41 protein-coding genes and 1 riboswitch (1 of these 42 only partly in view) are annotated in these 41,125 nt (G+C 73.9%); of the genes, 6 read left to right on the plus strand and 35 right to left on the minus strand.

The features are described 5' to 3' along the window. Positions 1-661, plus strand: the 3' portion of a protein-coding gene (locus C229_RS0122230; RefSeq protein ID WP_026314056.1) for a D-alanyl-D-alanine carboxypeptidase family protein. It extends 254 nt beyond the left edge of the window; the window shows 661 of its 915 coding nt (coding positions 255-915); the start codon falls outside the window, past its left edge; it ends in the stop codon at positions 659-661. A gap of 4 nt (positions 662-665) precedes the next feature. Here the strand turns inward: C229_RS0122230 and C229_RS0122235 are convergent, their stop codons facing one another. Next, positions 666-1,268 carry a response regulator transcription factor gene (locus C229_RS0122235; protein ID WP_018657318.1) on the minus strand — a complete coding sequence of 201 codons (603 nt, stop codon included), beginning with the start codon at positions 1,266-1,268 and terminating at the stop codon, positions 666-668. After that, complete coding sequence (locus tag C229_RS0122240) at positions 1,265-2,392, minus strand: sensor histidine kinase (protein WP_018657319.1); 1,128 nt, start codon at positions 2,390-2,392, stop codon at positions 1,265-1,267. Before C229_RS0122240 ends, C229_RS0122235 begins: the two co-directional genes overlap by 4 nt. A 166-nt stretch (positions 2,393-2,558) precedes the next feature. Between C229_RS0122240 and C229_RS0122245 the strand changes: the two genes are divergently transcribed. After that, entirely contained in the window at positions 2,559-3,443 is an 885-nt protein-coding gene (locus tag C229_RS0122245) for an ABC transporter ATP-binding protein (protein WP_081639987.1), read from the plus strand. 35 nt (positions 3,444-3,478) lie between these two features. Beyond that, complete coding sequence (locus tag C229_RS0122250) at positions 3,479-4,198, plus strand: ABC transporter permease (RefSeq protein ID WP_018657321.1); 720 nt, start codon at positions 3,479-3,481, stop codon at positions 4,196-4,198. A gap of 118 nt (positions 4,199-4,316) precedes the next feature. Here the strand turns inward: C229_RS0122250 and C229_RS0122255 are convergent, their stop codons facing one another. The 14 genes from C229_RS0122255 to C229_RS0122325 form a co-directional block, all read right to left on the minus strand. Further along, positions 4,317-4,763: a PH domain-containing protein gene (locus tag C229_RS0122255; protein ID WP_033424644.1), complete on the minus strand. Its 447-nt coding sequence runs from the start codon at positions 4,761-4,763 to the stop codon at positions 4,317-4,319. Further along, on the minus strand, positions 4,756-5,631 hold the full coding sequence (gene hisG, locus C229_RS0122260) for an ATP phosphoribosyltransferase (RefSeq protein ID WP_018657323.1): 876 nt from the start codon (positions 5,629-5,631) through the stop codon (positions 4,756-4,758). The genes C229_RS0122255 and hisG overlap by 8 nt, the downstream gene beginning before the upstream one ends. A gap of 50 nt (positions 5,632-5,681) precedes the next feature. Continuing rightward, positions 5,682-6,194 (minus strand): 6,7-dimethyl-8-ribityllumazine synthase, encoded by a 513-nt coding sequence (gene ribH, locus C229_RS0122265; protein ID WP_018657324.1) that lies wholly within the window; start codon positions 6,192-6,194, stop codon positions 5,682-5,684. Next, positions 6,191-7,444, minus strand: a complete 1,254-nt coding sequence (locus C229_RS0122270) for a bifunctional 3,4-dihydroxy-2-butanone-4-phosphate synthase/GTP cyclohydrolase II (protein WP_018657325.1) — start codon at positions 7,442-7,444, stop codon at positions 6,191-6,193. Before C229_RS0122270 ends, ribH begins: the two co-directional genes overlap by 4 nt. Next, positions 7,441-8,097, minus strand: coding sequence for a nicotinamide mononucleotide transporter family protein (locus C229_RS0122275; RefSeq protein ID WP_018657326.1), 657 nt, complete (start codon positions 8,095-8,097; stop codon positions 7,441-7,443). Before C229_RS0122275 ends, C229_RS0122270 begins: the two co-directional genes overlap by 4 nt. Continuing rightward, a complete protein-coding gene (locus C229_RS0122280) occupies positions 8,094-8,687 on the minus strand; it encodes a riboflavin synthase (protein ID WP_018657327.1) in 594 nt (197 codons plus the stop codon). Before C229_RS0122280 ends, C229_RS0122275 begins: the two co-directional genes overlap by 4 nt. Positions 8,688-8,766: 79 nt before the next feature. Further along, positions 8,767-8,897: riboswitch (FMN riboswitch) on the minus strand. Between the two features lie 98 nt (positions 8,898-8,995). Next, the gene (locus C229_RS0122285; RefSeq protein ID WP_240487367.1) at positions 8,996-9,658 is read right to left on the minus strand and encodes an HAD-IA family hydrolase; all 663 of its coding nucleotides are present in this window, start codon (positions 9,656-9,658) and stop codon (positions 8,996-8,998) included. Further along, positions 9,655-10,335 (minus strand): ribulose-phosphate 3-epimerase, encoded by a 681-nt coding sequence (rpe, locus tag C229_RS0122290; protein ID WP_018657329.1) that lies wholly within the window; start codon positions 10,333-10,335, stop codon positions 9,655-9,657. The genes C229_RS0122285 and rpe overlap by 4 nt, the downstream gene beginning before the upstream one ends. A 13-nt stretch (positions 10,336-10,348) precedes the next feature. Beyond that, positions 10,349-11,290: a phosphatase PAP2 family protein gene (locus C229_RS31430; RefSeq protein ID WP_018657330.1), complete on the minus strand. Its 942-nt coding sequence runs from the start codon at positions 11,288-11,290 to the stop codon at positions 10,349-10,351. Positions 11,291-11,428: 138 nt separating this feature from the next. Further along, the gene (locus C229_RS0122300) at positions 11,429-12,850 is read right to left on the minus strand and encodes an RsmB/NOP family class I SAM-dependent RNA methyltransferase (RefSeq protein ID WP_018657331.1); all 1,422 of its coding nucleotides are present in this window, start codon (positions 12,848-12,850) and stop codon (positions 11,429-11,431) included. Continuing rightward, positions 12,850-13,776, minus strand: coding sequence for a methionyl-tRNA formyltransferase (fmt, locus tag C229_RS0122305; protein ID WP_018657332.1), 927 nt, complete (start codon positions 13,774-13,776; stop codon positions 12,850-12,852). The genes C229_RS0122300 and fmt overlap by 1 nt, the downstream gene beginning before the upstream one ends. Further along, positions 13,776-14,321: a peptide deformylase gene (gene def / locus C229_RS0122310; RefSeq protein WP_018657333.1), complete on the minus strand. Its 546-nt coding sequence runs from the start codon at positions 14,319-14,321 to the stop codon at positions 13,776-13,778. Before def ends, fmt begins: the two co-directional genes overlap by 1 nt. 45 nt (positions 14,322-14,366) lie before the next feature. Next, on the minus strand, positions 14,367-16,142 hold the full coding sequence (locus C229_RS0122315) for a hypothetical protein (RefSeq protein ID WP_155884976.1): 1,776 nt from the start codon (positions 16,140-16,142) through the stop codon (positions 14,367-14,369). 377 nt (positions 16,143-16,519) lie between these two features. Further along, positions 16,520-18,580: a primosomal protein N' gene (locus tag C229_RS0122325; RefSeq protein WP_018657335.1), complete on the minus strand. Its 2,061-nt coding sequence runs from the start codon at positions 18,578-18,580 to the stop codon at positions 16,520-16,522. A 77-nt stretch (positions 18,581-18,657) separates the two neighbouring features. On the opposite strand from C229_RS0122325, the gene C229_RS0122330 reads away from it, so the two are divergent. Beyond that, on the plus strand, positions 18,658-20,259 hold the full coding sequence (locus C229_RS0122330; protein ID WP_018657336.1) for a hypothetical protein: 1,602 nt from the start codon (positions 18,658-18,660) through the stop codon (positions 20,257-20,259). 308 nt (positions 20,260-20,567) lie between these two features. Here C229_RS0122330 and metK read toward each other — a convergent pair whose 3' ends face one another. The 13 genes from metK to pyrR form a co-directional block, all read right to left on the minus strand. Continuing rightward, positions 20,568-21,761 (minus strand): methionine adenosyltransferase, encoded by a 1,194-nt coding sequence (metK, locus tag C229_RS0122335; RefSeq protein WP_018657337.1) that lies wholly within the window; start codon positions 21,759-21,761, stop codon positions 20,568-20,570. A 158-nt stretch (positions 21,762-21,919) separates the two neighbouring features. Continuing rightward, positions 21,920-23,200: a bifunctional phosphopantothenoylcysteine decarboxylase/phosphopantothenate--cysteine ligase CoaBC gene (gene coaBC / locus C229_RS0122340; protein WP_018657338.1), complete on the minus strand. Its 1,281-nt coding sequence runs from the start codon at positions 23,198-23,200 to the stop codon at positions 21,920-21,922. A 50-nt stretch (positions 23,201-23,250) separates the two neighbouring features. After that, a complete protein-coding gene (gene rpoZ / locus C229_RS0122345; protein WP_018657339.1) occupies positions 23,251-23,505 on the minus strand; it encodes a DNA-directed RNA polymerase subunit omega in 255 nt (84 codons plus the stop codon). Positions 23,506-23,530: 25 nt separating this feature from the next. Continuing rightward, on the minus strand, positions 23,531-24,121 hold the full coding sequence (gmk, locus tag C229_RS0122350) for a guanylate kinase (protein ID WP_051109056.1): 591 nt from the start codon (positions 24,119-24,121) through the stop codon (positions 23,531-23,533). Positions 24,122-24,215: 94 nt separating this feature from the next. After that, positions 24,216-24,542: an integration host factor, actinobacterial type gene (gene mihF / locus C229_RS0122355; RefSeq protein ID WP_018657341.1), complete on the minus strand. Its 327-nt coding sequence runs from the start codon at positions 24,540-24,542 to the stop codon at positions 24,216-24,218. Between the two features lie 355 nt (positions 24,543-24,897). After that, positions 24,898-25,608, minus strand: coding sequence for an orotidine-5'-phosphate decarboxylase (pyrF, locus tag C229_RS0122360; RefSeq protein WP_018657342.1), 711 nt, complete (start codon positions 25,606-25,608; stop codon positions 24,898-24,900). Further along, positions 25,605-26,633: a dihydroorotate dehydrogenase gene (locus C229_RS0122365; protein WP_018657343.1), complete on the minus strand. Its 1,029-nt coding sequence runs from the start codon at positions 26,631-26,633 to the stop codon at positions 25,605-25,607. The genes pyrF and C229_RS0122365 overlap by 4 nt, the downstream gene beginning before the upstream one ends. Next, positions 26,630-27,517 carry an iron-sulfur cluster-binding protein gene (locus C229_RS0122370; protein ID WP_018657344.1) on the minus strand — a complete coding sequence of 296 codons (888 nt, stop codon included), beginning with the start codon at positions 27,515-27,517 and terminating at the stop codon, positions 26,630-26,632. Before C229_RS0122370 ends, C229_RS0122365 begins: the two co-directional genes overlap by 4 nt. A gap of 66 nt (positions 27,518-27,583) precedes the next feature. After that, positions 27,584-30,907 (minus strand): carbamoyl-phosphate synthase large subunit, encoded by a 3,324-nt coding sequence (gene carB / locus C229_RS0122375; protein WP_018657345.1) that lies wholly within the window; start codon positions 30,905-30,907, stop codon positions 27,584-27,586. Further along, positions 30,907-32,031: a glutamine-hydrolyzing carbamoyl-phosphate synthase small subunit gene (gene carA, locus C229_RS0122380; protein ID WP_018657346.1), complete on the minus strand. Its 1,125-nt coding sequence runs from the start codon at positions 32,029-32,031 to the stop codon at positions 30,907-30,909. Before carA ends, carB begins: the two co-directional genes overlap by 1 nt. Continuing rightward, positions 32,028-33,314 carry a dihydroorotase gene (locus C229_RS0122385; RefSeq protein WP_018657347.1) on the minus strand — a complete coding sequence of 429 codons (1,287 nt, stop codon included), beginning with the start codon at positions 33,312-33,314 and terminating at the stop codon, positions 32,028-32,030. The genes carA and C229_RS0122385 overlap by 4 nt, the downstream gene beginning before the upstream one ends. Further along, the gene (locus C229_RS0122390) at positions 33,311-34,252 is read right to left on the minus strand and encodes an aspartate carbamoyltransferase catalytic subunit (RefSeq protein WP_018657348.1); all 942 of its coding nucleotides are present in this window, start codon (positions 34,250-34,252) and stop codon (positions 33,311-33,313) included. The genes C229_RS0122385 and C229_RS0122390 overlap by 4 nt, the downstream gene beginning before the upstream one ends. Then, positions 34,249-34,815, minus strand: a complete 567-nt coding sequence (gene pyrR / locus C229_RS0122395; RefSeq protein WP_018657349.1) for a bifunctional pyr operon transcriptional regulator/uracil phosphoribosyltransferase PyrR — start codon at positions 34,813-34,815, stop codon at positions 34,249-34,251. The genes C229_RS0122390 and pyrR overlap by 4 nt, the downstream gene beginning before the upstream one ends. Positions 34,816-35,188: 373 nt before the next feature. Here pyrR and bldD point away from each other — a divergent pair, with 373 nt between their 5' ends. Further along, a complete protein-coding gene (bldD, locus tag C229_RS0122400) occupies positions 35,189-35,683 on the plus strand; it encodes a transcriptional regulator BldD (RefSeq protein WP_018657350.1) in 495 nt (164 codons plus the stop codon). Here the strand turns inward: bldD and C229_RS31440 are convergent. From C229_RS31440 to C229_RS0122425, 5 genes are all read right to left on the minus strand, one after another. Continuing rightward, positions 35,589-37,088, minus strand: coding sequence for an MFS transporter (locus C229_RS31440; RefSeq protein ID WP_018657351.1), 1,500 nt, complete (start codon positions 37,086-37,088; stop codon positions 35,589-35,591). The genes bldD and C229_RS31440 overlap by 95 nt on opposite strands. 96 nt (positions 37,089-37,184) lie before the next feature. Then, entirely contained in the window at positions 37,185-37,376 is a 192-nt protein-coding gene (locus C229_RS0122410; protein ID WP_018657352.1) for a DUF397 domain-containing protein, read from the minus strand. Positions 37,377-37,415: 39 nt separating this feature from the next. Further along, the gene (locus C229_RS0122415) at positions 37,416-37,610 is read right to left on the minus strand and encodes a DUF397 domain-containing protein (RefSeq protein WP_420804677.1); all 195 of its coding nucleotides are present in this window, start codon (positions 37,608-37,610) and stop codon (positions 37,416-37,418) included. Further along, entirely contained in the window at positions 37,591-38,415 is an 825-nt protein-coding gene (locus C229_RS33105; protein WP_018657354.1) for a helix-turn-helix domain-containing protein, read from the minus strand. The genes C229_RS0122415 and C229_RS33105 overlap by 20 nt, the downstream gene beginning before the upstream one ends. 159 nt (positions 38,416-38,574) lie before the next feature. Next, the gene (locus tag C229_RS0122425) at positions 38,575-39,417 is read right to left on the minus strand and encodes an alpha/beta fold hydrolase (RefSeq protein WP_018657355.1); all 843 of its coding nucleotides are present in this window, start codon (positions 39,415-39,417) and stop codon (positions 38,575-38,577) included. A 69-nt stretch (positions 39,418-39,486) separates the two neighbouring features. Here C229_RS0122425 and C229_RS0122430 point away from each other — a divergent pair, with 69 nt between their 5' ends. Next, a complete protein-coding gene (locus C229_RS0122430) occupies positions 39,487-40,080 on the plus strand; it encodes a TetR/AcrR family transcriptional regulator (protein WP_018657356.1) in 594 nt (197 codons plus the stop codon). Here C229_RS0122430 and C229_RS0122435 read toward each other — a convergent pair. Continuing rightward, a complete protein-coding gene (locus tag C229_RS0122435) occupies positions 40,077-40,808 on the minus strand; it encodes a VOC family protein (protein ID WP_018657357.1) in 732 nt (243 codons plus the stop codon). The genes C229_RS0122430 and C229_RS0122435 overlap by 4 nt on opposite strands. Positions 40,809-41,125: the final 317 nt, after the last annotated feature.

The raw sequence follows: 41,125 nt of genomic DNA on the forward strand, positions 1-41,125 counted from the left end.
CGTCACGGTGCAGAAGAAGCACACGGCGTACGCGCCGAAGTACGGGGGCAGCACCGCGCGGCTGCGCGCCGGGGACCGCCTCACCGTCCGCCAGCTGCTGTACGCGCTGCTGCTCCCGTCCGGCTGCGACGCCGCGTACGTCCTCGCCGACGTCTACGGCCCCGGGCAGGAGGCGTTCGTCGCGAAGATGAACCGGCGCGCCGAGGCGCTGAAGATGTCCAACACCACCTACGCCAACTTCGACGGCCTGCCCTGGCCGACCCAGACGAGCACCGCCTCCACCGCGCACGACCAGATCCGGCTGATCCGCCACCTGATGAAGCGCCCGAACTTCCGCAAGACGGTCCGGCGCACGTCGTACTCCCTCAGGGCGACCGCGCAGCGGCGCGCCTACACCTGGACCAACACCAACCGGCTGCTGCGCTCCTACCCCGGCACGATCGGCGTCAAGACGGGCTTCACCAACGCCGCGGGCTACTCCCTGGCCTTCTCCGCCACCCGGAAGGGCCGCACCTTCTACGGCGTCGTCCTCAACAGCTCCACCACCGCCGAGACCGCCCGCTTCACCGACGCCGCCACCCTGCTCGACCACGCCTACCGGACGCGGAACGCCCGCCGCATGGCCGTCCCGCCCGTCCCGCCGGGCGCGAACACCGACTGACCGTTCAGAGCCAGTCGTGCTCGCGGGCGTAGCGGGCGGCTTCGTGGCGGGTCCGCGTCTGGGTCTTCTGCATGGCGTTGGACAGGTAGTTGCGGACGGTGCCCTCGGCCAGGTGCAGGCGGGCGGCGATGTCGGCGGCGGAGTAGCCGTCGGCGGTGGCGCGCAGCACGTCCAGCTCGCGGTCGGTGAGCGGGCAGTCGTCGGCGAGGGCCAGCGCCGAGACGTCGGAGTCGATCCAGCGGCGGCCCTCGTGCAGCGTCTGGATGACCGTGGTGATGTGGGCGGGTTCGGCCGACTTGCTGACGAAGCCCTGCACGCCCAGCTTCAGCGCCTTGCGCAGCACGCCGGGGCGGGCGTGCCGGGTCAGCATGAGGACGACCTGTTCCGGGCGTTCCCGGCGGATCGCCGCCACGGCGCCGAGGCCGTCCACGCCGGGCATCTCCAGGTCGATGACGAGCACGTCGGGCCGGTGCCGCAGGGTCGCCTCGACGGCCGTCTCCCCGTCCTCCGCCTCGGCCAGCACGGTGATCTCGCCCTCCAGCGGGAGCAGCGACACCAGCGCCTTGCGCAGCAGGGCCTCGTCGTCGGCGAGCACCACGGTCGTCATCGGGTCTCCTTCCAGGTCCGGGGCGCGGCGCCCGGGAACGTCGCGGCGGTCAGGAACCGGCCGTCGCGCCGCTCCACCGTCAGCTCTCCCCCGCTGTCGGCCACCCGGTCCCGCAGGGTGGCCAGCCCGCGCAGCTCGGGCGGCGCCGCGTCGCGCACGCCGTCGTTCACGATGGTGATGCCCGCCGCCGAGAGCGTGATCCGCACCTCGCGGGTCTGCGCGTGCCGCAGGATGTTGGTCGTCGTCTCGCGCAGGACCTGGCCGAGCAGTTCGCCCGCGCGGTCGTCCACCTCGTCCTCCCGCTCGACGTGGACGCGGATGCCCGCCGCCTCGAACAGGTTCTTGGCGTTCTCCAGCTCGGCGGACAGGTTGAGCCGCCGCTGCGCGTAGGCGAGTTCCTTCGTCTGCGTGATCGTGTCGCCGACCAGGGTGTGGATCTCGTCCAGCTCCTCGGCCGCCCGGTCCGGGTCGGTGTGCACGAGCTTGCGCGCCAGCAGCGTCTTGAGCTTCACCACGTGCAGCGTGTGGCCCTGGATGTCGTGCAGGTCGCCGGCGAACCGGACGCGCTCGCGGGCGACGGCCAGGTCCGCGCCGCGCTCGCGGGACTCCTCCAGCGCGTCCACGAGGTCGTAGAAGAGCTGGTTGACGTACATCATCGCGGCGGAGAACGCGATGACGCCCACGGGGACGGCGACGTACTGGAGCAGCGCGCGGGGCACGTCGTCCTGCGGCGCCAGGAACCGCGCCGCGCCGACCGCGCCGACGAACGCCAGCAGCGCCAGCGTCGGCACCGCGCGCCGTCCCCGCACCTGCGGGAGGGCGAGCGAGCCGACGACGGAGATGCCGTAGAACGCCGTCGGGTTGGACGTCGCCCACGCGCCGATCATCCACACCGCGCCGCTGACGGCCAGGCACGGGACCACGACGCGGGACAGGCCGCCCGTCGACCACCGCACGGCCGCGACCAGCGCCGCCGCCACCCCGGCGATCAGCACCGCGGCCTCCTGCCACGTCCCGGCGTCGAACACCACCAGGAACGTCCCCACCGGCAGGAGGACGGCGAGCTGCGAGACGGCGTTCAGCCGCCGCAGGCGGCCCCGCGCGGCCTCGACGTCCACGGGCATCAACAGCGGCTCTCCGGTCTCCGGCGATGGTTGCGGTCTCCAGTATTCGCACCGTCCGGCCGGGTCACCAGTGACACCGCGTCATGACTTCCCCCGGGAGACGTCATGCCGAAAGCATGACGCGGCCGCACTGCCCGCCCGGCGCCGCGTCGGATGTGATCGGGGCATGTCCTCAACACCAGTGATCGACGTCGAACGCCTCAACGTGAAGTACGGCGACTTCCACGCCGTCCGGGACCTGTCCTTCCAGGTGCGGCGCGGCGAACTCTACGCGCTGCTCGGCACCAACGGGGCGGGCAAGACCTCCGCCCTGGAGACGGTCGAGGGCCACCGTCCGGCCACGTCCGGCACCGTCCGCGTCTTCGGGGAGAGTCCCCGCGACCGCCGCGCCGTCCGGCCCCGGATGGGCATCATGCTCCAGGAGAGCGGGTTCTCGCCCGACCTGACGGTGCGGGAGTCCGTCCGGCTCATCGGCGGGCTCACGCAGCGGGTGGACACGGTCGAGCGCGTGCTCGGCGTCGTCGGCCTGACCGGCAAGGCGGGCACGAAGGTGGCGCAGCTCTCCGGCGGCGAGAAGCGCCGGCTGGACTTCGCCACCGCCCTGTGGGGCGCGCCCGAGCTGGTCTTCCTGGACGAGCCGACGACCGGCCTGGACATCGGCTCCCGCGACGCCCTCTGGGACGCCGTGGACCGGCTGCGCGAGGACGGGTCGACCGTCGTCCTCACCACGCACTACCTGGAGGAGGCGCAGCAGCGCGCCGACCGCATCGGCCTCATGCACCAGGGCTCCCTGCGGCGCGAGGGCACGGTCGCGGAGCTGACGCGGACGCTCCCGTCCGTGATCCGCTTCGCGCTCCCGCCGGACGCTCCGGCGCCGCCGCTCGCGACGACCCGCGAGCCCGACGGGCGGCTGCTCGCCGAGACGTTCGACCTGCCGAACGACCTGTACACGCTGCTCGCCTGGACCCGTCACCACGGCCTGGAACCGCAGGGCCTGGAGGCCGGTCCGACCCGCCTCGACGACGTGTTCCGCTCGCTCAGCAGCTCCTGAACCCGCACGGCGACCGGCCCGAAAGGACGCCTCCCATGCTCTCCATCGCCCGCAGCGAACTCATCCAGATCTTCCGCAACCGCCTCGTCCTGGTCACCAGCATGATCATGCCGGTGGCGGTCAGCGCCTACTTCCTCTACCAGCACGAGACGTTCGAGTCCCTCGGCAGCCTCGGCTACATCGCCGCCATCATGATCTTCACGGTCGGCGCCTTCGGTCTCTACGCCACCACGGTCACGACGCTGGCCTCCCGGCGCCAGAACCTCTTCCTGAAACGGCTCCGCTCGACGGCGGTGAGCGACGCGGGCATCCTGTCGGGCCTGCTGCTCCCGGTGACGGTGATCGCGCTCGTCCAGGTGACGGTGCTGCTGGCCGTCCTGGCGGCGGTCGCGGGCGGCCCGGCGAACGTGCCGCTGCTGGCGGCGGCCGTCGTGGCCACGGTGGCGATGCTGCTCGGCCTCGGCCTGGCCACCGCCGGGCTCACCAACTCCCCCGAGCACGCGCAGGTCACCACGCTCCCCATCAGCCTCGGCGTCATCGCCGTCGCCTCCTGGGTCGGCATCTCCGGCACCGAGGACCTCGCCCTGCTCAAGCGCCTGCTCCCCGGCGGCGCCGCGACCGAACTGGCCCGCGACGCCTGGAACGGCGGCGCCGCCCTCGGCGACTCACTGCTCCTGCTCGCACCGACCCTCGCCTGGGTCGTCGTGGCCCTGTCCCTGGCCTCCCGCCTCTTCCGCTGGGAACCCCGCCGCTGACCGACCCAACGCAGACGCGTCCGGTCCCGGCATCAGCCGGAGCCGGGCGCGGCGCTGCGCGCGCGGACGAGCGCGTGCATCTCGGCGGCGTGGGGTGGCCACGTCCCGTCCGGGTGGTTCAGCCGGGGCCGGGTGCGGCGCTGCGTGCGCGGACGAGGGCGTGCAGTTCCGCGAACTGGGTGGTGGCGCGGGTGCGTTCGGAGCCGTTGATGCCCATGGCGGAGACGGTGGTGCCGTCGGTGAGGTCGAGGGTGGGCCAGGGGTCGCCGGGGTTCATGGTGGCGTCCACGACCTCGGGCCAGGTCAGGCGGCGGGTCCGGAAGGCGTTGACGATCGTGAGGCCGTCGTCGCGGGCCTCCACCCGGCAGCGGCCGAGCATGTGCAGAATCCAGGCGAGGAACAGGCCGAGCGCGATCATCAGCAGCCGGTCCGCGAGCTGGAAGGCGGGTGCCAGCACCACGGCGAGCACGATCATCAGGACGATGATCGCGCCCGCCGTGGCGTAGGCGACGACGCGGGTCGTGCGGGGGCGCCACACGGCCGGCAGGCCGGGAACGTCAGTCAACGATCTTGGAGATGGGGATTTCGAGGATGTCGTGGGCACCGGCGGACTTCAGCGCCGGGATCAGCGTGTTGACGCCGCGCTTGGCGACGACGCTCTCGACCGCGTTGCTCTCCCCGCCCGCCAGCGAGGTCACCGTCGGGGACGACATCGACGGCATGATCTCCAGCACCGCCGCCAGGTTCTCCCGCTCGACGTTCAGCTTGAGCAGCACGTTGCCGCGCGCCCGGATCGCGCCCTGGAGCAGCAGCGCGACGTCCTCCATGGCGGCGCGCTTCGCGGCGTCCTCGTAGGCGGCGCGGTTGGCGACCAGCTCGGTGTAGCTGGTGAGCAGCGTGTCGAGGATGCGCAGGCCGTTCTTGCGCAGCGACGAGCCGGTCTCGGTGAGGTCGACGATGGCGTCCACGATGTCGGGGACCTTGGCCTCGGTCGCGCCGTAGGACGGGACGACGTTCGCCTTGACGCCGTGCTTCTCCAGGAAGCGCTCGGTCATCGCGGGGAACTCGGTGGAGATCCGCACGCCCTCGGGCAGGTCGGACACCGACTGCCACGGCGCGTCGTTCGGCACCGCCATGATGACGCGGACCGGGTTCGACGTGGCCTTGGAGTACTTCAGCTCACCGAGGCTGACGACGTCGGAGTCGGTCTCGGTGATCCAGTCGCGGCCGGTGATGCCGAGGTCGAACAGTCCCTGTTCGAGGTAGGTCGGGATCTCCTGCGGGCGCAGGACGCGGACGCGCTCGATGCGCGGGTCGTCGATGGAGGCGCGGTAGTCGCGGTCGGAGGTGCGCTGAACGGTCAGGTCGGCGGCGTCGAACAGCGACAGCGTCGCCTTCTCCAGCGAACCCTTGGGCAGGACGAGCGACAGCACGGATGGAGCCTTTCGGTTGGACGGTGCTTACGGTGACTGACCGGGGACGTTCAGGAGCCCAGATGCTCCGCGCCGTGCCCGGCGTGACCGTGATGCCGCAGCCCTCGCAGGGTCAGTGCCGTGTCGAGTGCGGCCACCGTCGCCTCCCATCCCTTGTCCTCATGGCTGCCCGGCAGCCCGGCACGGTCGAGTGCCTGCTCAATGGTGTCACATGTGAGGACCCCGTTGCCCACCGGAGTCGCCTCGTCCAGCGCGACGCGGGTCACACCGGCGGTCACCGAGTCGCACACGTAGTCGAAATGCGCCGTCGCGCCCCGGATGACCGCGCCGAGGCAGACGACGGCGTCCATCTCGCGCGCCATCTGCTGCGCGATGACGGGGATCTCCAGCGCCCCCGCGACCCGCACGACGACCGGCGCGTCGATCCCGCACGCCTTCGCGGCGTCGCAGGCCCGCTCCAGCAGCCGGTCGGTGATCTGCCCGTGCCAGCGCGTCGCGACGATGCCGAGCGTCAGCCCGGCCGCGTCCACGACGGAGTCCTCCGGCCGTCCGGCGCCGCTCATGCCCGCGTCCCTTCCAGGTTCTCGATGCGGTGCCCGAGCCGGTCGCGCTTGACGGTCAGGTACCGCAGGTTGTGCTCGGTGACCGCGACCGGCATCGCCTCGCGGCCGAGGACGTCCAGCCCGAACCCGTCCAGCCCGTCGAGCTTGGCCGGGTTGTTGGTCAGCACGCGGACGGACGTGACGCCGAGGTCGCGCAGCATGTGCGCGGCGTTGGAGTACTCGCGCGCGTCGGCGGGCAGCCCGAGTTCGAGGTTGGCGTCGACGGTGTCGGCGCCCTCGTCCTGGAGGGCGTAGGCGCGCAGCTTGGCCAGCAGCCCGATCCCCCGGCCCTCGTGGCCGCGCAGGTAGAGGATGACGCCCCGGCCCTCGGCCGCGACGCGTTCCATGGCGGCGTCGAGCTGGGCGCCGCAGTCGCAGCGCTGCGAGTGCAGCACGTCGCCGGTGAGGCATTCGGAGTGGACGCGCACGAGCACGTCGGCGCCGTCGCCCAGGTCACCGAGGACGAGCGCGACGTGCTCGCCGCCGTCGACCTCGCTGGAGAACCCGACGGCCGTCCAGTCCCCGTACCGGTTGGGCAGCCGCGTCTCGACGACCCGGGTCACGGTCGTCTCGGTGTGCCGCCGGTACGCGGCGAGCTGCTCGACGGAGATCAGCTTGAGGCCGTGCTCCTTGGCGAACACCTGGAGTTCGGGGAGCCGCGCCATCGTGCCGTCGTCGTTGACGACCTCCGCGAGCACCCCGGCGGGCGCGAGCCCGGCCAGGACGGCCAGGTCGACGGCGGCCTCGGTGTGGCCGCGCCGGGCCAGGACGCCGCCCTCGCGGTAGCGCAGCGGGAAGATGTGGCCGGGCCGGACGAACGCCCCGGCGGTGGTGGCGGGCTCGGCCAGCAGCCGGATCGTGTGCGCGCGGTCGGCGGCGGAGATGCCGGTGCTGACGCCCTCGGCGGCGTCCACGCTGACCGTGTAGGCGGTGCGCATCCGCTCGGCGTTCTGCGAGACCATCAGCGGGATCTGGAGCCGGTCCAGGTCGGCGCCGGTCATCGGGACGCAGATGACGCCGCTGGTGTACCGGACGGTGAACGCCAGCAGCTCGGGCGTGGCGAGCGACGCGGCGAAGATGATGTCGCCCTCGTTCTCGCGGTCCTCGTCGTCCACGACGACGACGGGCCGCCCGGCCGCGATGTCGGCGACCGCCTCCTCGATGGGGTCGAAGATGCCGTCCGTGGTCGCGTGCGTGCCGTCGCCGCTCATGCGGTCACCGCCTTGTCGTTCTCGGAATGTGCGCGGGCGCGTTCGCGTCCGCGTGCCTCGCGCAGCCAGGTCCGGAACCCGGCGAGCACCATGACGAAGAAGATCCCGTAGACGGCCGCCGACACCCACAGCCCGGACTTCAGGGCGAGCGGGACGCCGACGAGGTCCACCAGGACCCAGATCAGCCAGAAGTCGACCAGGGCGCGGCTCTGCGCGAACGTCGCGACCGCGCTGCCGACGAAGATGTACGCGTTCGCCCACGGCGACCAGGCGATCTGGAGCCAGCTCAGGTGGGTGAAGAGCTGCGCGACGAGCACGGTGCCGCCGCCGAGCGCGGCCAGCAGCACGGCGCGTTCGCGCCAGGTGCCCTGCCGGACGACGATGCCCTGGTCGGAGCGGCGCCCGCGCGACCACGTCGTCCAGCCGTAGACGGCCAGGCCCATGAACAGCACCTGCTTGAGCGCGTTGCCCGGGGCGGCGGCGTGCAGGGACGCGGCGAGCAGCAGCAGCGCGCCGGTGAGCTGGACGGGCCAGGTCCACAGGGTCTTGCGCAGCGCGAGCCAGACGACGGCCAGCGACAGCGCGTTGCCGACGAGGTCGGTCCAGAGCACGTCCTGCCCGAAGGCCGTGAACGAGGCGTCGATCCAGTTCATGCCCGCGCCCCGATCATGCGCTCGACGTACTTGGCCACGACGTCGACCTCCAGGTTGACCGGGTCGCCGGGCCGCTTGTGGCCGAGGGTGGTGAGGTCGAGGGTGGTGGGGATGAGCGAGACGCTGAACCGGTCGTCACCGGCCTCCACGACGGTGAGGCTGATGCCGTCCACCGTGATCGAGCCCTTGTCGACGACGTAGCGGGCGAGGCCGGCGGGGAGCGAGATCGTGACGAGGTCCCAGCGTTCGCCGGGTTCGCGGGAGAGCAGCGCGCCGACGCCGTCCACGTGGCCCTGGACGAGGTGGCCGCCGAGCCGGTCGGACAGCCGGACGGGCCGTTCGAGGTTGACGCGGGCGCCGGGGGTGAGCGCGCCGAGCGAGGAGCGCTCCAGGGTCTCGCGCATCACGTCGGCGGTGAACGCGCCGCCGGAGGTCTCCACGACGGTGAGGCAGACGCCGTTGACGGCGATGGACGCGCCGTGCACGGCGTCCTGTGTGACGAGCGGTCCGCGGATGGTGAGCCGCGCCGAATCGGCCAGCGGCTCGACCGCGACGATGTCGCCGAGTTCCTCGACGATGCCGGTGAACATCTCCCGGGCCTCCAGGTCTGTCTGGACAAGGCTCCGGGGTGCACACGACGAAGACACGCCACCCCTGGACAGGGGTGACTCGCACGCTGCCTCCCATCCGGACTTTCACCGTCGGTACCGGAATTCCACCGGTTCAACCGGCCGAAGGCTTCGGCCGGGTCGCGGACTGTCACCGCCGGTTCGGAATTACACCGACCCCGGAGCATGCGTTTCACTGCTTGCCAACCAGTGTGCCACGGCGGGCATTCCCCGGCCCATGTGGGATTTCCCACGCCCTTCCGGGACTTTCGCCCAAGCAACTGCTTGGTTTACCTTGGGGGGTCGGTCACCCGCAGGCCGCCGGGCACCGCCCGGACCGACGTCAGATCCGGCACGACCAGATCGGCCCCGCCCAGCTCGGCGGCGGGATGGCTCGTCGCCACGGCCAGCACGTACGCGCCCGCGCGGCGGCCCGCCGCGATCCCGGCGGGGGCGTCCTCCACGACGACGCACCGCGCCGCGTCCACGCCCAGCGCCCGCGCCGCGCGCAGGTAGCCGGACGGGTCGGGCTTGCCGCGTTCCACGTCCTGCGCCGTCACGACCACCTCCGGCACCGGCACGCCCGCCGCCCGCGTCCGCGCGGCGAACTGGGCGCGGTCCATCGACGTGACGATCGCCCACGGGAGCGGGCCGCCGCCGAGCGCGGTGAGGAGGTCCACGGCGCCGGGCAGGGCGCGGACGGCGTCGGCGCGGGCGGCCTCCAGCGCGTCCAGGCGCTCGGTCGCCTCCCGGACCCGCTCGGCCGGAAGGACCTCGGCGATGCTGTCGCTCGTGCGGCGGCCGTGCGCGGTCGCCAGGTAGGCGTCGGCGTCCACGCCGTACTCGGCCGCCCAGACGCGGGCCGCCGACTCCACGATTTCCGTGGAGTCGACGAGGGTGCCGTCGGTGTCGAACAGGACGGCCGCGCACTCCAGCGTCACCCCCGGCGTCACGACCAGGACGCCGCCTCGGTCGCCTTCACGGCCTGCTCGCGCAGGCGGCGCGCCGCCTCGGCCGGGTCGTCGGCGCCGTAGACGGCGCTGCCCGCGACGAACACGTCCGCGCCCGCCTCGGCGCAGCGCTCGATCGTCTCGGCGCTGACGCCGCCGTCGACCTGGAGCCAGACGGGCAGGTCGCGGTCGCGGATGAGGGCGCGGGCGCGGCGGACCTTCGGCAGCACCATGTCGAGGAACTTCTGCCCGCCGAAGCCGGGCTCGACCGTCATGAGCAGCAGCATGTCGACCTCGCCGAGCAGGTCGGCGTAGGTCTCGACGGCGGTGCCGGGGTTGATGCCGAGCGACGCGCGCGCCCCGGCGGCCCGGATGGCGCGCAGCGTGCGGACGGGCGCCTTGGCGGCCTCGGCGTGGATGGTGACGCTCTTGGCGCCCGCCTCGGCGTACTGGGGGGCCCACCGGTCCGGGTCCTCGATCATGAGGTGGCAGTCGAGCGGGAGGGCGCTGGTCTTGAGCAGCGCCTCCACGATCGGCAGGCCGAGGGTGAGGTTCGGGACGAAGTGGTTGTCCATCACGTCGACGTGGACCCAGTCGGCGGCGTCGGCGATGCGGGCGACGTCGTCGGCCAGGTGCGCGAAGTCGGCGGACAGGATGCTGGGTGAGATCTGCGGAGCCATGATGCGTCCCAGCCTAGGGCCGGACGGGCTCGCGCTCCTCACCCGGCCGGGTGAGAACGGGGGTGGGACGCCCGGCCAGCCCGAGCCGCACGAACGCCTCGGGCGCCCCGGCCGCGATCCACAGGCCGATGAGGGCCTGCACGACGAACGTCTGGAAGGGCTGCGTGCCGAGGAACAGCCCGACCGTGTAGACGATGAGCGCCCCGGCGCCGCCCACGGGGACGCGCGCGGCGCGCTGCCAGGCCGTCCCGGCGACGGCGAACCGGCCCTGGATCAGCGAGAGGCCCGCGAGGAGGCCGAACAGCGTCCCGGCGGCGGCGGCGCCGTCCTCCAGCGTCACCGGCTCGGCGTTGCCGCCCGCCGCGAGGATCTCGTGCCGCCAGGTGGCGGGCCACATCCAGCCGTCGAGCGTGCGCAGCGCGGCCCACGTCGCCGCGAGGCCGGTGAGGGAGACGGCGAGCGACAGCCCGACCTGGGCGGCCCTGCGCTGCCGCGTCCACCACGGCACGACGTACGGTTCGGCGCGCAGCGCGGCGGCGAGCAGCACGACGCCCACGGCGAGACCCGCGAGGACCTGGCCGGGCGAGTGCGCCCCGAGCTGGACCCGCGACACACCGATCAGCACGACGAGCGGCGCGGCCCCCGCCCAGATCCACCGGCGGCGGCCGAGCGACGCCAGGTAGCCCCAGCCGACCGCCGAGTTCTGCGCGTGCCCGGACGGCATCCCGAACGATTCGAGCGGCTGTCGTCCCGGGATCGAGGGGTCGGTCCAGTAGGGCCGCGGGTCGTGGAACAGCAGCTTCAGCGCACCGTTGACGACCATGCTGCCGCCGAGCAGCAGCGCGCCCCGCGCCCCCGCCCGCGCGCAGACGGACCAGTACACCACCGCCATCACCGGCAGCAGGAACCCCGCCGATCCCACCGCCGAAACGGCGTGCATGAACCCGGTCAGCACGTCCCTCCCCCACGCTCGACCCGCCGGACCCTCCGACGCTAGTCAGCGGGGTGCCCGATCAGCCCCGATCGACACGTAAAGGATGCGCCCGGCCCCGGCACGACCGGGCTCGACAAGATCAGAACACCCGCGCGCGTATCAGGTGCGGCGGCGGAGCATGGCCAGGAACATCGCGTCGGTGCCGTGGCGGTGCGGCCAGAACTGTGCGTAGGGGCCGTCTCCGACGTCGGTGAGGGCCGGGGCGACGGCGCGCAGGACGGCGGGGGCGTCGAGGCGTTCCACGTCGTCGCGGCCCTTCAGCACGTCGTCCACGATGACGCGGGTCTCGGCCAGGTGCGGCGAGCACGTCACGTAGGCGAGGACGCCGCCGGGGCGGACGGCGTCGAGCGCGGCGGTGAGCAGGCCGCGCTGGGTCGGGGCGAGTTCCGCGACCGACGCGGGGCCGCGCCGCCAGCGGGCCTCGGGACGGCGGCGCAGCGCGCCGAGGCCGGTGCAGGGCGCGTCCAGCATGACGCGGTCGAACGCGCCCGGACGCCACGCCGGACGGGTGCCGTCCGCGACGACGACGCCCGTGTCGGGGGTCACGGCGCGGCGGACGAGCCCGGCGCGGTGCGGCTGGAGGTCGGCGCCGAGCAGCCGGCCGCCGCGTTCCGCGACGAGCGCCGCCAGCAGCCCGGCCTTGCCGCCCGGCCCGGCGCACACGTCGAGCCAGCGGGCGTCCGGCCCGTCCAGCGGGGCGGCGACGAGCGCGGCGGCGACGAGCTGGCTGGCCTCGTCCTGGACGGCGGCGCGGCCGTCGCGGACGGCGGGCACGGCCGCCGGGTCGCCCTCGGGCAGCACCGCCGCGTACGGCGAGTACGGCGCGGGCTCGGCGCCCGCCTCGGCCAGCTCCGCGACGGTCGCGCGGCCCGGCCGCGCCACCAGCGTGACGCGGGGCCGCGCGTTGTCGGCCGCGAGCAGGTCGTCGATCTCGTCGCGGGCGGGGCCGAGCGCGTCGCGCAGCGCCGACACGATCCACTTCGGGTGGCTGTAGGCGACCGACAGCCGCGTGGTGGCGTCGGCCGAGGCGGGCGCGACGATCTCCAGCCACGCCGCGAGGTCGCGTCCGGCGACCTTGCGCAGCACCGCGTTGGCGAACTTGGACTGCCCCGGCCCGGCCACCGACCGGGCCAGGTCGACGGCGGTGCCGACGGCGGCGTGCGGCGGGATGCGGGTGGCGAGGATCTGGTGCGCGCCGAGCCGCAGCACGTCCAGCAGCGGCGCGTCGATGCGGCGCAGCTCGCGGTCGCTGCACAGCGCGAGGATCGCGTCGTAGGTGCCGCGTCCGCGCAGCGTCCCGTAGGTCAGCTCGGTGGCGAGCGCGGCGTCGCGGCCGGTCAGGTCGCGGTCGCGCAGCCGCGCGGGCAGCAGCAGGTTGGCGTAGGCGTCGCGGGTGTCGACGGCGCGGATGACGTCGAACGCGGTGCGCCGGACGAGGTCCTGCGGGCGGCCGGTCGAGCGCGGCCCGCCGGGGCGGCGGTTGCGGTCGCCCCGGCCGCGGTGGTCGTTGCGTGCGGCCATCAGGACAGCGCTTCCTTCTCGGCGAGGGTCAGGCCGCGGGCCCAGTCGGCGGCGCGCATCGTCTTCTTCCCCTGCGGCCCGACCTCCCCGAGGACGACGGGGTGGGTGGCGGTGCCGACCAGCACGTCCTTCTTGCCCGCGCGCAGCTCGCCGGGGGCGAGCCGTTCGGCGTCGGGCGCGGGCCGGACGGGCCCGAGCTTGAGCCGCGCCCCCCGGAACTCGGTCCACGCGCCGGGCGCGGGCGTGCAGGCCCGCACGAGCCGGTCCACGCGGTGCGCGGGCGCCGTCCAGTCGACGCGGGCGTCCTCGACGGTGATCTTCGGGGCGAGCGAGACGCCCTCGGCGGACTGCGGACGCGCCTCCAGCACCCCGGCCTCGATGCCGTCCATGGTGTCGGCCAGCAGCCGCGCCCCCGCGACGGCGAGCCGTTCCAGCAGCGTCCCGGCGGTGTCGTCCGGGCCGATCGGCTCGGTGAGGACGCCGAACACGGGCCCGGTGTCCAGGCCCTCCTCGATCTGGAACGTCGCGGCGCCCGTCATGTCGTCGCCGTGCAGGATGGCGTGCTGGACGGGCGCGGCGCCGCGCCACGCGGGCAGCAGCGAGAAGTGCAGGTTCACCCAGCCGCGCGGCGGGACGTCCAGCGCGGGCCGGGGCAGCAGCGCCCCGTAGGCGACGACGGGGCAGCAGTCCGGCTCCAGCGCGCGCAGCGCGTCCAGGAACTCGGGGTCGCGCGCCTTGGCGGGCTTGAGGACGGGAACGCCCGCCTCCGCCGCGACCTGCCCGACCGGGCTCGCGGTGAGACGGCGGCCCCGCCCCGCGGGCGCGTCGGGACGCGTGACGACCCCGACGACGTCGTGCGAGGACGCCAGCAGCGCCCGCAGCGCGGGCACGGCGGGCTCGGGCGTTCCGGCGAAGACGAGACGCACTAGAGGGCCTTCCCGAACGTGCGGTGCGGGGACTGCTTCACGACCGGCGCGGCGTCCCCGGCCCACTCGGCCTCGCGGACGGCCCGCATCGCGGCCTTGCGCTGCTCGGGGTCCATCCGGTCGATGAACAGGATGCCGTCGAGGTGGTCGGTCTCGTGCTGGACGCACCGCGCCAGCAGGTGCGTGCCCTCCACGGTGATCGGCTCGCCGTGCATGTTGAACCCGCGCGCGACGGCGCCGACCGAGCGCGGCGTCGGGAACGTCAGGCCGGGCAGCGACAGGCACCCCTCGTCGCCGGTCTCCTCCTCGTCGGACAGGTCGAGCGAGGGGTTCACGACGTGGCCGAGGACGTCGTCCACGTAGTAGGTGAAGACGCGCAGGCCGACGCCGAGCTGCGGCGCGGCCAGCCCGACGCCCGGCGCGTCGATCATGGTGTCGGTGAGGTCCTTGACGAGGCCCCGCAGCTCCTTGTCGAAATCCCGGACCGGCTCGGCGGGGGTGCGCAGCACCGGGTCGCCGAACAGGCGGATCGTCTTGACGGCCAACGGGGACTCCGATCGGGGTCGTGCTCGGGGTTGCGGGAAGCCAGTCTACGAAGCCGGACGGCGCGACCGCGCCTTGTGGGCCGCGGTGCGGGCCGCCTTGGCGACGGCGCGGTCCGGGGCGTGCGCGCCGAGGGCGGTGAGGACGGCGGCGGTCTCGGGGTGGTCGCAGCGCCACACCGCCTCGGGCAGCGCCGTGCCGAGGGCGGCGAGCGCGTCGCCGGTGGCCTCCGGCCCGGCGATCTCCAGGGTGCCCGCGAGGCCGTCCACGAACGCCCAGTCCTCCTCCTGCGGCGTCAGCGTGAACGCCTCGCGCCCGTGCGCGGTGAGCCACCCGGCGGCGAACGCCTTGACGGCGGGCGTGCCCGCCGCGTCGCGGACGGCGGGTTCGGCGGCGTCCCCGGCGCGCAGCAGGACGGCGCCGCCGACGGCGCGGTCGCCGGGTGAACCGCCGCGCATGACGGCGAGCAGGTCGCGGGCGGCGGCGTCGACGGCGCGGCCCGCGAGCCAGCCGTCGGCCTCGGCGGCGAACGCGTCCTCGGGGTAGCCGGCGAGGCCGGACACCAGATCGGCGGCGGAGACCCCGGCGAGGTCACCGACGGCGGGGGCGTCGTAGCCGTCGGTCAGCAGCAGTTCGCGGACGGCCCAGACGCCCAGCGGCGTCAGCGTGACGGTCGCGCCCGCGCGGGCGACGACGCCCCAGGCGTCCAGGTCGTCGAGTTCGGCGGCGAGCGCGTCGGTGACGGCGCGGCCGAGGGCGCGCGGGTCCGCGACGTCGTAGTCGGCGGTGACGTGGGCCGTGAGCGCGCCCGCCAGGTCGTCGGCGGTGACCGGGGCGGGCTGCTCGTACAGGTGCAGCAGGACGCCGGTCAGCTCGTTCTGCACGAGTTCGATCGCGTCCAGGCCGTCGGCGTCGTCGTGCTCGGGGACGGCGGCGGCCTCGAACACGTCCAGCCACGCGGAGCGGGCGGTCTCGTCGTCGGCGGCGGTGAGGGCGGCCAGGGCCGGGCCGGGCGCGGCGCGGCGGTCCGCGACGGTGATCATCTCGGCGTCCACGGCGGCCCACCACAGCCGGGCCAGTTCCGGCAGGTCGGCCAGGTCCGCGACGGTCGGGGCGCGGCGCGGCGTGGGCAGCGCGACGGCCTCGACGGCCGCGAGGGCGTCGTCGGCGTCGGGTTCGTCGTCGGCGGTGAGGGAGCGTCCGTCCGCCCACTCCGCGAGCGCGGCGACCTGCCGGGTGAGGCCGGACGCGCGGGCGGCGGCGGCCAGCTCCGCGAGCGGCGCGAGCCGGACGGGCGGGACGCGCAGGTCTTCGGCGTCGCGCAGGTAGGCGTCGACGCGCGCGTAGCGCTCCTCCTCGGGCAGCGCCTCGAACGCGGCCATCCAGCGTTCGGCGGCGGCGGTGTCGGCGGCGTCGACGCCGTCGGCGGCCATCAGCCCGGCGATGACCTGGGCGGCGTCGTCGCGTTCGGCCGCCGCCGTCTCGGCCACGGCGTCGGTGAACTCGGGTTCCAGGGCGGTCAGTTCGGCGTCGAGCGCGTCGGCGTGGGCGGCGCCGGTCGCGGCGAGGAACGAGACGAGCGCCCGGACGGTCGCGAGGACGGCGGGCACCTCGTCGGCGTCCGCGACGACCGTCTCGGGGAACACCTCCAGCAGCAGCGCCCGCAGCGCGGCGGCGTCGAGCGCGTCGCGCCCCCGCAGCCCCAGCTCGTCGCGCGCCAGCTCCAGGAGCAACCGAGCCCCCGGCTCGTCCACGCCCGCGTTGTTCTCCCGCGCCCATCGCCCCAGATCAGCGACGGCGACATCCACCCAGTCATCGGCCACCCACCGACCCTAGTGCGCCCCACCCCACCCAAGAGCCAGATCCCACCAGCCGCCCACCCCAGCACGTGATGCACTGACCCGAACGAACCCGAACCGCACACGGCGCCGCCACCGCCCGCACGAGAGCGCCCCGCCCACGCAAGAGCCAGGTCCCACCCAGCCGCCCACCCCGGCACGTGGTGCACCGACCCGAACGAACCCGAACGGCACACGGCGCCGCCACCGCCCGCACGAGAGCACCCCACCCCACGGAAGAGCCAGATCCCGCCCACTCGCTCACCCCGCGCGTGGTGCGCACGGGGGCGGCACCGCCCGCGCGGCGGATCGCCGCGAGGTGTGCCGACACCGAGACCCGGGAGGGCGGCACCGCGGAGCGGTCAGATCATCTCCAGGGGGTCCATCTGGACGCGGACCGTTTCGGTGGCCTTGCGGGTGCTGCGGACGCCCGTCGCGGCGTGCAGGGCGGCGGCGAGGGCGCGGCCCGCCGGGCGCGGGACGCGGATGAGCGCGCGTTCGCGGGTGTCCTCGCCGTCGATGGGGACGGGGCCGAGGACGTCGGCGCCGTCGGGCAGGCGGGCGTCGGCGAGGAGTTCGCGGATGGCGGCCGGGGACGCGGTGAGCGACGCCATCCGGACGGCGGGCGGGAAGCCGACCTCGCGGCGCTCGTCGAGTTCGAGTTCGGCGTAGGTGGCCGCGTCCCAGCGGACGAGCGCCTGCACGGGGCGCAGCGCGCCGTCGGCGGCCACGACCACGGCGCCGCCGGGACGGACCAGCGCGGCGGCGTTCATCCACCGGCGCAGCGCCTCCTCACCTGCGCGCAGGTCGGCGCGGCCGAGCAGGGCGGCGCCGTCCAGCAGCAGCGCGGCGGCGAACCCGCCGTCCGCGACGGGTTCGGCGCCCGGCGTGGACACCACGAGCGCCGCGTCGGCGGGGACCGTGCCGAGCACCGCGTCCCGTCCGGACGTGCGCACCGGCACGCCGGGGAACGCGCGGCCCAGCTCCTCGGCGGTGCGGCGCGCGCCCACCGCGACCGCGCGCACGTGGACGCCGCCGCACTCGGCGCAGCGCCAGTCGCCCGCGATGCGCCCGCACCACCGGCACGCGGGCACGGCGTGCGACGACGTGAGCGACAGCGGCCCCTGGCAGCCGCCGCAGCGCGCGAACTCGCGGCACCGCGCGCACGCCAGCGCGGGCAGGTACCCCCGGCGCGGCACCTGCACCAGCACCGGGCCCTCCTTGAGCGCGGCGCGCGCGGTGCGGAACGCCAGCTCACCGAGCCGGGCGGCGCGGGCCGCCGGGTCGCGGGCCAGCTCGCCCTCCTCCCCGGCGGGCCGGACGCGCGGCATCGCCGCGCGGACCGTCGCCCGGTCGGCGGCCAGCGCGTGCGCCCAGCCGGACGCGACGAGCTGCGCCGCGTCGGTGGTGCGGGTGAAGCCGCCGAACAGCGCGGCGGCCCCGGCGCGGTGCGCGCGCAGCGCCAGCACCTCGCGCGGGTGCGGATAGGGGGCGTGGGGCTCGGCGTGCACGTCGTCGCCGTCGTCCCACAGGGCGACCAGGCCGAGCCCGGCGACGGGCGCGAACATCGCGGCGCGGGTGCCGACGACCGCGCGGGCCGTGCCGCGACGGACGGCGAGCCAGCGCCGGTACCGCTCGGTGGGGCCGAGCCCGGCGGTCAGCGCGACGTGCCGCCCCTCCCCCAGCTCCGCGCGCAGCGCCGCGTCGACGCGGGCGACGTCGCGGCCGTCGGCCATGACGAGCAGCGCGCCGCGCCCGGCCGCGAGCGCCGCCGCGACGGCCCGCGCCAGCGCCGCCGTCCAGTCGGGGCCGGGCAGCGCCGACCACACCGCGCGCGGCGCGCGGCCCTCGGCCAGCGCGGTCAGGAACGACGGCCCGGCCGGATACCGCGCCCACGGGCCGGGATCGTCCGGCGCCTCCGGCGCTTGGACGGCCTCGGGCGGCTCCTCGGCCTCGGCGCGGGCGTGCCGGGGCGGGATCGCCAGGCGCAGCACGTCGGCTAGGGTGCCCGCGTAGCGGTCCGCGACCTCGCGGGCCAGCGCGGCGATCTCCGGGGCGAGGACGGGTTCGGGCGAGGTGACGCGCTCCAGGTACTCCAGGCGGCCGTCGAAGGCGCTCTCCGCGACGCGTTCCAGGACGAAGCCGTCGACGAGCTGGCGGGCGAAGCGGACGCGCACCCGGCATCCGGGCACGGCCTTGTCCGCCAGTTCGGCCGGGACGAGATAGTCGAACGGGCGGTCCAGGTGCGGGAGCGAGACGTCCACGGCGACGCGGGCGACCGGCAGCTCGGCGGCGGGGGTCCGCGCGCCCTTGCGGGGCTTGGCCTTGGCCCGGGATGCCGCTTTCGCCGGTAGGGTTCCCGGGGCCGTGGGGATGTCCCCCAGGCCCGGGATCAGTCCGGTCCCCCCGCCGTCACTCGTCACGCCGTCCGTCCTACCAGACGGCGGGGACGGTTCCGCGCGGCGCGGCGTCCCGTCCGTGCGAAACCCCGGCAGGTCTGGTGACTTCCGAACGTTCCCCGCTCCGCGACGCGCGGACCGTGGCCCTCGCCGCGCTCGTCGCGCTCGCCCTGCACCTGGTGTGGGCGCTGTGGCTGTCGCCGGACGGCCGCGACCTGGCCGCGCAGACGTTCTGGACGCGCTTCGCCGCCGACCGTCCCGGTCACGCGTACACGTTCTCCTGGTACGGCGGGGCGCACCCGGCGTCCTACAGCCTGCTCAGCCCGCACCTGCTCGCCTGGGGCGGCGTCCGGCCCGTCGCCGTGGCGTGCGGGACGCTGTCGGCGGCTCTGCTGGCACTGCTGCTGGTGCGCCTGCGCGCGCCCGCCGCCCTGGCGGCGTCCCTGTGGGGCGCGGTGGCGCTGAGCGGAAACGTCTTCTCGTTCCGCGTGACGTTCGGAATCGGCCTGACGGCGGCACTCGCCGCCCTGTACGCCGCCGTAGCCGTCCGGGGCCGCCGCGCCCGCGTCGCGCTCGTCGCGCTGCTCGGCGTGACCGCGTCCCTGGCCAGCCCGGTAGCGGGCCTCTTCCTCCTGGTCGCGGGCGTCGCCCTCCTGATCACCGGCGACACGGGCGGCCGGTCGCCCGGCCGGGGAACGGGTGCGGCGCTGGTGGTGGGGTTGCCGCTCGTCGCGGGGATGACGAGTCTGCTGTTCCCCGCCGAGGGGGTGCAGCCGATCTCGCTGCGGAGCGTGGTGCTGCCCGCCGCCGCGTGCACGGCCGCCGTGCTGGTCGCCGCGCCCCGGAGCTGGGTCGCCGTGCGCGTCGGGGCGCTGGTGTACCTGCTGGGGATCGGGCTGACGTACGCGGTGCCGTCGCCGGTCGGCAGCAACGTGGAGCGGCTGGCGCTGCTGTTCGGCGGGGCGCTGCTGCTGTCGGCGGTGGCGGCGGCGCGGCGGACGTGGCAGGTCGCCGTGCTCGGCGCGGCGCTGCTGGTGTCGGGCGGCTGGTCGGTCGTCAAGCCGCTGGAGGACCAGATCGACGCGCGCCCGGCGCTCGCGAGCGCGCGCGGGGCGGCCGCGCTGCGCGCCGCGCTCGACCGGCACGGCGCGCGGCTGTCGCGGGTCGAGGTCGTGCCGCTGCGCTCGCACTGGGAGGCGTCCGGACTGGCCCGCGACTACGCGCTCGCGCGCGGCTGGAACCGTCAGCTCGACACCGACCGGCACGCGCTGTTCTACGACGGCCGGCTGACCGCCGCGTCGTACCGGGACTGGCTGCGCCGCTGGGCGGTCGGGTTCGTGGTGCTGCCCGCCCAGCCGCTCGACAAGGCCGGACGCGCCGAGGCCGCGCTGATCGCCCGGGGCCTCCCCTACCTCACCGAGATCCACCGCGACGCCCGCTGGCACCTGTACCGCGTCCGCGACGCCGTCCCGATCGCGTCCGCGCCCGCCCGCGTCACGGCCCAGGACACCGCCGCCCTCACGGTGACCGTCCCCTCCCCCGGCACGACCACGCTCCGCGTCGCCTGGTCCCCCTGGCTGGCGGCCTCCGGCGACGCCTGCCTGACCCGCGACGGCGCGTTCGCCACGCTCCGCACGACGAAACCCGGCCACTACCGCATCACGGCCCCCCTGACCTGGCCTCGCGGCACCCCCTGCCCCTAGCGGCTCCCCCGTTGAGACGGCACCCGGCAAGCCCCGCCGGTGACGACCGGCGCGAGCGCCGAGCGCCACCGCCGCGCGCGGGACGCCGCCCGATCGCGGCGGCACCCCGCCACGCCACCTCCAGGTCGTCCAGGTCCGGATCGGGCGAGACCTCCGAGATCCGCGCCATTCGGGTGCCCGGCGTGCACGGGCTTCGGCGTGGCAGGGCGGGCGGCACGCCCGCCCGTGGCGACCCGAGCGCGGCGTGACCCGCCGACGCGAAACGACCCCGGGCGCCGGAGCGCTCGGGGTCGTTCGAGTGACGCGTGTTACAGACCGGCGGCGGAGGCCAGGGCCTCGGCGCGGTCGGTGGACTCCCAGGAGAAGTCGGGCTCCTGGCGGCCGAAGTGGCCGTAGGCGGCGGTGCGGGAGTAGATCGGGCGGAGCAGGTCCAGGTCGCGGACGATGGCGGCCGGACGGAGGTCGAAGACCGTCAGGACGGCCGCCTGGATCTTCTCCACCGGCAGCTTCTCGGTGCCGAACGTCTCCACGAACACGCCGACCGGGTGGGCCTTGCCGATCGCGTACGCGACCTGCACCTCGGCGCGGTCGGCCAGACCGGCGGCGACGATGTTCTTGGCGACCCAGCGCATCGCGTACGCGGCCGAGCGGTCGACCTTGGACGGGTCCTTGCCGGAGAACGCGCCGCCGCCGTGCCGGGCCATGCCGCCGTAGGTGTCGACGATGATCTTGCGGCCGGTGAGCCCGGCGTCGCCCATCGGGCCGCCGATCTCGAAGATGCCGGTGGGGTTCACCAGCAGCCGGTAGCCGGAGGTGTCCAGGTCGAAGGACGCCAGCACCGGGTCGACCACGTGCTCCTTGATGTCCGGGGTGAGCAGCTCCTTGAGGTCGATGTCGGGAGCGTGCTGCGAGGACACCACGACGGTGTCGAGACGGACGGCGCGGTCGCCGTCGTACTCGATCGTCACCTGGGTCTTGCCGTCGGGACGCAGGTAGGGGACGGTGCCCTCCTTGCGGACGGCGGCGAGCCGCTGCGCGAGCCGGTGCGCGATCGTGATCGGCAGCGGCATCAGCTCGGGCGTCTCGTTGGTCGCGTAGCCGAACATCAGGCCCTGGTCGCCCGCGCCCTGGCGGTCGAGGTCGTCGCCGGCCTCGCCCTCGCGGGACTCGTAGGCGTCGTCGACACCGGCGGCGATGTCGGGCGATTGCGCGCCGATGGACACCGACACGCCGCAGGAGTGCCCGTCGAAGCCCTTCTTGGACGAGTCGTAGCCGATCTCCAGGATCTTCTCCCGGATGACGCCGGGGATGTCCACGTAGGTCTCGGTGGTCACCTCACCGGCGACGTGCACCTGACCCGTGGTGATCATGGTCTCGACGGCGACCCGGCTGCGCGGATCGTCCTTGAGCATCGCGTCCAGGACGGCGTCGCTGATCTGGTCGGCGATCTTGTCCGGGTGCCCCTCGGTGACGGACTCGGAGGTGAACAGGCGGCGAGACACGTACGTGAACTCCTTGCAGCGGCTGCTGACTGACGTCGCAGGGCGGATGGTGTCTGGATGCGGGCGGGGGAACGCCACCCCCGCCTGCGGATCTGCGGTTTCCCGGGAAGTCTATCGGGATGGTGGCCGGACGAGCCTCTTCAAACATGCCGGATTCGTCATGAGCCGCCCCGTTCGGGCAACCGGGCGGTAACCAGGTCCCAGACGGTGTCGGCCAGCGCCTCCTTCGGGCCGCGCGGGACCTCGGTGGAGGACCCGTCGGCGCCGAGGACGACGGCGGCGTTGTCGGGACGCCCGAACGTGAGGTCGGCCCCGACCTGGTTGACGACGAGCAGGTCGCACCCCTTGCGGGCCAGCTTGCGCCGCCCGTTCTCCAGCAGGTCGTCGGTCTCGGCGGCGAACCCGACGACGAGCTGCCCGCCGTGCGGACGGGCGCCGAGTTCGGCGAGGATGTCGGGGTTCTGCACCAGCGCGATCGGCGCGGGCCCCGCCCCGTCCCGCTTCTTGATCTTGGACCCGGCGTAGGCGGCGGGCCGGAAGTCCGCGACGGCGGCGGCCATCACGACGACGTCGGCGGGCCCGTCCCCGGAGTCCTTGCCGGACGCGGCCTCCAGCACGGCGCCGCGCATCTGCTCGGCGGACTCGACCGCGACGACGCGCGCCCCCGCCGGATCGGGCAGCGCCACGTTCGCGGCCACCAGCGTGACGCGGGCGCCCCGCGCCACGGCGGTGCGGGCGAGCGCGTACCCCTGGAGGCCGGACGAGCGGTTGCCCAGGAACCGGACCGGGTCGAGCGCTTCGCGCGTCCCCCCGGCGGACACCACGACGTGGCGCCCGGCGAGGTCGCGCGCGACGCCGCCGCGCGCCAGCACCCGCCGCGCCACCTCGAACAGCTCGGCCGGGTCGGGCAGCCGCCCGGGGCCGGTGTCCCTGCCGGTGAGCCGCCCGGACGCCGGATCGACGACGATCGCGCCCCGGGCGCGCAGCGTCGCGACGTTGGCCTGGGTGGCGGGGTGCTCCCACATCTCGGTGTGCATCGCGGGGGCGAACACGACCGGGCAGCGCGCGGTGAGCAGCGTGTTGGTGAGCAGGTCGTCGGCGAGGCCGTGCGCCGCCCGCGCGAGCAGGTCGGCGGTGGCGGGCGCGACGAACACCAGGTCGGCGGTCTGCCCGATGCGCACGTGCGGCACCTGCGACACCGCGTCCCACACGCCGGTGGCGACGGGTTTCCCCGACAGCGCCGCCCACGTGGGCTCACCGACGAAGCGGAGCGCGTCGGCGGTGGGGACGACCCGGACGTCGTGCCCGGACTCGGTGAGCCGCCGCAGCAGCTCGCAGACCTTGTACGCGGCGATGCCGGCGCCGACGCCGAGCACGACGCGCGGGGCCGCGTTCGGCTCCGAGCCTGCCTCGGACGCCCGCGCGGGACCGGGAGTCATGCGGGTAGCCCCTCCGGCGTTGCCCGGGCGCGCACGGCGCCCGGCGGTTCTCAGCCCTCGACGGGCTCGGCGTTCAGCAGCCCCTCGCGCGTCTCACGGAGCGCGATGGACAGCGGCTTCTCCTGCACCTGGGTCTCGACCAGGGGGCCGACGTACTCCAGCAGGCCCTCGCCGAGCTGGGCGTAGTAGGCGTTGATCTGCCGGGCGCGCTTGGCCGCGATGCTGACGAGCCCGTACTTGGTGTCGACCACTTCGAGAAGCTCGTCGATCGACGGGTTGGTGATGCCTTCGTTGGCGGCTGCCACGCGGTGGCCTTCCCTCGGATCTTGCTTAAGGCTGGACAGCCATCAAGGCTAGCAGCTCGGAGCACACGTCCCGCACGGACGTGTTGACGAGCGTGACGTCGAACTCCTTCTCGGCGGCCAGCTCGACGCGGGCGGCCTCCAGCCGCCGTTCGATGACGTCCGGCGGCTCGGTGCCGCGCCCGGTGAGGCGGCGGACCAGCTCGTCCCAGGACGGCGGCGCGAGGAAGACGAGCTGCGCCTCGGGCATGGTCCGCCGGACCTGGCGGGCGCCCTGGAGGTCGATCTCCAGCAGGACGGGCTCGCCGCGTTCGAGGCGTTCGGCGACGGGCGCGCGGGGGGTGCCGTAGCGGTTGTCCGCGAACTCGGCCCATTCGAGCAGCTCCCCTTCGGCGACGAGCCGGTCGAAACCGGCGTCGTCGACGAAGAAGTACTGCACACCGTGCCGTTCACCCGGGCGCGGGGCCCGGGTGGTCACCGAGACCGACAGCCACACCTGGGGGTGGGCGAGCCGGATCTCGGCGACGACCGTGCTCTTGCCGACGCCTGACGGACCGGAGAGAACCGTCAAACGCCGGGCAAGGGGAGCGTGCGCGCCGGTACCGCCGGGGGCAGCGATGGGTGCCCCGGAGGCGGACGGGATGGTGCCGGTCTCGGGCAGGCCCGTACCGGCCGCGACGGCGGAGCCGTGGCGCCCGTCCTGGGGACGCGGGTCAGCGGGTTGCACCGCCGCCGAACTCCTTCTCCAGGGAGGCACGCTGGTTGGCACCGAGGCCCCGCACGCGGCGGGACTCGGCGATGCCGAGGCGCTCCATGATCTGCTTCGCACGGACCTTGCCCACACCGGGCAGGGATTCCAGGAGGGCCGACACCTTCATCTTGCCGATGGTGTTGTCGGACTGGCCGTCCTTGAGGACCTCGGCGAGCGAGGTACCCCCGTGCTTGAGACGGTTCTTAACCTCGGCCCGCTCCTTGCGAGCCTTGGCAGCCTTCTCCAGGGCTGCGGCGCGCTGTTCGGGGGTCAGGGGCGGAAGAGCCACGCCGGGTCACCTCAGGTTTCCACTCGACGGAGTCGGACGGGACGGGAAACTAGCGAGTTCACGCCCCATAAGGCAACGTGAAAGGCGGTTTGGCCCGCCACAAAATCACGAAAATCACTCCTCGAAGTGTCCTGAATACAGAGTGTACCCAACTCGGGCCTTCCGCGCGGCCATCCCGCCACCTTCCAGGACTTTCGCATGATCGTGAAAAACCGCCCGCCGAGAGCCCTCTCGCGGAACTCGCCACCCGTGTACGGCGTGTCGTGACCGGGCCGTCATGTCAAGGTCCGGACGCCATTATGGAACGTTCCAGAATGGCGTCGCGAACCCCCTGCGCGAGGTCTCGGAGCGATCATCAGGACGCGCCCGCCGCCGTCCGCCGGAGCGCCGCCGCGATGCCCGCCGCCGCCGCGCCCGGGTCCGCCGCGCCGGTGATGGGACGGCCGATCACGAGCAGGTCCGCGCCGGCCTCCAGCGCCGCCTCCGGCGTCGCGACGCGCGCCTGGTCCTGCGTGCCGGTGCCGGGCGGCCGGACGCCCGGTGTGATCAACGTGACGTCCGGGCCGACCTCGGCGCGCACGGCGGCGACCTCGCGCGGCGAGCAGACGAGCGCGCCCGCGCCCGCCTCCACCGCCAGCGCGGCCAGCCGCCGCACCGCCTCCGGCGACCCGCCGGTGAGGCCGACCGCGTCCAGGTCGTCGTCGGACAGCGACGTCAGCACGGTCACCGCCGCGATCGTCGTCTCCGGCGCGGCCTCCGCCGCCGCCCGGATCATCGCCGGGCCGCCCGCCGCGTGCACGGTCAGGAACGCCGGGCGCAGCCGCGCCACGGCGCGCGCGGCGCCCGCGACCGTCGCCGGGATGTCGTGCAGCTTGAGGTCGAGGAAGACCTGTACGCCGCTGGCGCCGCGCACGCTGGCCACCACGTCCGGCCCGTACCGCAGGTACAGCTCCAGGCCGACCTTGACGGTGCTGACGTGCGGGGTGACGAGGGTGGCCCAGCGGGCCGCGACCTCCAGGTCGGGTGCGTCCAGGGCGACGGCGATGGGGGCGGGGGGAACGGTCACGGGGTCGTCTCCTTCGTCTCCGCCGCGCTCGGCTCCGCCCGGTCGGCCGGCCCGGCCGGGGCCGGGACGTGCGGGCTGACCAGCGACGGAACGTATCCGGCGGGTTTGTGCGCGAGGCCGACGACGTCGGCGACGCGGCCGATCCGGCGGGCGGCCAGCGCCTCGTCCAGCTCGCGCTGGATGCGCGGCACGGCGCCCGGGTCGTGGAACAGGGCGGTGCCGACGCCGACGGCCGACGCGCCCGCCAGCAGGAACTCCAGCGCGTCCAGGCCGGAGGCGACGCCGCCGACCCCGACGATCGGCAGTTCGGGCAGCGCGGCGTGCACCTGGTAGACGCAGCGGACGGCGACGGGCCGGATCGCGGGCCCGGACAGGCCGCCGGAGACGCCGCTGAGCGCGGGCCGCAGCGTCGCGGTGTCGACGGACATGCCGTCCAGCGTGTTGATCAGCGTGAGGCCGTCGGCGCCCGCGTCGGCGCACGCCAGCGCGACCGTGGTGATGTCGGTGACGTCGGGCGCGAGCTTGGCCAGCACGGGCACGCCGGGCGCCGTCAGCTCCCGGACGGTCCGCACGACGCGCGCGGACGCCGCCGGATGCCAGGCGAACATGCGGCCCCGGTCCTCGACGTTGGGGCACGCGGTGTTGACCTCGATCCCGGCGACGCCGGGGACGCCGCGCAGCCGCCGGGCCAGTTCCGCGAACTCGGTGGCGCTGTTGCCCGCGATCGACACGATGACGGGCACGTCCTGCTCGGCGAGCCAGGGCAGGTCGCGTTCGAGGAAGCCCTCGATGCCGGGGCCGGGCAGGCCCATGGCGGTGAGCAGCCCGCTGGGCGACTCCGCGACGCGGGGCGTGGGCCGCCCGGCGCGGGGCCGCACCATCACCGACGTGGTGACGAACGCGCCCAGCCGCGACAGCTCGAAGAACTGGGCGGGCTCGCGGCCGGTGCCGCCGCAGCCCGCCGCGTTCAGCACGGGGCTCGCCAGTTCCAGCGGGCCGAGCCGGGTCGCCAGCCGATCGCTCACGCGGAGCCTCCGTCCGGGACGCTGAGGGCGCGCGGGGCGCCGAGCGCGTCGAAGGGGATGGTGCCGACGTCGCCCCAGCGGACGCGGTCGCCGCGCAGCACCGGGCCGTCGGCGCAGGCGCGGACCATGCGGGTGACGCCGTCGTCGCCGTACATGGGCAGCATGCAGGTGAGGCAGGAGCCGATGCCGCAGGCGGCGGTCTGCTGGAGGAACTCCTGCACCGACACCTGCGAGGGCAGCCCGTGGTCGCCCGCGACGCGGGTGACCGAGCGCAGCAGCGTCGTCGGGCCGCAGGCGTAGACGACGTCGGCGCCGGTGGCGGCGATGACGCGGGGCATGGCCTCGGCGACGGTGCCGCGCTCCCCCGTCGAGCCGTCGTCGGTGACGACGGTGGCGCTGTCCCCGATGCGCTGCGCGGTGCGCGAGCCGAACACCTGGCGGCCGGTGGGGCCGCCGAGCAGGAAGTGCACCTGGCAGTCGCGGCGGCGCAGCGTGTCCGCGAGGGCGAACAGCGCGGCGCCGCCCGCGCCGCCGCCGACGAGCAGGCAGTGCACGGGGTCGCGCGGGAGCCGGAACGGGCGGCCGAGCGGACCGGCCAGGTCGAGCCGGTCGCGCGAGCGCAGCCCGGCGAGCCAGGCGGTGCCCGGGTCGGTGTCCTCGAAGACGACCTCGATCGTGCCGCCGTAGTCGGGTTTGACCTCGTAGACGCCGAGGCAGCGGCGCAGCAGCCGGGACGAGTGCGCCCCGCCGACCGCCAGGGCCAGGAACTGGCCCGGCCGGAACCGCTCGGCGACGGCGGGGGCCACCAGCGTCATCGCGTGGTAGTCCTGCACCTGGCGGACCGTCAGGACCGTCGCCGACGTCTGCACCGGTGTGTCGGACACCCGCTCTCCCTCGTCTCGTCGTCTGGCCGGGCGCGGCCGGGGACTCCCCCGGCCGCGCCCGTGCGGCTAGGCGCCGCCGCGCAGGCGGGCGGCGTGCTCCTGGAGGGAGCGGACGCCCACCTGGCCGCCGGCGACGGCCTCGATGCCCTGCACGGCCGCCGCGAGGCCCTGCACGGTCGTGACGCACGGTACGCCGCGCAGCACCGCCGCGGTGCGGATCTCGTAGCCGTCGAGCCGCGGCCCGGACTGGCCGGGGCTGCCGAAGGGAGTATTGACGATGAGGTCCACGTCGCCGTCCAGGACGCGCCGCACGATCGTGGGCTCGCCGTCCGGCCCGGTGCCCGCGCTGTGCTTGCGCACGATCTTGGCACGCACGCCGTTGCGGTGCAGGACCTCCGCGGTCCCCTCCGTGGCAAGAATCTCAAAGCCCAGGTCAGCAAGGCGCTTCACGGGGAAGACCATGTGCCGCTTGTCCCGGTTGGCGACCGAGACGAACACGCGGCCCTTGGTGGGCAGCGAGCCGTAGGCGGCCTGCTGCGACTTGGCGTAGGCGGTGCCGAAGTTCTCGTCGATGCCCATGACCTCGCCGGTCGAGCGCATCTCCGGGCCGAGGACGGTGTCCACGAACGCGCCGTCGCGGGTGCGGAACCGGTCGAACGGGAGCACGGCCTCCTTGACGGCGATCGGCGCGTCCAGCGGGAGCGTGCCGCCGTCGCCGGTCGCGGGCAGCAGCCCTTCGGCGCGCAGCTCGGCGATCGTGGTGCCGAGCATGACGCGGGCGGCGGCCTTGGCGAGCGGCACGGCCGTCGCCTTGGACACGAACGGGACCGTGCGGGACGCGCGCGGGTTGGCCTCCAGCACGTACAGGACGCCCGCGGACAGCGCGTACTGGACGTTCATCAGCCCGCGCACCCCGATGCCCTCGGCCAGCGCCACGGTCGCCTCGCGGATGCGGCGGACGTCGTCGTGGCCGAGGGTGATCGGCGGGAGCGCGCACGCCGAGTCGCCGGAGTGGATGCCGGCCTCCTCGATGTGCTCCATGACGCCGCCGAGGTACAGGTCGGTGCCGTCGTAGAGGGCGTCCACGTCGATCTCGATGGCCTCGTCCAGGAACCGGTCGACCAGGACGGGATGGTCCAGGAGGTCGCCTTGGCGCTGCTGTTCCATGTACGACTCCAGCGTGGCGTCGTCGTACACGATCTCCATGCCGCGCCCGCCGAGGACGTACGACGGCCGCACCAGCACCGGGTAGCCGATCTCGGCGGCGATCTCGCGGGCCTCCTCGTAGGACGTGGCGGTGCCGTGCTTGGGCGCCGGCAGCCCCGCGCGGTGCAGCACCCGCCCGAACGCGCCGCGCTCTTCCGCGAGGTGGATGCTCTCCGGCGAGGTGCCGACGACGGGCACGCCCGCGTCCTTGAGCTTCTGCGCCAGCCCCAGCGGCGTCTGCCCGCCGAGCTGGACGATCACGCCCGCGACCTCGCCGGACTGCTGCTCGGCGTGCACGACCTCCAGCACGTCCTCCAGCGTCAGCGGCTCGAAGTACAGCCGCCCGGAGGTGTCGTAGTCGGTCGAGACGGTCTCGGGGTTGCAGTTGACCATGACGGTCTCGTAGCCCGCCTCGGTCAGCGTGAACGACGCGTGCACGCAGGAGTAGTCGAACTCGACGCCCTGCCCGATGCGGTTCGGCCCCGAGCCGAGGATGATCACCTTGGGCCGGTCGCCGGGCGGGACCTCGGTCTCCTCGTCGTAGGACGAGTACAGGTACGGCGTCTGCGCGGCGAACTCGGCGGCGCAGGTGTCGACCGTCAGGTAGACCGGGCGGACGTCCAGCGCGTGCCGCAGCTCGCGGACGACGTCCTCGCGCAGGTTGCGGATCTCACCGATCTGCGCGTCGGAGAAGCCGTGCCGCTTGGCGCGCAGCAGCTTGTCGCGGGTGAGCGCGTCGGCGGAGACGCGGATGTCGTCCGCGATCTCGTTGAGCGCGGCGATCTGGTCGAGGAACCACGGGTCGATCGAGGTGGCCGCGTACACCTGCTCGATCGTCGCGCCCGCCCACAGGGCGCGCTGCACGTCGCGCAGCCGCCCGTCGTGCGGACGCGACGCCGACTCCAGCAGGGCCTCGACGTCGCCGGGCTCGCCCGCCCAGGAGAACGCCGAGCCCTTCTGCTCCAGCGACCGCAGCGCCTTCTGCAACGCCTCGGTGAGGTTGCGGCCGATGGCCATGGCCTCCCCGACCGACTTCATGTGCGTGGTGAGGCCGCCGTCGGCGCCGGGGAACTTCTCGAACGCGAAGCGCGGCACCTTCACCACGACGTAGTCGAGCGAGGGCTCGAACGACGCCGGGGTCTCGGCGGTGATGTCGTTGGGGATCTCGTCGAGGGTGTAGCCGATGGCGAGCTTGGCGGCGATCTTGGCGATCGGGAAGCCGGTCGCCTTGGACGCCAGCGCCGACGAGCGCGACACGCGCGGGTTCATCTCGATGACGATCATCCGGCCGCTGCCGGGGTCGATCGCGAACTGGATGTTGCAGCCGCCGGTGTCGACGCCGACCTCGCGGATGACCTCGATCGCGACGTCCCGCATGTTCTGGTACTCGCGGTCGGTGAGCGTCATCGCGGGCGCGACGGTGATGGAGTCGCCGGTGTGCACGCCCATCGGGTCGAGGTTCTCGATGGAGCAGATGATGACGACGTTGTCGGCGCGGTCGCGCATCACCTCCAGCTCGTACTCCTTCCAGCCGAGGATCGACTCCTCCAGGAGCACTTCGCTGGTCGGGGACGCGGCCAGGCCCGACCCGGCGATGCGGCGCAGGTCGGTCTCGTCGTGCGCGAAGCCCGACCCGGCGCCGCCCATCGTGAACGACGGGCGGACGACCATCGGGTAGCCCAGTTCGGCGGCGGCGGCCAGGCACTCGTCCATCGTGTGGCAGATGAGCGAGCGCGCCGACTCGGCGTTCAGGCCCTTCTCGCGGGCGACCTTGGCGACGACGCCCTTGAACCGCTCGCGGTTCTCACCGGCCTGGATCGCGTCGACGTCGGCGCCGATCAGCTCGACGTCGTACCGGGCGAGGACGCCGCTCTCGAACAGCGCGATCGCGGTGTTCAGCGCGGTCTGGCCGCCGAGCGTCGGCAGCAGGGCGTCCGGGCGCTCCTTGGCGATGATCTTCTCGACGACCTCGGGGGTGATGGGCTCGACGTAGGTGGCGTCGGCCATCTCGGGGTCGGTCATGATCGTGGCGGGGTTGCTGTTGACGAGGATGACCCGCAGGCCCTCCGCGCGCAGCACCCGGCACGCCTGCGTGCCCGAGTAGTCGAACTCGGCGGCCTGGCCGATGACGATCGGGCCGGAGCCGATCACCAGGACCGAGGAGATGTCCGTACGGCGCGGCATTAGTCCGACCCCTCCATGATCTCGCAGAAACGGGCGAAGAGCCCGGTGGCGTCGTGCGGGCCCGCCGCCGCCTCGGGGTGGTACTGGACGCTGAACGCCGGGCGGTCGAGCAGCCGCAGGCCCTCGACGCAGCCGTCGTTGAGGTTGACGTGGCTGACCTCGGCGCGGCCGTAGGGGGTGTCGAACGGGCCGTCGGCGGGGGCGTCCACGGCGAACCCGTGGTTGTGGGCGGAGACGTCCACCTTGCCGGTCGCGCGGTCCTGGACGGGCTGGTTGAGGCCCCGGTGCCCGAACCGCAGCTTGTAGGTGCCGAGGCCGAGGGCGCGGCCGAAGATCTGGTTGCCGAAGCAGATGCCGAAGAACGGCACGCCCGCGTCCAGCACGCCGCGCAGCGCGGCGACCTGGTCGTCGGCGGCGGCGGGGTCGCCGGGGCCGTTGGAGAAGAACACGCCGTCCGGGCGCAGCGCCAGGATGTCGTCGGCGGTGGCGGTGGCGGGCAGGACGTGCACCTCGCAGCCGCGCTCGGCCATGCGGTGCGGCGTCATGCTCTTGATGCCGAGGTCGACGGCGGCGACCGTGTACTTCTTCTCCCCGATCGCCGGGACGACGTACGGCTCGGCCGTCGTGACGCCGGCGGCGAGGTCGGCGCCCTCCATGCCGGGGCTGGCCAGCACGCGGTCGAGCAGGTCGCGCTCGGCGGCGCGGGCGGCGTCGCCGGAGAAGATCCCGGCGCGCATCGCGCCCTTGTCGCGCAGGTGCCGCGTCAGCGCCCGGGTGCCGGGGATCGCGATGCCGACGACGCCCTGCGCCCGCAGCGCCGACCCGAGCGAGCCGGTGGCCCGCCAGCTCGACGCGACGCGGGCGGGCTCGCGGACGACGTACCCGGCGACGTGGATGCGGGACGACTCGGGGTCGTCGTCGTTGACGCCGGTGTTGCCGATGTGGGGGGCGGTCATCGCGACGATCTGCCGCGCGTACGACGGGTCGGTCAGCGTCTCCTGGTAGCCGGTCATCCCGGTGTTGAAGACCATCTCACCGAACGTCTCGCCCTCGGCGCCGTAGGCGGCGCCGTGGAAGACGCGCCCGTCTTCCAGGACGAGGATCGCGGGGGGAGGCTGGGTCACTGCAACTTTCCTTCCAGGACGGTCGGACGGCCCCGGAGGAAGGTGGCGACGACGCGGCCCGGCAGCGACAGCCCCGCGAACGGGGTGTTGCGGCTCTTGGACGTCATCGCCGCCGGGTCCACGGCGCGGCGCGGCGACGGGTCGTACAGCGTGATGTTGGCGGGCGCGCCCGCCTCGATCGGGCGGCCCTGGCCGGACAGGCGGCCGATCCGCGCGGGCGCGTAGGCCATCCGGTCGGCGACGCCCGCCCAGTCGAGCAGGTCGGTCTCGATCATCGCCTCCTGGACGACGTGCAGCGCCGTCTCCAGGCCGATCATCCCCATCGCCGCGACCGCCCACTCGGTCTCCTTGGCCTCGACCGGGTGCGGGGCGTGGTCGGTGGCGACGCAGTCGATGGTGCCGTCCGCGAGGGCGTGCCGCAGCGCGGTCACGTCGTCGGGGGTGCGCAGCGGCGGGTTGACCTTGAAGATCGGGTCGTAGCTCCCGGCGCGGGTGTCGTTGAGCAGCAGGTGGTGCGGGGTGACCTCGGCGGTGACCTGGATGCCCTTGCTCTTGGCCCAGCGGATGATCTCCACCGACCCGGCCGTGGACACGTGGCACACGTGCAGCCGCGAGCCGACGTGCTCGGTGAGCAGCACGTCCCGGGCGATGATCGCCTCCTCCGCGACGGCGGGCCAGCCGGTCATGCCGAGCGCGGCCGACATCTCGCCCTCGTTCATCTGCGCGCCCTCGGTGAGGCGCGGTTCCTGCGCGTGCTGCGCGACGACGCCGTCGAACGCCTTCACGTACTCCAGCGCGCGGCGCATGATGACGGCGTCGGAGACGCAGTGGCCGTCGTCGGAGAACACCCGGACGCGGGCCGCCGAGTCGGCCATGGCGCCCAGCTCGGCCAGGGTCTCGCCGCGGATGCCGTTGGTGACGGCGCCGACCGGGTGCACGTCGCAGTAGCCCGCCTCGCGGCCCAGCCGCCAGACCTGCTCGACCACACCGGCGGTGTCCGCGACCGGGTCGGTGTTGGCCATCGCGTGCACGGCGGTGAAGCCGCCCATCGCGGCGGCCTTCGTGCCGGACTCGACCGTCTCGGCGTCCTCGCGGCCGGGCTCGCGCAGGTGGGTGTGCAGGTCGACCAGGCCGGGCAGCGCGATCAGCCCGGTGGCGTCGACCACCTCGGCGTCGCCGCCGTCCAGGTTCGCGCCCACGGCGGCGATCACGCCGTCGCGGACGAGGATGCCGGTGGGCTCGCCACCGAGGACGCGGGCGTCGCGGATCAGGTACGCGGTCACGCGGAGACCTCCTTGCCGATGGCGGGCTCGGAGCCTCCGAGCAGCAGGTAGAGCACGGCCATCCGGGCGCTGACGCCGTTGGCGACCTGCTCGACGATGGTGGAACGGACCGAGTCGGCGACCTCGGCGGCGATCTCGACGCCGCGGTTCATCGGCCCGGGGTGCATGACGATGGCGTCGTCGGGCAACCGCGCCATGCGCTCGGCGTCCAGGCCGTAGCGGCGCGAGTACTCGCGGACCGTCGGGAAGTAGGCGGCGTTCATGCGCTCCTGCTGGACGCGGAGCATCATGACGACGTCGCTCTTGGGCAGCACCGCGTCGAGGTCGTAGGAGATCTCGCACGGCCAGGTGCCGATCGCGACCGGGAACAGCGTCGGCGGCGCGACCAGCGTCACCTGCGCGCCCAGCGTCGCCAGCAGCAGCACGTTCGAGCGCGCCACGCGGCTGTGCAGGACGTCCCCGACGATCGTGACGCGGCGGCCCTCCAGGTTGCCCAGGCGGCGGCGCATCGTGAACGCGTCCAGCAGGGCCTGGGTGGGGTGCTCGTGGGTGCCGTCGCCCGCGTTGACCACGCTGCCCCGCACCCACTGCGCGAGGCGGTGCGGGGCGCCGGACGCGCCGTGCCGGATGACGACGCCGTCGGCGCCCATGGCCTCCAGCGTCAGCGCGGTGTCCTTCAGGGACTCGCCCTTGGAGACGCTGGAGCCCTTGGCGGAGAAGTTGATGACGTCGGCCGACAGCCGCTTGGCGGCGGCCTCGAACGAGATGCGGGTGCGGGTGGAGTCCTCGAAGAACAGGTTCACCACCGTGCGGCCCCGCAGGGTGGGAAGCTTCTTCACCGACTGGTCCGCGACGCGGGACAGCTCCTCGGCGGTGTCGAGGATGAGCAGCGCGTCGTCCCGGGACAGGTCGGCGGCCGAGATCAGGTGGCGGTTCACTTGCCCTCCAGCAGAACTGCGTCGCGCTCGTCGTTCTCGTCGAGCAGGACGCGGACCTTCTCGCGCATCGACGTCGGCAGGTTCTTGCCCACGTAGTCGGCGCGGATGGGCAGCTCGCGGTGGCCCCGGTCGACCAGGACGGCGAGCTGCACGGCGCGCGGGCGGCCCAGGTCGTTGAGGGCGTCCAGCGCGGCGCGGACGGTGCGGCCGGAGAACAGCACGTCGTCCACCAGGACGACCACGCGGTCGTCGACTCCGCCGGGCGGCAGCTCGGTGCGGCCGAGCGCGCGGGCGGGCTTCATGCGCAGGTCGTCGCGGTACATCGTCGCGTCGAGGGAGCCCCACGGGAACGCGCGGCCCTCGACCTCGCGCAGCGCGGCGGCGAGGCGTTCGGCGAGGGTGACGCCGCGCGTCTGGATGCCGAGCAGGACGACGTCGGCGCCGCCCTTGGTGCGTTCGAGGATCTCGTGCGCGATGCGCGTCACGGCGCGGCGGATGTCGGGCGCCTCCAGCACGGCCTTGCCGGCGGGATCGCCCGGCGCCGCGCTCTGGGCAGCAGTCACCTCGGAACCTCCTTTCCCGCCTCACGGGACGGGTCTTAAAGGACGCTTGTCGGAGTCACCGTAGCAGCCGGGCCGGGCTGCCCCGTACCCGCCCCCGGCGCCGTTCTGCCTGGTGAGAGCGGTCACACCGGGGCGGGTCCGGCCGTCCGGCGGTAGCGTGGGAGGGGCCGCGCGGGGGTAGTGGCGGGGGTGTGGACCCGCGGGGCGGGGCCGACGAATTCGACCGATTCTTTCCAATCGGCTTGACCTTCCGGCGTCCCCGTTTTACCGTCACTGTCCGTAACCATCACAGGAGACGGGTAGTCGTCTCCCTCCGGGTACCCGCCCGGAGCAGTGGAACGACGATGAAAGTGAGCCTGGGGGGCCGTGCATTATGCCGTCTGAATACGCTAAGGCTCTCGGCGCGCGCCTGCGCGCCATCCGCACCCAGCAGGGCCTGTCCCTGCACGGCGTGGAAGAGAAGTCCCGAGGCCGCTGGAAGGCCGTCGTCGTCGGTTCGTACGAGCGGGGCGACCGCGCCGTCACCGTTCAGAAGCTGGCCGAGCTCGCCGATTTCTACGGCGTGCCGGTATCCGAGTTGCTGCCCGGCGGAGCCGCGCCGAGCCCCCTCGGGCCTACACCCAAGCTCGTGATCGACCTTGAGCGTCTGCAGCAGCTTCCGAAGGACAAGGCCGGTCCCCTCGCCCGCTACGCCGCGACGATCCAGAGCCAGCGGGGCGACTACAACGGAAAGGTCCTGTCGATCCGGCAGGAGGATCTGCGTTCGCTGGCCGTCATCTACGACCGCTCCCCGGCCGACCTGACCGAGGAACTGATCGGGTGGGGCGTCCTGGACCCGGAGGCGCGCCGCGCCGTCGAGTCCTTCTGATCGCGCTCCCCGAAGGGGCGTCCTCTCCCGGGGGCGCCCCTTCGTCATGCCCGCGGCGCGGGGCCAGCAGCGCCAGCACGACGACGAGCGCGGCGAGGGCGGACGCGGCGGCGAACCCGGCGACGAAGCCGCGTTCGGCCGGGACGCCCGCCGTCACCGACGCGGCGACGATCACGGCGCTGACCTGCGTCCCGAGCGAGGCGCCGACCGTCCGCAGCAGCGTGTTGACGCCGGTGGCGACGCCCGTCTTGTCCTGCGGCACGGCCGCGACGACGAGGTTGGCGACGGCCGCGTAGGCCAGCCCGAGCCCGACGCCGCGCAGCGTCCCGCCGAGGTAGAGGTGCCACATCGCGTCGTGCTCCACCGCGACGAACGCGTATCCGGCCGCCGTCAGCAGCGCGCCCGCGAGCAGCACGGCCCGCGACCCGATCCGCCGGTCGAGCAGGCCCGACGCCATTCCGGCCGCCGCCATCGCGGCGCTGGCGGGCACCTGGAGCAGCGCCGCCGCCGTCGCCGTGCCGCCGAACCCGTGCCCGGTCGCGGCGGGCAGCTGGACGAGCAGCGGGAACAGCACGCCCCCGGCCATGAGCGCGTATCCGGCCAGCAGCGAGGCGGCGTTGGCCGTCCAGACGCCCCGCAGCCGCATGAGGCGCGGATCGACCAGCGGCTCCGGGACTCGCGTCTCGACTACCGTCCAGACGGCCGCCAGAGCCACGCTGAGGGCTCCGAGGGCGATCACCCATGGTGACGTCCACCCCCACGCCGTTCCCTGGGTGAGGGCCGTCAGGGCCGCGACGAGGAATCCGGCGAGCAGCGCGGCTCCGGCCCAGTCGATCCGCGCCCGGCCGTGTCCCGGGGACCGGGGAACGATCCACCAGGCGAGCACGAGGCCGGGCACGAGCCCCGCGACCGGCACCCAGAGCAGCCACCGCCAGCCGAGGTGGTCGATGACCGGCCCGGCCAGGCACCACGACACGGCGCTCCCGAGCCCCAGCATGGACGACATGAGCCCGATCGCGGCGCCGCGCCGTCCGGCGGGCAGCACGTCCCGGATGATCGTGTAGGCGAGCGGGAAGACGCCGCTCCCGACGCCGTTGAGCACGCGTCCGCCGAGCATGACGCCGAGGTTCGGCGCGAGCGCCGCCACGACGGCCCCGCCGATCGCGACGCCGACCACGACGAGCAGCACCCGCCGGGGCCCGTACATATCCCCGAGCCGCCCGGCGACCGGCGTCGCCACGGCGGCCGAAAGCGTCATCGCCGTCAGCGCCCACGCGGCCCCGGCCGGTCCCCCGCCCAGATCCCGCTGCAACAACGGCAGCGCGGGCGTCACCACGGCCATCGACAGCGAGTACGCCATGACCCCGAGGAACGCCAGCAACGGCACCAGCCCGCGCGCCTTCACCCGTCACCTCCCCGCCGCAACAGAGAAGGCTAATCGCCCGCCGACACCCGGAAACACCGAAGGCCCCTCCGAAGAGGGGCCTCGGGACGCGACGCGTCAGAGATCCAGAGCGCCGGACTTGATGTGCCCGACCAGGCGACCCAGCTCAGGACGGCCGAGCGAAAGACGCGGACCGGACGGGTTCTTGGAGTCACGGATCAGCGCCGCGTCGAGCACGTTCGTGGACACCTCCACGCAGTCGCCCTCGGCGTTGGTCGCGCTGCGGCTGCTCTTACGCCAGTCGATCATCACGCATCGTCTCCATCCTCGTGCGGGTCAAGGCAATGGCTACAGGTCCAGGGCGCCGGACTTGATGTGGCCGACCAGACGGCCCAACTCCGGGCGGCCGAGCGAAAGACGCGGACCAGAGGGGTTCTTGGAGTCACGGATCAGCGCGGCGTCGAGCACGTTCGTGGACACCTCCACGCAGTTGCCCTCGGCGTTGCCCGCGCTGCGACTGCTCTTACGCCAGTCGATCATCATGCATCGTCTCCATCCTCTTGCGGATCAAGGCTCGCGACGCGTTCTCTGGCAGGGCCGCGCCCCTGATCTCGTCGAACACCAGGATCAGCCTAGCCGCCTCCGCCTGGTCTTCGATGAGCCTTCCGCCGATCTGCGCTTCCACGTACCCCACCTTGGTCAGGTCAGGTTTGGCCATGCTGACGAGCGCACCGGTTAGCCCCTCGTAGTAACCGTGCGCGAAAGGCACCACTTGCAGGTGAACATGCGGGTGTTCGCTCACTTCGAGCATGTGCGCCAGTTGCTCGCACATCGTGGCCGCTCCGCCGACCGGCCGAGCGATCACCGCTTCGTCCACGACACCGAAGAAGTGAGGTGCCCCTGCCCCGGTGAGCCGAGTACTACGCGCCAGTCGGCGGACGATCTTTTCCTCGTTCGGCTCGCCTAGAGTTCCGCTCGCCCGGATGTACCCTTCCGTCTGTAGCAACCCCGGAACGTACAGCGGCTCGTACGTCCGGATCTGGTTCGACTCCAGCTCGTGAACGAAGAAGTCTTCGTTCCACTGCCGGAGGTGAGCCTTGCTCGCGTTCTTCCGCAGGTTCGCCATCAACTCGCCGGTGCCGAAGAACTCGTCCACTGCGGCGCAGAATTCGGGCGGCGGCGGAACCCGGCCGGTCTCGTACGCGCTGATCGTTTCGCGGGAGACGTGCAGCGCCTTCGCCAGATCGTCCTGACTCATCCCCCGTGAGCCGCGCAGCGCGAGAATGCCGTACGCCAGCAGGGCCTTGGGATTCTCACCGGGATCGAGTACGGCGTTGCCAGGGGGCATATCGCTCCTCCGTTTCCTCGGGGACGCTGTGATCCATCTCGCGCAGGGTCACCAGCCCACCACGAAACGCCCATCGGCGCGGCGAAAAGCGGGAGCACGACCCGGTATTCGCCTCGATACCGAGGGAACGGACCGGCCCCGCCGTCCGAAAGCCTCGCGTCAGGCGCGGGCGCCGGTCGCGGTCAGGAACTCCCGCAGGATGCGGGCCATCTCCTCGGGGTCGTCCTCGGGGATCAGCGTCCCCGCGTCCGGGACCTCGACCAGGCGGCCCTGCGGCAGCAGCGCGGCGAGGCGCGGGCCGTGGTCGCGGGGCATCATCGCGTCGCGGCCCGCCCAGACGACGAGCGCCGGGCGGTCGAACGTCCGCAGTGCCTCGTTCCAGGCGAGCAGCGTGCGGCGCGGCGGGGCGCCCAGCGCGAAGGCGCGCATGTCCCGGCGGATCGCGCGGCTGTGCCGGGCCGGGGTGAACCACGCGTCGAGCACGTCGTCCGGGACGCGCGTGCGGCTGATCGCGCCCCACGTCCGGCGGCCGTGCCGGAAGAACGACGTGCGCAGGAGCTGCACGAGCAGCCACGTCCCGCCGGGCAGCCGCATCACCCGGGCGGCGGGCCGCGCCTGCGGCGGCGGGAAGTTGTCGAACGCCTCGCAGGCGACGAACACCATGCGCCCGACGCGTTCGGCGCGGCCGAGCGCGACGACGAACTGGGGCCCGCCCCAGTCGTTCATCACCAGCGTGACGTCGTCGAGGTCCAGCGCGTCGAGGAAGTCCGCCAGAATCCGCACCTGGCCGCCCTGCGAGAGGTCGGTTCCGGCGCGCATCGGCGTGCGGTGGCCGCCGAGCGGAAGAGTCGGCAGGATGCAGCGGAACCCGTCGAGCAGGGGCACGACCTTGCGCCACTGCAAATGGTTCATCGGGAATCCGTGCGTCAGCACGAGGACGGGACCGGGTCCGCCCGTGTCGAGGTACTCGACGGGCCCAGCGGGCAGGTCGACCGTGTCCATGGGAACCTCCTTGAACGATCGTTCAAGCAAGGACTATCATGGCCCGGGGCGAACACGGAAGGGGCACGAATGGTCCAGGGGACGCGTGAGCGCATTCTGACGGCGGCCGGAACCCTTTTCCGGCGGCAGGGCTACGCCGGCACCGGCTTGAAGGAGATCGCCACCGCGTCCGAGGCGCGCATAGGTTCGATCTACCACTTCTTTCCGGACAAGGAGGCGCTGGCCGAAGAGACGATCCGCGCCGACGGCGCCGCGTACGGCGCGATGGTCCTGGCCGTGCTGGAGAACGGCCCGGACGACCCGGTGCGGGCCCTGGGCGCGGCCTTCGAGCGGGCGGCGGACGACCTGCGGTCCACCGGCTACGCCGACGCGTGCCCGATCGCGACGGTCGCGCTGGAGGTAGCGGGCACCAACGAACGCCTCCGCCGCGCCACCGCCGACACCTTCACGGCCTGGCTCGACGCCCTCGCCGCGTGGTGCGGCACCTTCGTGGCCTCCCCCGCCGACGCCCGCGACCTGGCCACCGCCGTCCTCACGTCCCTCGAAGGCGCCTTCATCCTGTCCCGCTCGCTGCGCGACCCCGGGCCCCTGCTAGCGGCGGGCCGCTCCGTCACCCGCCTGGCCGAGACGATGCGCGACGACGGAGGCGGCGCACCCTCCTAGGCGGGAAGCCATTCCTGGAGGTCGGCGAAATGGGCGAGCTCCGTTTCGACGCGCCGCCGGTCACCGGGCGCGAGTTCCAGCGCCCGCAGTTCGGTGAGCCAGGGATCGGCGGGTTCACCGAGAATCGCCGCCAGATCGAGAAGATGACACAGGGCGAGAGCCCGCTCGACCACCGGAGCCTCAGCGCCGTGCCGCCGCAAGCCCGACTTGAGCGCCCGGCAAGCCTGCCGATCATCGTTCTTGAACTCACGCAGAATACGCGCGTTGTCAAGCACCCGCGCCAGCCCGACGAGCTCAGCCGAACCCCCGTACTCCAACTCGGTGGGCTCGTCCCGCTGAATGAAGATGATCGAGTTCCCCGACGGATCGACCAACGTGAACCGCGAAGCCCCCGGCCGATACCGCGTGATCCGCGGCACCCCAGACCGCAACACCTTCCCGTACTCCCGCCGCATCGCCCCGACGAACGCCTCGTGATAGGCCGCCACCTCATCCACCATCACCAAACACCCCCCGGACTCCTCCCGGGCGGGGTCGAGGTCTTTGGGCGCGGGCCCGAAATGCAGATCGAACCCGCTCCACCGCAGCGCCAGATACGTATAGGGCCGACGCTGCTCATAGGTCACCTCGAATCCCAGCGCCGTATAGAACCCGACCATCTCCTCCACCGACGCGCACGCCATCAATGGCACCGTCGTCTCATTGGCCCGCACGACCATCTCCCCCATTCCACCACTTCCCGAAACCACCACCCGATGCTCGCACCGATCGATCCCCCTCGCATATGGATCGTTCCAAGTCCATCGGGGCGACCCGGAGCACCGGGACGGATCGAGCGCGGGACGGGAACGTGGCCGGGCCGGGCCCTGCCGGGGACGTGCCGCGCCGAGGCGGGGCGAGGCGGTCCGGGCGGGGCGGGGCGGGGACGTGCCGCGCCGGGGCGGGCGAGGCGGTCCGGGCCGGGCCGGGGCGGGGCGGGGCGGGGCGCAGAAGTGGACCGAGGCGCAGGGGCGGGCCGTGCCGCCGCCGGTGGGGGGAGGGGGGG

The organism is Actinomadura flavalba DSM 45200 (assembly GCF_000374305.1).
GTDB lineage: Bacteria > Actinomycetota > Actinomycetes > Streptosporangiales > Streptosporangiaceae > Spirillospora > Spirillospora flavalba.

Bases quoted from the DNA above. Each gene is read 5' to 3' on its own strand.
- coaBC (WP_018657338.1), bottom strand. From the start codon at position 23,200: ATGACTCCCGGTCCCGCGCGGGCGTCCGAGGCAGGCTCGGAGCCGAAC.
- C229_RS0122410 (WP_018657352.1), bottom strand. From the start codon at position 37,376: ATGATCGACTGGCGTAAGAGCAGCCGCAGCGCGACCAACGCCGAGGGC.
- C229_RS0122270 (WP_018657325.1), bottom strand. From the start codon at position 7,444: ATGAGCGGCGACGGCACGCACGCGACCACGGACGGCATCTTCGACCCC.
- C229_RS0122250 (WP_018657321.1), top strand. From the start codon at position 3,479: ATGCTCTCCATCGCCCGCAGCGAACTCATCCAGATCTTCCGCAACCGC.
- C229_RS0122435 (WP_018657357.1), bottom strand. From the start codon at position 40,808: ATGGGGGAGATGGTCGTGCGGGCCAATGAGACGACGGTGCCATTGATG.
- C229_RS0122300 (WP_018657331.1), bottom strand. From the start codon at position 12,850: ATGGCCGCACGCAACGACCACCGCGGCCGGGGCGACCGCAACCGCCGC.
- C229_RS0122275 (WP_018657326.1), bottom strand. From the start codon at position 8,097: ATGAACTGGATCGACGCCTCGTTCACGGCCTTCGGGCAGGACGTGCTC.
- carB (WP_018657345.1), bottom strand. From the start codon at position 30,907: ATGCCGCGCCGTACGGACATCTCCTCGGTCCTGGTGATCGGCTCCGGC.
- rpe (WP_018657329.1), bottom strand. From the start codon at position 10,335: ATGGCTCCGCAGATCTCACCCAGCATCCTGTCCGCCGACTTCGCGCAC.
- C229_RS0122280 (WP_018657327.1), bottom strand. From the start codon at position 8,687: ATGTTCACCGGCATCGTCGAGGAACTCGGCGACATCGTCGCGGTCGAG.
- C229_RS33105 (WP_018657354.1), bottom strand. From the start codon at position 38,415: ATGCCCCCTGGCAACGCCGTACTCGATCCCGGTGAGAATCCCAAGGCC.
- C229_RS0122245 (WP_081639987.1), top strand. From the start codon at position 2,559: ATGTCCTCAACACCAGTGATCGACGTCGAACGCCTCAACGTGAAGTAC.
- C229_RS0122235 (WP_018657318.1), bottom strand. From the start codon at position 1,268: ATGACGACCGTGGTGCTCGCCGACGACGAGGCCCTGCTGCGCAAGGCG.
- bldD (WP_018657350.1), top strand. From the start codon at position 35,189: ATGCCGTCTGAATACGCTAAGGCTCTCGGCGCGCGCCTGCGCGCCATC.
- ribH (WP_018657324.1), bottom strand. From the start codon at position 6,194: ATGAGCGGCGCCGGACGGCCGGAGGACTCCGTCGTGGACGCGGCCGGG.
- C229_RS0122430 (WP_018657356.1), top strand. From the start codon at position 39,487: ATGGTCCAGGGGACGCGTGAGCGCATTCTGACGGCGGCCGGAACCCTT.
- C229_RS0122425 (WP_018657355.1), bottom strand. From the start codon at position 39,417: ATGGACACGGTCGACCTGCCCGCTGGGCCCGTCGAGTACCTCGACACG.
- C229_RS0122415 (WP_420804677.1), bottom strand. From the start codon at position 37,610: ATGATGATCGACTGGCGTAAGAGCAGTCGCAGCGCGGGCAACGCCGAG.
- C229_RS0122240 (WP_018657319.1), bottom strand. From the start codon at position 2,392: ATGCCCGTGGACGTCGAGGCCGCGCGGGGCCGCCTGCGGCGGCTGAAC.